Below are 57,671 nucleotides of genomic sequence, written 5' to 3'. Positions count from 1 at the left end.
GCGCTCCTGACCGGCTTCCTGGGCGATGCCCTCGGTCTGCAGAACGCATTGCTCATCGTGACGGTGCTGCTGACAGCCTTCAACGGCCTTGCCTCGGCAGCCTTGTACCGGCCCTACGCACGTGACAGCGCCGCCCTCCTCGAGATGTCGCGGGAAGGCTCCCCTGACCTCGGCCCCCCTCTCAGCACCACAAAATGAAGGAAATACCGCCAGCATGAACGACTCCACATCCAGCGCCCTCATCGTCCGCAACGGCCCCCTCATCGACGGCACCGGCGCCACCCCCGTCGCCGACGGAGCGGTCCACATCGTCGACGGCCGCATCACCTGGGCCGGTCCCGCCGCCGCTGAGCCTCCGGCACCACAGGGGGCCCGTGCGATCGATGCCCGAGGTGGCACCATCCTGCCCGGCTTCATCGACTGCCACGTACACCTCGCGGCGCCCGGCGGCGAAATGAGCCGCGTCCAGCTTGCCGCGATGCCCGCCTCCCTGCGCACCCACCTGACCACACCTCGTCTGCGAGACACCCTGCTGTCCGGGGTCACCACCGCACGCGACCTTGCAGGGCTCGACGCCGGCTTCAAACAGGCAGTTGACCGCGGTCTGGTCTCCGGACCGCGCCTGCTCGTCGCCGTGGCGATGATGTCGCCCACCGGCGGCCATGGCGACTTCCGTATGCCCACGGACAACGGCCCCACCGAGCCCTCGGTCAGCCGCCTCGCCGACGGCACCGCGCAATGCGCACGCGAGGCCAGGAACCTGCTGAGGCAAGGCGCCGACCTGATCAAGATCGCGGCCTCGGGCGGCGTAGGCAGTCCCACCGACCAGCCGGACGACGAAGGCTTCACCGAGGCGGAGATCCGCACCGTCGTCGAGGTGGCACGCGGCCACCGCGGCAAGCGGGTCGCCGCCCACGCACAGGGGCGCGGCGGGATCCTCAACGCGTTGCGCGCCGGGGTCGACAGCATCGAGCACGGCTACGAGATCGACGACGAGATCATCGACCTCATGCTCGCCCTGGGCACCTTCCTCGTACCGACCCTGTCCACCGCCACCACAAGCTTCGACCCGGCCGTCACCCCCGCGTGGACCGTGGCCAAGAAGGAGCAGTGGCAGGCGCGCGCGCTCGCCGGGATTCCGCGCGCCATCGAGCGCGGCGTGAAGATCGCGATGGGCACGGACTGCGGCATCTCCGCCCACGGCAACAACCTGCGGGAACTGGGGCACCTCGTCGACTGCGGCATGTCGCCCATGAACGCGATCCTCGCGGGCACGTCGGTGGCCGCCCAACTCCTCGGCCTGACAGCCGACATCGGCTCCCTCGAGACCGGCAAGCGCGCCGACGTCGTCATCGCGTCCTGCGACCCACTCGCCGACATCCACAAGCTGGGGGATGCCGCGAACATCTCCGTGGTCATCAAGGACGGCTCGCTCTACAAGAACACCCTCGAGAACTGAGCCTGCAACCGGACAGGAGAGCCCCACCATGACCCTGACAACCTCTGTGGACGCGACGGCACATACCCTCGCCGCAGACCACGACCGCCACGCCATCCGCGCGCTCTATGAGGATCTGCACCGCCACCCCGAGCTCGCGCACGCCGAATACACCACTGCCGCCCGCGCCGCGAAGGAGCTGCGGTCCTTCGGTATCGACGTGACGGAGAACGTCGGCGGGACCGGGGTGATCGGAGTGCTGGAGAACGGTCCCGGCCGGACCGTACTGATCCGCGCGGACATGGACGCGCTGCCTGTCCAGGAGTCGACCGGACTGGCATATGCGTCCCGCGTCGACGGGGTCATGCACGCGTGTGGCCACGATATGCACACCGCGATGCTGGTGGGCGCCGCCCAAGCCCTCGCGCGCGGGCGCCGTCACTGGAGCGGGACGGTCGTCTTCGTACTTCAGCCGGCCGAAGAGACCGGGACCGGAGCCCTCGCGATGCGCGCGGACGGTCTGCTGGAGCGGTTCCCTCGCCCAGACGTACTGCTCGCCCAGCACGTCAGCGCCGGACCGGTGGGCCTGGTGGCCCATGTCGAAGGCCCGGTACTGGCGGCCTCGACCTCCATCGACATCGTCATTCACGGACGCGGCGGCCACGGGTCACGCCCCGACACCACCATCGACCCCATCGTCATCGGCGCCGCCGTAGTCGGCCGGGTGCAGTCGATCGTCGCGCGCGAGATCGCCCCGCGCCAGAGCGCCGTCGTCACCGTGGGACGGTTCCAGGCGGGCACGGCCAGCAACGTCATCCCCGCGAAAGCGGAGCTAGGGCTGACCGTGCGCTCCACCTCGGGCGAGCTCCAGGATCAAATCGTGACGGCCATCCGTCGCATCGTGACCGGTGAGTGCGCGGCGGCGGGCACCCTCGCCGAGCCGGAGATCCGCATCGTGAAGTCCATACCTGCGACGGTCAACGACACCGACACGGCCCGCCGCATCGCGCAAACACACCGAGAGATGTTCGGCGCCGCGCACATCATCGACCCCGGACCGGCCATGGGCAGCGAAGACTTCTCTGAACTCGCCGTCCGCCCCGACGGCACGTCAATTCCTTACCACTACTGGTTCCTGCCCTCCACCACGGCCGCAGTGTGGGACGCGGCTCCTGGTGCGTCCCCGCTGGAGAAGTTCGCGCAGGTGCCCAGCGCCCACAGCCCGCACTTCACCCCCGACCCCACGGTCCTCGACCAAGGCGTCGCCGCCATGACCGGCGCGGCGCTGACCGAACTCAACCAGCCGACGTAGCGCAGGCCCGGCGATCTGCCGTTGAGGCAGCCTTCGCCAGGCCACCGCGCGTGGTCTGATCCGGAACCTCGGGGTGCTGCGCAGCGATGTCGACCGCGTCATGATCCGAGCAACGCATCGAGCCCTGCGGCGAGTTGCTCCGTTCCGCCCTGCACGTCCAGAGAAATGGCGGTGGCCCGGAGCCGCGGGAACTCCTGCACGGGCATGCGGTGCAGGCCGAGCCGGAAGGCCGGGTCCGGTTCGCCGGGTTCGTCGTCCATGGCCCGCAGTTCGACGAGGAGGTAGCCGAGCAGCCACGCCGTGAACGCCCGGTGGACCTGCACCATGCGGCGGTCGCCGAGACCGGCGTCGTGGAGCAGGGCCAGGAGGCGCTCGTCGCTGCGCAGCACGGCCGCGGGCCGGCGGGCCAGCGGGGTGGACAGCTGGCGGGTGGCGAGCAGCGGGACCATGTTCGGGTGCCGCAGGGCGACGCGGTAGGTGGCGAGCGCGATGCGGTGCAACTCGCCCCGCCAGTCGTCGGCTTCGGGCTTCGCGGCCAGATCACTCTCCAACTCCTGGCAGAACGCCTCGACCAGGCCGTCGAGGAGAGCCCCCTTGCTGGACGCGTACCGGTACAGGGCCATCGCCTCCACGCCCAGTTCCGCGCCGAGCTTGCGCATGCTCAGGCCGGAGAGCCCGTCGCGGTCGACGACATCCAAGGCTGCGGCCAGAACTCGCTCCCGGCTGAGGCGTCCGTAGCGCCCCCGATCGCTGGCCCGGCGCCCCTCGTTCCCGCCCGCCTCTCTCCCTTTCGGCATGTCCGCCGCCTCCGCCTCTCTGGCCCCTTGACCTCGGGGAGTATCGGGTGCAAAGTCGTACATATACGACGTAAACGTACGAAGTCAGCGTACAGCGTCTGACCCCTCAGGAGCGTCGCACCATGACGCACAGCGAGCCGATGTCGGCGGATCTGGTCCAGGTGGAGCTGGAGCTCGCGCGGATGTCGAACGGCAACGTCGTCCGCGTCACCGCCGGCGGCCCCGTCTTCGGACATCCGCTCCCGGTGCGCACCGTCCGGCCGACGACCTTCGTGCCCGCACTCCCCCGGCGCGACCGGGCCGCCCTGATGGTGATCGCCGTGAGCTGGGCGCTGAGCTTCCTGTGGTTCTGGACCTGGTGGCTGCAGCCGGAGCACCGCGTCGGCTGGGCGGGCCTGGTCGTCAACAGCGCCCTGCTGCTCTACCTCACCGGCCTGCCCTGCTACTTCTTCGTCACCGCCCTGCGCCTGCGCCGCGTTGACCCGCAGCTGCCGGTCCCCCCGCTTCCGGTCGCCTTCGCCGTGACCCGCGCCCCCTCCGAGCCGTGGCCCACCGCCCGGCAGACGCTCGCGGCGATGCTGGCCCAGGACTACCCGCACCCCTACGACGTGTGGCTGTGTGACGAGGACCCGACCGAGGAGGTCATCGCCTGGTGCCGCACGCACCGGGTGCGGATGTCCTGCCGCCGCGGCGTGATTCCGTACCACCGCGGTGACTGGCCGCGCCGCACTCGCTGCAAGGAAGGCAATCTCGCCTACTTCTACGACAACTGGGGCTACCGCCGCTACGACGTGGTCGCGCAGCTCGACTGCGACCACGTGCCCGCCGCGACCTACCTCGCCGAGATGGTCCGCCCCTTCGACGACCCCGCCATCGGCTACGTGGCGGCTCCCAGCATGTGCGACGCCAACGGCGCGGTGTCGTGGGCGGCCCGGGGGCGCCTGCACCGCGAGGCCGTCTGGCACGGGGCGGTGCAGCTGGGGCACAGCGACGGGCTCGCGCCGATGTGCATCGGCTCCCACTACGCCGTGCGCACCCGCGCGCTGCGGGACATCGGCGGCCTGGGCCCCGAGCTCGCCGAGGACTTCTCCACCACGTATCTGCTCAACTCGGCGGGCTGGCACGGTGCGTTCGCCATCGACGCCGAGGCGCACGGGGACGGTCCTCTCACCTTCGCCGACATGATCACGCAGGAGTACCAGTGGTCGCGGAGCCTGACCACCATGCTCCTGGGTCTACTGCCGCGACATCTGCGGCGGCTGCCCCTCGTGCTGCGGCTTCGCTTCTCGTACGCCCTCGCCTACTACCCGCTCCTCGGCCTGATGATCACCGCGGGACTCACGCTCCCGCCGATCGCCGTCCTCACCGGACTGCCGTGGATGAACGTCAACTACTTCGACTTCCTGATCCACTTCTGGGCCATGCCCGTGTGGCTGCTCCTGACCCTGTACCTGATGCGCCGCCGCGGGATGCTGCGCCCGCGCACCGCCCCGCTGATCAGCTGGGAGACGTGGCTGTTCGCGCTCGCGCGCTGGCCGTACGTCATCCTGGGCCTCTTCGGCGCCATCGGGCAGAAGCTGCGCCCGCGCCCTGTCACCTTCAAGGTCACGCCCAAGGACACCGGCGGATCGCGGCCGCTGCCCGCTCGACTCACCCTGCCCTTCGTCGCGCCGGCCACCGCCCTGTCCTCGATCGCCCTGGTGGGTGAGCTGACAAGTCCCTCGGTCGGCTATGTCTTCCTCTGCCTCCTCGCCGCCGCGACCTATGCTGCCGTCGCCCTCGCCGTCCCCCTGCTCCATGTGCGGGAAGCGGCACGGGCCACGGACGTCCCCTTCACCCAGGCGCTGTCCACCGCGCGGCTACCACTCGCCCTCGGCCTTCTGGTGTCACTGCCGGTCGCCACCGCCACCGTCTTCTACCCGGCGTACGCCGCCGCCGTCCTGAGCTGGTGAACGGCCATGAGCGAACCCTCCACCATCCTCGTCACCGGCGGCGCGGGCTTCATCGGAAGCCACACATGCGTCGAACTCCTCGACCACGGTTACGAGTTGATCGCGATCGACGACTATTCCCACAGCACCCCGCAGGTCTTCGCACGAGTGGAGCGGATCACCGACCGCTTCGTCGGCGCCGTCTATGAGCTGGACATCCGTGATCGGCGCGCCCTGTCGGCCGTCTTCGACCGCCACTCCGTGGACGCCGTCGTGCACTTTGCCGCGCACAAGGCCGTGGGCGAGTCGACACGGATGCCCATCGAGTACTACGACACCAACGTCGGCGGCACGACAGCGCTGCTGCGGGTCATGCACGAACACGGCGTGCACCAGCTGGTGTTCTCCTCCTCCTGTTCCATCTACGGCGACGCCGGGCGCGGGCCGCTCGACGAGTCGACCCCCGCCAGGCCCACCAATCCGTACGCCGCTTCCAAGTGGATCTGCGAGCAGGTGCTCGCAGATGTGTGCGCCCGCCGCCCGGAGTTCACCGTGCTCGCCCTTCGCTACTTCAACCCCGTCGGCGCCCACCCCAGCGGGCTCCTCGGCGAGGACCCTGGCGGGGTCCCCGACAATCTGATGCCGTACGTGGCGCAGGTCGCCGTCGGGCGGCGCGAGCGGCTCCCCGTCTTCGGCGACGACTACGCCACGCCCGACGGCACCGCGATCCGCGACTACCTCCACGTCGTGGACACCGCAGAGGCCCACCGCATCGCCCTGGACCATCTCGCCGACGGGCCGGGCCTGCGGGTGTTCAACCTCGGGGTGGGCGCGGGCCGTTCGGTCCTCGACGTCATCTCCGCGTTCGGCGCGGCCTGCGGCAGGACGATCCCGTACGAGATCATGCCGCGCCGCCCCGGCGACGTGACCGAACTCGTCGCCGACGCGAGCGCGGTGGCGCGTGCCTGGGGCTGGCGCGCCACCCGGGACCTGCACGACATGTGCCGGGACGCATGGCGCTTCCAGCAGCTCAACCCCCATGGCTACGCCGGCTCCGGCCGGCACCGGAACGGCAAACAACAGGCCCCTTGAGGCACGACTCGTAAGGAGCGACGTCATGCGGATGACAGTGATCGGCACCGGGTACTTGGGAACGGTGCACGCCGCGTGCATGGCCGACATCGGCCACCAGGTCCTCGGCATCGACATCGATGCCGAACGGATCGCATCCCTGTCGGCGGGACGGGCGCCCATCCACGAGAGCGGCCTGGACGAACTGCTCGCCAGGACCGTCGCGTCGGGCAGGCTGCGCTTCTCCACCTCGCTCGCCGATGGTGCCGCGTTCGCCAGAACGCACTTCATGTGCGTGGGCACCCCCCAGCGACCTGACAGCAAAGCCGCCGACCTGCGGTACGTGGACGCCGTCGTGGACGGTCTGGCCCCGCACCTGCGGCCCGGCAGTCTGATCGTCGGCAAGTCGACGGTCCCGGTGGGCACGGCGGCCAGGGTCGCCGAGCGCCTCGCCGAGATGGCCCCGGACACGGAGGTCGCCTGGAACCCCGAGTTCCTGCGCGAGGGATCCGCGGTCCAGGACACCATGCGGCCCGAGCGGCTCGTCGTGGGCGTGACGTCGCAGCACGCCGAAGCCGTGCTGCGGGCGATCTATACGCCGATGATCGCCGCCGGGGTGCCGTTCTTCAGCACCGACCCGGCGACGGCGGAGCTGGTCAAGGTGGCGGCGAACTCCTTCCTCGCCACCAAGATCTCTTTTATCAACGCCATGGCCGAGGTGTGCGACGCCGCGGGCGCCGACGCATCGGTCCTGGCCGGGGCCATCGGCGCGGACTCGCGGATCGGCCCCCGCTTCCTCGAACCGGGGCTCGGCTTCGGCGGCAGCTGCTTCCCCAAGGACATCCGGGCCTTCGCCGCCCGCGCCGAAGAGATCGGCGCCGGTGAGGCGGTGGTGTTCCTGCACGAAGTCGACCGGATCAACACCCGTCAGCGCCTCCGCACCGTCGACCGGGCACGCCGGCTCCTGGGCGGCTCGTCCACCGGGCGCAGGATCGCCGTGCTGGGTGCGGCGTTCAAGCCGGGCAGCGACGACGTCCGCGACTCGCCCGCCCTGGTCGTGGCGGCGGCCCTGCACCAGCAAGGTGCCACGGTCCGCGTGCACGACCCGGAGGCCATCGACAACGCGCGCGGCATCCATCCGGAGCTCTCCTACGCCCTGGACATCGACAAGACGTGTGAGGACGCCGACCTGGTCCTGCATCTCACCAACTGGCCGCAGTACCAGGACATCGACCCCGCCGCTCTCGCCGCGCTCGTGCACTCCGCCGTCCTCCTGGACGCCCGCAACAGCCTCGACCCGCGCCCCTGGTCGGCAGCCGGCTGGTCCGTGCACGCCCCGGGCCGCCCGCGGCTCTCCCCGGTCGCCCCTGCGGAGTCCAAGGTGGCGGCGCTCACCGGAGGTGCGTCATGAGGGTCGTGGTGACGGGCGGCGGCGGATTCGTGGGATCCCATCTGTGCGAGGCCCTGCTGCGCAGAGGAGACACGGTCTGCTGCCTGGACAACTTCTGCACCGGTGAACCGGAGAACGTCGCCCACCTGCGCGGCGCGCCCGGCTTCCAGCTGATCCGCGCCGACGTGACGGAGCCGCTCGACGTGCCGGGTCCCGTGGACGCCGTCGCCCACCTCGCGAGCCCCGCGTCACCGCCGGACTACCACCGCCTCGCCCTGGAGACCCTGGCCGTCGGCAGCCGCGGCACCGAGAACGCCCTGCGCCTGGCCCAGCGGCACGGCGCCCGTTTCCTTCTCACCTCCACCAGCGAGGTCTACGGCGACCCTGAGGTCCACCCCCAGCCCGAGGGATACTGGGGCCACGTCAATCCGGTCGGCCCGCGCAGCGTCTACGACGAGGCCAAGCGGTTCGCGGAGGCGCTCGCCATGGCGTACCGGCGCAGCACCGGCGTCGACGTGGGCATCGTAAGGATCTTCAATACGTACGGTCCGCGGATGCGGCCGCACGACGGACGCGTGGTCTCCACCTTCGTCCGCCAGGCCCTGGCGGGCAGGCCGCTGACCCTCTACGGCGACGGCAGCCAGACCCGCAGCTTCTGCTACGTCGACGACCTCGTCCGTGGCCTGCTCGCGATGCTCGACAGCGACAGCGGCGGACCGGTGAACCTGGGCAACCCCAGCGAGTGCACCGTCCGTGAGCTCGCGGAACTCGTCCTGCGCAGCACCGGATCGCCCTCGCGGATCGCCTACCGCCCGCTGCCCGTCGACGATCCGTCCCGCCGCCGCCCGGTGATCAACCGGGCCGTGGAACAGCTCGGCTGGACGCCCCGCATCCCCCTCGAAGAGGGCCTGCGGCGCACGGTGGCATGGTTCGCCACGCGCTCCGGGCCGCCGCTCGCGCGGGTCCCGGTGGAGGCCTGATCCCCATGCGCGGAAAAGCCGCCGAAACCGTCGTCGGGCGCCGCACCGCCCCTGGTGTCCTCACCGCCGCGATCGTGCTGATCGGCGCGAGCGGCTGCGCGGCCACACCTCACTACGCGCCCGAGACCAAGAACAGCACGTACTACGTCAGCGCACGGGGCGATGATCAGAACGACGGTTCCTCGCCCGGCCAGGCCTGGCGTTCCCTCGCCCGTGCCGAACGCGTGTCGCTCGAACCCGGCGACCGGCTGCTCCTGGAGGGCGGCGCCCGGTTCACCGGCACGATCACCCTCAACGGCACCGAGGCGGGCCGTGCGAACCGGCCCGTGGTGGTCGGGTCGTACGGCGAGGGCCGGGCGACGGTCGAGGCCGAGGGGTCCCCCGGCATCTCCGTGCACAACACCGCGGGCGTGGAGATCCGCGATCTCGACGTCACCGGGGACCGCGCCGCCTACGCCCGCGACGGCGGCATCAACCTCTACGCCGACCGCCCGGACGGCACAAAGCTGGACCGGGTCTCCGTCTCTGGCGTCACCGTCTCCGGGTTCCAGGTGGGCATCGCGGTCGGCGGCGTCGAGAAGGGCAACGGATTCAAGAACGTGACGATCCGTCAGGCGAAGCTGCACGGCAACAAGGACGCCGGTCTCCTGACGTACGGGCCCCAGCTCTCCCCCGCTCAACCGGCCTACGCACACGAGAACATCGACATCTCCGACGTCGAAGCCCACCGAAATACAGGCGATCCCAAGGCGGTCGACCGTCACACCGGTGACGGCATCATCCTGGGCGCCGTGCGCCACGCCACGGTGCGCGGCTCCAGCGCGCACGACAACGGGAGCAGGTCGGCCGCCGAGGCGCCTTCGGGGCCGGTGGGCATCTGGGCCTACGACGCCAAGGACGTGCTCCTGGAGCACAACACCGCCTACCGCAACCACACGGGCTCCGACGTCGACGGCGCCGGGTTCGGATTCGACGAGAACGTCTCGGACTCGGCCATCCAGTACAACCTGGCGTTCCACAACGACGGCCCGGGCTTCTACGCCTACACCAGGAAGGCGAACGGCGCGCACACCGACAACACGTTCCGCTACAACATCACCGCCGACGACGGCCGCAAGCTGCCGCGCTTCGGCGGACTCGCCGTCTACGGCCACGACGTGCGGAACCTGCGGATCGACCAGAACACCGTGGTCATGACCGCCCTGGAGAACGGGAAGAGCGGCCCCGCCCTGCGGCTGATGGACGGCCAGACGGGCGTCACCGTCCGCAACAACAACTTCGTCACGGACGGCTCCCCGCTGGCCCTGGTGGACCGGGGCCTCACCGCCAAGAACGTCGTCATGCAGGGCAACAACTACCGTGCACCGCAAGGGCAGTGGACCTTGCAGTGGGGTGATCACGCCTATACCGGACTCGGCACCTGGCGGACGGCGACCGGTCAGGAACGCGTCGACGGACAGCCGTCCGGCCTGACCCTCGACCCCTGCCTCGCCGGAGGCGAGCTGCCCTCCATCAGTTCCCCCGGTGACGTGGAACGATTCGCCCCGGACTGCGCCGCCCTCACGGGCAAGGGCCTCGACCTGCAAAAGCTGTTCGGCATCGACCCCGGATCCGTCGACTACTTCGGCCGGACCGTCGATGTGCCTCCGCCGGTCGGGGCCGCGCTGCCCGCGCCGGACTGAAGCGGGCCGAGGATGCAGGCGCCCGCCGCCCAGGCCTACGATGGAAACAGCGAGACCCCAGGTTGACGCGTGATTCTCGGCCGGGTGTCCCTGCCACGCAGGGAGGCGCTTTGCCATTGCTTCGGGCATTCCCTCGGGAACAGACACAGCCCCGTCGGCTCATGGCCGCCTACGTCGTCCTGGTCGCCGCTCTCACCACCCTCTACATGACGCTCCCGGGCCTGCGCGCCGCCCTCTGGGTGCTCATCGGCCTCGGTGGCGTCGCCGCCGTACTCGCCGGTGTGCACGTCCACCGACCCGAGCATCGCTGGCCGTGGCGGGTGCTCGCGGCCGGGCTTTTCGCGTTCGCCGCGGGCGACACGTACTACAACGTGGTCGAGCAGTACTTCCAGGCGGAGAATCCGTTCCCGTCCCCGGCCGACGCCTGCTACCTCGCGGTGTATCCCCTGCTCGCGGCAGGCCTCTTCGGCCTCGTCCGCTACCGCTGGGCGGGCCGCGACCTGCCGAGCCTCCTCGACGCGCTGATCATCACCGGCGGGCTCGCGCTGCCCGTCTGGGTCTACCTCGTCCAGCCGCTCACCGAGGTCGAGGGCCTGACCTGGCCGCAGCGCGCCATCAGCATCGCCTACCCGCTGGGCGACGTACTGGTCCTGGCTCTCCTCGCCCGACTGCTCACCCCTGGCTTCGTCACCGGCCACAATCCCGCGGTACGCCTGCTGGTGCTCGGCACGTTCACCCTGCTCGGCTTCGATATCGCGTACGGGATCCTGCAGCTCAACGGGATGTGGCAGGCGGGCACGCTCCTGGACATGGGCTGGATCGTCTTCTACACGGCGTGGGGCCTGGCCGCACTGCACCCCTCGATGGTGGAGCTGACCGCCTACACACATTGGCGGCAGACTCTGCTCCCACCGCCGCGCAGGCTCGTGCTGCTCGCCGCGGCCACCCTCATCGCCCCGGCGATCCTGCTCGCCGAGGGCCTGCTCGACAGCGCCCATGACGCGGCCGTGATCGCCTCCTTCTCCGGGGCCCTGTTCCTCCTGGTGATCCTCCGGCTCGCGGGCATGGTCGTGGCGCACCGCAAGGCCGTGGACCGCGAGTTGGCGTTGCGTGACGCGGCCTCCTCGCTTGTGGCGGCGATCACGACGGAGGAGATCACCGAGACCTGCGAGACGACGGTCGCCGTGCTGTCCGGGCCAGGGGCCCGGCCCGGGACCCTGCTCCTGGGGGCGGGCGATACGCCACCGGCCCCCTACGCCGCCCGCGACCTGCGGCGCACGCGTCTGGAGCGGGCCGCCGCCCTCGGCCCGGAGATCGCCGACCGCTTCGGGGCCGCGCAGCATGTGCTGGTGTGCCCGATGATCCAGCGCGACCGTCCGGCCGGGGGCGAGCCGCCGGGTGTGCTGATCGCGGCCGGATCCGAGAAGCAACTCGCCGAGATCTGGGGCTCCCTGGAGATCCTCGCCTCGCACGCGGGCCTGGCGACGGAGCGCATCGCGCTCCGTCAGGAGATCATCCGACGGGAGAGTGAGGCGTACTTCCGTACGTTGGTGCGCAACGCATCCGACGTCATCCTCATCATCGACGACGACAACACCGTCCGCTACGCCAGCCCGTCCGCGCAGGCCGTCTTCGGGGCCGTCCCGCTGATCGGGGCCGAGCTGGTGGAGCTGGTGGACCCGCGGGACAGGGACCGAGCGACGCGGGTGCTCGCGGCCATGCGCGGCAGCGGGCAGCAGGAACCCCACGACTACTGGTGGATGCCCCGGGAGGGCGGGCGCATGGAGGTGGAGGTGCGCTGCAGCGACCTGCGCCAGGACCCGACCGTCCGCGGGCTCGTCGTCACCTTGCGGGACGTGACCGAGCAGCGTCAGCTGGAGCACGAGCTCACCCAGCGGGCCTTCCACGACGCGCTGACCGGCCTTCCCAACCGGACGCTGCTCCTGGAGCGCATCGAGCGCGCGCTGCTGCGCGGCCGCCGCGAATCGACGCTGACCTGCGTGCTCTTCATCGACCTCGACGACTTCAAGGTCGTCAACGACACGCTGGGGCATTCGGTCGGCGACCGGCTCCTGGCCGCCGCCGGTACCCGCCTCTCACGGTCACTGCGCCGCAGCGACACCGCGGCCCGGCTCGGCGGCGACGAGTTCGCCGTCCTGATGGAGGACGCGAAGGAGCCTGTCGACGCCGAGATCCTCGCCGCGCAGGTGGTGCAGGCGCTCAGCAGACCGTTCCAGCTGTCCGGCGACACCGTGCGCGTCTCCGCGAGCGTGGGCGTGGCCACGGCTGTGGACAGCGCGGGCGCCGACGAGCTCCTCACCCACGCCGACCTGGCGCTGTACGCCGCCAAGGCCGCGGGGAAGCGTCAGTGGCGCCGCTTCCAGCAGCGGCTGCACGTACGCATGCTGGAGCGTCACGACCTGCAGGCGAGCCTGGACCGAGCGATCACCGACGAGGAGTTCGCGCTGCGCTATCAGCCCGTCGTGGACATCAGCGCGAACGGCGGGCGGGCGAGCGGTGCGGCAGGCGCGGGCGGTGCGGCAGGCGCCGCCGAGATCGTCGGCTTCGAGGCCCTGGCCCGCTGGCCGCACCCCCGGCGCGGCCAGGTGCCGCCGCAGCAGTTCATCCCGCTCGCCGAGGAGACCGGTCACATCACGCCGCTGGGCGCCTGGGTCCTCAGCAGCGCCGCCACGGACATCGCCGGGCTGCAGAGCGTGGGGCCCCCTTCGGGGCGTCATCCTTACATCAGCGTCAACGTGTCCGCGCGCCAGTTCCGCGACGCGGGCTTCCTCGACGAGGTGCACAAGGCCCTTCGGACACCCGGACTCGCCCCGGGGTCGCTGCAGTTGGAACTCACCGAGTCGGTGCTGATGCGGCCGGACGGACAGATCCAGGCGGTCATGCGGGCATTGAAGGACCTCGGTGTCCGGATCGCGGTCGACGATTTCGGCACGGGATTCTCCTCGCTGCGCTATCTCCGCGAGTTCCCCGTCGACGTACTCAAGATCGACAAGACGTTCATCGACGACATCGCCGACGACGCCCGGCAGCTCGCCCTCGTCGAGGGAATCGTGCACCTCGCCGACACGATGGGCCTGCAGGTCATCGCCGAGGGGATCGAGGAGTCCACGCAGCGGGACCTGCTGGCCGGGATGGGCTGCGGGTTCGGGCAGGGCTATCTCTTCGCGCGGCCGCTGACGGCCGAGGAGGGCAAGCGACTCCTCCGCATACGTCGGGGAACCAACGGTGGCGCCGCGGGCCGGCGAGCCGGGCGGAGCGGCCGGGTCGCACCTGGGGCCCCTGTTGCCACTGCCGCCGCCTCCTCCGCAGTTGTCGCCGCCGTCCCCTCCGCACCGGCTGCCCCGACCGCCCCGATCTCCTCGGAGAGGGAGAGCACCATGAGTGAACCGGAGACCGAACTCCTGGGGGCAGAGCGCGATCCGCGCTGGGGCGATCTCGACCATCTGCGGCGGACCAGCCCGATGAGCGACTGCGTCCTTGACGAGGTCCGCGGCCGGCACATCCGCAGCGGGGACCACTGGCTCATCGACTTCGCCTCCTGCAACTACCTGGGCTTCGACTGCGATCCGGAGATCATCGACGCCATCGAACCCGCCGTACGCCGCTGGGGAACGCACCCCAGTTGGTCCCGGCTGCTCGGCAGCCCCCGGCTCTACCCCGAGATCGAGGAGCGGCTCGCCGCGCTGCTCGGGGCGCCCGACACCCTGCTGCTCCCGACGGCCACCCTGATCCACGCCTCGGTGATCCCCGTCCTCGCCGGCGAGGGCCAGGTCTTCATCGAAGCCGCTGCGCACCGCACGGTGTACGACGGCTGCGTGGCGGCCCGCGGGCAGGGCGCGACACTGCGACGGTTCCACGCGGAGCGCCCCGACGAACTGGCCGCCCTGCTGCGGGCTGCGCCGAACGGGGCGGCCCGCCTGGTCTGCCTCGACGGCGTCAACAGCATGAGCGGGAACATCGCCGACGTACCCGAACTGGCCGGGATATGCCGCGACTTGGATGCCACGCTGTACATCGACGACACCCACGGATTCGGCGTCATCGGGGAGCGCGGCGCGGACGAACCGTGCCCCTACGGACTGCGCGGCAACAGCGTCGTACGGCACACGGGCGAGACGTACGACAACATCGTGCTCGTCGGCGGCCTCTCCAAGGCCTACTCGTCGCTGCTCGCCTTTCTCGCGCTGCCGCCCCGGCTCAAGGACCATCTGAAGGTCTCCGCAGCCCCCTATCTGTACTCCGGGCCCTCACCCACAGCCTCGCTCGCGACCGCGCTCGCCGGCCTCGAGGTCAATGACCGGCGCGGCGACGCCATCCGCGCCGATCTGCACCGCAAGACCGTCCGGGTGCTCGACCACGTGGCCGGGCTCGGCCTGCGGACGCTCAACTCCGATCAGCTGCCGATCGTGGAGATCCCCCTGGTCAACGAATCCGACCTGGACGCGGTAGCCGATTTCCTGTGGGAGCAGGGTATCTATGTGACCCTGGCGGCCTACCCGCTCGTGCCGCACGACCGCGTCGGCTTCCGCGTGCAGCTCACGGCTCTGAACTCCGACGGTGACATCGACCGGCTCAACGCCGCTCTGACGCGCCTCTCCGCACGGTTCCCGCTGCGAGCAGGGAGCTGACACCGCCCATGACCCCGACCCGCAACGACGACGTGGACTGGGACAGCTGGCCCGTCCAGGACTACCTCGGCGAGAACTACCGCGAGCTGCATCCGTCCGACGCCGCGGTCATCGCCCACCACTGCGCCTTCTACCGGCAGTTCGCCCCGAAAAGCGCCGCTCGCTCCCTGGAGTTCGGGGCCGGGCCCAACCTCTATCCGCTGATCCTTGCCGCCGCCGCGAGCCGCCGCATCGACGCCGTCGAGGCGAGCGCCGGGGGCGTCGCCTATCTGACCCGGCAGCTCGAACAGGCCCCTGACAACAGCTGGTTGCCGTTTCACGCGCTGTGCCGCCGCCTCAATCCCGACCTGCCGCCGACGCTTCCGGAGGCGCTCGCGGGTGTGCGCGTCGTCCACGGCGACATCCGGGCACTGCCGCCCGGCACGTACGACATCGCGTCGATGAATTTCGTCGCGGAGGGCGTCACCGAGGACTTCGCGGAGTTCACCGACTTCTGCCACCGCTTCGTACGTGCTGTCGCGCCGGGCGGACATCTCGTCGCGGCGTTCATGGAGAACATGCCGACGTACCGCATCGGGCCCACGTCACGGTGGCCCGGCTGCCCCGTGAACCCGGCCGTCGTCACCGAGGTGTTCGCCCCGCTCACCGACCGCCTCGCGGTCACAAGAATCGACGCCGACCCGACGCTGCCCGACTACGGCGACTCCGGAATGGTGCTCCTGACTGCGGCGAGACGCGGGACGTGACCGCTGCTCTCAGACACCCCCTGCACCCCCTGCCGTCTCAGGCACCGGCTTCCTGCAGCGCGAACGCCGTCTCCACCAGCGCGATATGACTGAACGCCCGGGGTGCGTTGCCCAGTTGGCGACGCCCGTCCGGGTCCCACTGTTCCGCGAGCAGACCCACGTCGTTGCGTACGTCCAGGACGCGCTCGAAAGTCTCCCGCGCCTGTCGGAGGCGGCCGGTCGCCGCCAGCGCGTCGGCGTACCAGAGGGAACACGCCACGAACGTGCCCTCGGATCCCCGCATGCCGTCCACGCCGTGCGTGCCCCGGCCGTCGAGCGCGTATCTCCGCACGAATCCGTGGCGGTCCAGGGCTCGCATCGCCCGGACGGTGTCGCGCACGCGCACATCGTCGGCGGGGAGGAAGCCGACCTTGGGGATCAGCAGGGCCGACGCGTCAAGCGCGGGCGACCCGTAGGACTGCACGAACGAACGCCGCTCGTCGTCCCACCCCTCGCGGCACACCTCCCGGTGCACCGCGTCCCGCATCGCGCGCCACTCCCCCGCGGACTCGTTCCGGCCGAGCATCTCGCCCATCCGCAGGGCACGGTCGGCGGCGACCCACGACATGACCTTGGAGTGGACGAACTGCCGCCTGGCGCCCCGGACTTCCCACAGGCCCTGGTCCGGTTCACGCCAGTGCTCCCGCAGATGGCTCATCAAGGATTCCACCAGGCTCCACAGATGGGGCTGCATCGAAATCCCCGCCCGCAACGACAAGTAGAGCGTGTCGAGAACCTCTCCGTAGACGTCGAGCTGGAGCTGATCGGCCGCGGCGTTCCCCAACCGGACGGGCCGCGACCCCTCATAGCCGGGCAGCCACGGCGCCTCGGCCTCCGGCAGTCGCCGCTGTCCGCCCACCCCGTACACCGCCTGCAGATCGGCGGGGTCGCCCGCCACGGCACGCACCAGCCAGTCGAACCAGGCCGTCGCCTCGTCGCGGTAGCCGCAGCGCAGCAGGGCGGACAAGGTCAGCGTGGAGTCGCGCAGCCAGCAGAAGCGGTAGTCCCAGTTGCGTTCGCCGCCGACGCACTCGGGGAGCGAGGTGGTCGGCGCCGCGACGATGCCTCCCGTGGGCGCGTAGGTGAGGGCTTTCAGCGTGATCAGCGAGCGGGTGACGGCCTCCCGCCAGGGGCCCTGATAGCGGCACTGGGCCGTCCAGCGCCGCCAGAAGTCGCCGGTGGCCTTCAGCGCCGTCTCCGCCGGGACCCTCAGAGGCTCGGGCGGGTCGGGCAGGTGCGAGGGCGCCCACACGAGCTGCAACGCCAAGCGCTGGCCCGCCGAGACCGTGAAGTCGAGGACGGTGGAGTCGCGGATGCCGATGTCGTGTGCGGAGGAGTCCACACCCGCCCGTATCTCCATCGGGCCGTCGGCGCTCAGCCAGAGGGAATCCGGCCCGGCGACGGCGACCGTGCAGTGATCCTGGGCCCGCACCCACGGCATGACGCGGCCCTGGTTGAAACGCGGCCGCAGTTCGCTGCGCATGTCCACGGCGCCGGACAGGCCCTCGACCACGCGCACGATGCAGGGCAGTTGCGCGCGGGGCGGCATGAAGTCCGTGACGTGCACGGCACCGGTCAGGCACTCCCAGTGGGAATCCATGACCAGCGTGTCCTGGCGGTAGGCCCGCCGGTCACATGGTCCGGCGCCGACCGGGGAAATCCGCCAGAAGCCGTTGTCCGCCGTGCCGAGCAGCGCGGCGAAACAGGCCGGTGAGTCGAAACGCGGCAGGCACAGCCAGTCGATCGACCCGTCCCTGCCGAGCATCGCGCCGGTTTCCAGGTCACTGATGAGGGCGTAGTCCTCGATGCGAGCGTTCATGATCGAGCCACGCCGTCGTCCACATTGCCGCCCTTCCATTGTACGGCGGGCATGACCCGTAGCGCTCCAAGAAGAACTGCCTCACCGCTGCTGACCTCAGGCTTGCTGTGAACGTTCTGCCTGGCAGGTCTCCCCGTGTGAGGGCCGTGCGGCCACGCGTTCGGCTCAGGTGTCGGCGCCGGGGCGTCGGTCGGGCGTGGAAAGGTAGGCGATTGCCATGTCGCTGAGTTCGTCGGCGTAGCGGCGCCTGGCCGCTTCGCCGGTGGCGGGGTCGGGGCGTATGGAGTTGTGGAAGCAGGCCCCGAGGAGGGCGCGGGCCGCGGCGTCGAGTGCCTTCTGCGGTGGGGAGCGGCGGATCTGGTCGGTGTAGGGGGCTGCTGCGTCGAGCAGGAGGCGGTGGAGCTCGGTGATGGTACGGGCGCCGCGGTCCAGTGACTTGGTTCCCCGCGTGCGCAGCAGTTCGGGGAAGAGGCTGCTGCTGTCGGCGAAGGACTGGAGCAGGGCGTGCGCGTAGGCGTCCATGATGCCGGGGAGCGAGGGCTCGGCCGTGCGCAGTTGCGCTGCTACGTATTCCTCGCGGCGTTCCAGCATCCGCTCGCTCAGGGCAGTGATCAGCTGTTCTTTGTCTTCGAAGCGGCGGTAGATCGTGCCGACGGAGACGCCGGCGCGTTGCGCGACGCCGGCGATCGTCATGTCCTCCAGGCCGGAGGTGGAGGCGATCTCCTCGGCTGCCCGCAGGACGCGGGCGAGGGTCGCGGCGCTGCGGGCCTGCTGGGGTTCCCGGTAGGACGCTGGGCGCTGCTCCGGATCCTCGGTCATGTCCCGCATGGTATCTGCGGCACTCTCAGCAGGACCTTTTGACAACTGGCGCACCCCTCGGCGTACTCTCTTAATGCGAACGTGAATTCACATTCACATCCTATCGGAGGTTCGACCGTGACCGACAACCAGACTCCCCCGCCCGTCACCGTGACACTTGAGGCCGGACCCACCGGCGCCGGGAGCATCGACGACTTCGAGCTCTTCTACGCCCGCCGCGCCCTGGAGCGCTTCCGGACTCTGCTGGGCCGCCAGGGGCTCCTCGACCTCCTGGCCGCGGACATCGAGGAGGGCAACGCCGTCCTGCGCGAATGCGCCCGCACCTCCGACGGAAGCTTCAAGGCAGGCACCACCGTCCTCGCGACGAAGGGCCTCACCTCGGGTGCCTTCCTGGCCTGGATGGACAAGGCCTTCGCGGGCGACGAGCGCGCACTCCTCGCGGCGCACCCCGAGCACTACGTGATGGGCACCGACTCCATCGGTGCGCGCGTGGTGGAGAACATCGGCCCCCACGTCGCCGACTTCTACATGGGCGGCTGGGGAACGGACGCACTGGCCTGGGCCGCGGACGCGGACGAACTCCTCCCGGAGTCGGAGTTTCCGCGCAAGATGTCCTCGAACCTCTTCCTGGCCGACGGCACCGTCGTCGGGCGGGCGCTGATCCAGTTCGGCGACACCGCCGACGGCTTCACCGCGAACCTGACGGTGTACTTCCCCGTCACCTGCCCGGACGAGGTCCTGGACCATCACCTGCGGCACTACGCCGTCGAGTTCAGGAACTGGATCGTCGCCGCCGCGGCCGCCCGCACCTGAGATCCCGGGGCGGCGTCACGACGGATCTGAACCGCCAGCCAGCCACCGACTCTGTGGACGCCTGTCACATGGTGTCCCTGCGTCCGTCACGTGGACCGAAGACCGCAAGGGCATCGGCACCTTCTATCCCCTGGGCAATCGGGGCAACCTGGCCGCACATCCCCCGGGGGCTCCTTCGGCCGTGTCGATCAGTCAGGGTTCACCGTCTACCGGCTCCGGGCCGGCGCTTATCGTTCAGGCGTCGTCGTCCAGCTTCTCCACCACGCGGACGGAGATCTCAGCCAGGGTTCGGAGCTCCGCCGCGGTGAGCTGGTCCAAGAACAGGGATCGGACGGCCTGCACGTGCAGCGGGGCCGCCGCAGCGATGGCCTCGCGCCCCGCTTCCGTGATCACCGCGAAGGCGCCCCGCCCGTCTTCCCGGCACTCCTCCCGCACCACCAGCCCCCGCCGGATCATTCGCGTGATGTGGTGAGACATCCGGCTCTTCTCCCACTCCAGCGCCCGCGCGAGGTCCTGATACCGCCGGCGGCCCTCTGGCACATCCGTCAGGTTGACCAGGACCGCGTAATCCGCCGACGCCAAATGGGATTCCGTCTGCAGCAGATGCGACAGGCGGCCCATCAGCCGCTCATGCAACCGGACGAAACTCCTCCACGCGTGCTGCTCCTCCGCCGTCAGCCAATTCACCCGGTCAGTCACGAGGTCGAGTGTAGTGAACTGGTTGATGCGTCATCGGACCGGCTGGGTGCACGCGGCCACCGTCGCGATACGGCTCGGGCGGAGTCTTCACGCCCGACGTGCTGACGGCTGAGCCTCTTGGGTGGCCGCGTGATGAGCAAGGAGGCGGCACTCCGACACCGGGGCCGCCCCAATGCCCCCGCCGCTACGCCCCGGCCGTCTGGGCGACCGGGGTGTTCAGGAGCTGCTGCTCCCAGAGCGTCGCGATCCCGGTAGCACCTGCATGCCCCAGGGCCGCCAGCTGATCTTCCGGCGTGATGAGGTTCGTCCGGGCCCAGTCACGCTGCCACTCGCCCATCACGGCCAGCCAGGTGACCGGAACGACCCCGGCCTGGATCATGCGCTGCACCGCCATGTCGTGAGCCTCGGCCGACACGCCTCCGGAGGCATCGGTGACGGCGTAGACATCGAAGCCCTCGCCCGCCGCCTGAATGGCGGGCATGGCCACGCAGATCTCCGTCCACAGACCGGCGATGATCAGCTTCTTGCGTCCGGTGGCCTTCACGGCGTCCACCACCTGCTGGTCCTCCCAGGTGTTGATGAAGGTCCTGTTGATCGGCTTCTGGTCCGGAAAGACGTCCTGCAGCGGCTGAATCAGCAGGCCCCCGCGATCTTCCACGACTGTGGTCAGGATCGTCGGGACACCGTAGCCCTTGGCCGCTTTGGCCAAGCCCACGACGTTGTTGGTGACCATCATCGGCTCGTGGCTGTGAAGGTTGGCGAACTGGTACGGCTGGTGATCGATCAGCACCAGGACGCTCTCCTCGGGGGTCAGCAGGGCTTCGAGGCCGGCCTTCGGCGACGTGCTCACGGAGATCTCCTCAGGAGTGCGGGGCACGCGCAAACCAATTTGGTTGACGCATCATCTTTCTATATGACACGTCAACTACTTGTCCAGTGCTGGCTGTTCGAGGGGCAGAGGGCTGTCGGCCGAGCAGCGACGAGAGAACGGCGCGATGTGCAACGACGCCGAAGAACAGGGGCGTGGATGCGCCTCCGGCTGCGGCAGGTGTTGATTGGGCCACCCCGGCCCGTATCCGCCGATGGGCGTGGATCTGTCGCATCAGAGCCCAGTACGCCAGACACAGGCCCTTGCCCCGGCTTCTCGCCCACGCGGAGCGCGCTCCAGCGTTCCAGCGGCGGGCACTTGAGCTCAGGAAGACCGCCGTCGCGGCGGGTGATCCTCAGCTGTACGGGACGCAGTACGCCCACGAGCCGGACGGCTCGGATCTGCGCTCGTAACCGATATCGGATCCGGCCACAAACGAGACCGTCGACTGTCCGCTTCTGTCCCGCAACGCGCTTGAGAATATCTCCAGAACGTCTCTTCCGGCGGCGTACGAGATGACAGCTCTACCGGTAAGCCATCAGATTCCTAAGGCTGGGCGGCGGATCCGGCAGTCTCCTCTTGGGCTCGCAGCATCTGCGCCATGGCCTCCAGGCTCCGCGCCGCGGCCGTGCCGCCACCACACGTCAACGAGGCGATGAGGCTGCCGAGCAGACCGTCGCGGTCGGCGACGATCCGGACCTGGCCGACTTCGACGACGAGGCCCAACAGATCCAGCCGCAGTCCCTGCGGGATGTCGAGCACGACACAATCCGGAGCAGGCGTTGTCATTCTGACGCTCCCTCTTGAAGGGCTGGTGTGCCCCTCCTTGTACCCCTTGAGACAGTCCGTACCCGCCCGCGCGGCTGCACCCGATACCGCTTCGCCAAGCACGTCGCCCGACGGGCACTCCGCCAGGCCTGTCGCGCCTGGTCCTTCCTGTTCAGAGCAGGAGGGCCGGTGGATCCGAACGGTATGGGGCGGGCCCAACTACGCAGCCGAGTGGAGTCCGAAGTAGGGATCGTCCGGCGGGCTCTTAGGCCTACCGCTCCATCGGCCGACTTGCGTAGCCCGCGTTCGGCGACCTGGACCGAACCGATGCGGGTTCCTTCGTGTTCGACGTGCAGAATCCGGGAGCCGACGCGCTTGTGTGTACGAGGCCCTTGGCCTGCCGCTCGCCCGCGTCCGGGCTCTCTCCCTGCGCACCGAACTCACTCCAGCCAGCCGCGCCTACCGCCACCAGCCGAGCCTGGAAGCCGACGACGACAGAGCCCGCCTGCTCCAATCCGTCGCCGACCGGGCCCACGCCCGTTTTGGGCCGCACGCCATCCGGCCCCGCTGCCCTCGCCTCTCCCCTGTCCACCTAAGGGCTCCTGACAAAAGTGGTGGGCTTGACCTGGTCCGAGGTCGATGCCGCGCACGAGGCCGCCGGCTAGCGGGACGTTGTCAGTCACGTAATGGCACGAGACAAACCCGGCGACGTCGGCGATCATCCCCGGGGTACTGGTCGCCCGTCCAGGGCACTTCGACAAGATCGTGCTACGAACTCGCCACCAGGTGAGTCATGGATGAAATCACTCCCAGATTCGCATGTGTCAGAGCGTCGGCTTCGGTGGGGCCTCCGGTGAAGCCGACGACCTGCATCGTCGCGGCGAGCGCCGCGTCCACGCCCGCTGGACTGTCCTCGATCACCAGGCATCGTTCCGGCAAGTACCCCATTGTCCGGGCCGCGTGCAGGAACAGGTCGGGGGCCGGCTTGCCGAAGGGCACGTCGTCGGCGCTGAACACCCGCCCGGTGAAACGGTCCTGGAGCGCGGTGACGGACAGCGAGTGCGCTATGCGCTCGTGACTGCCGCTCGAAGCGACGCAGTAGGGCAGTCTTCGTGCGTCGAGGTGATCCAGCAATTCCCGCACGCCGGGCATCGTCTGTGGGCGCGCGGCGAACGCGTCGCGGAACCTCGTGCGGTACTCCGTCAGCCACTCCGGGCCGATGGGAGCGGCGGCGTGGCTGCGTATCTGGTCATAGAGGTAGCTCTCGGGGCGGCCCAGGAACCGGCGGCGAACCTCTGCTGGGTTCAGGGGCCAGCCGGACTCCGTGGCCATGGCCGCCACGACTTCGGGGCCGATGCGTTCGGTGTCCACCAGGACGCCGTCGCAGTCGAAGATGACAAGCAGGGCGTCCTTCAACGCGATCTGCGCAGGCGTGTTCAACGGTGACCTCGCTTCGTGATGTGGTGTGGTCCGCCGACCGCCCGCCGCTGGTCGAGGCCGCGGTCGGCGGAGCGGTACCGGTGCCGGTTCAGCGGCGGGCGGCGGCGAGTGACGCGAGTGCCGCCTCGACCACCGCGTGCTCGGTGAGGCCGACCGCTGTCATGGCGTCCTCGGCCGGAGCCGACGTACCGAAGTCGTCGACGGTCACGGCGCGGCCGTGTTCACCGAGCAGGCCGTGCCAGCCGAAGGCGGTGCCCGCCTCGACGACCACTCGGGCGCGCACGGACGGCGGGAGCACGCTGTCCCGGTAGTCGGCGTCCTGCTGCGTGAACCAGTCCAGGCAGGGCACCGAGACGACCCGGGCGGTGACCTCGTGGCCGACGAGCACGTTCCGCGCCGCCAGCGCCAGTGCCACTTCACTGCCGCTGGCCATCAGCACGACGTCGGCCACTTCCTGAGTGTCGGTCACCACGTAGGCGCCGCGTGCGACACCTTCCTGGACCATCTCGGACGGTGTCGGGAGGACGGGCAGGCCCTGGCGGGCGAGGGCCAGACCCACGGGACCGCCGCGGCTGAGGGCGCTGAGCCAGGCGGCCGCGGTCTCCGTGGCGTCGGCCGGCCGGACGACGGCAAGTCCCGGCATGGCGCGTAGGGCGGCGAGGTGTTCGACCGGCTGGTGGGTGGGGCCGTCGGCGCCCAGGGCCACGGAGTCGTGGCTCCAGATGTGGACCACGGGCAGTTGCATGAGGGCGGCGAGGCGCAGGGAGGGGCGCTGGTAGTCGCTGAACACCAGGAACGTACCGGCGAAGGGGGTGTCGTAGCCGACCAGGGCGATGCCGTTGAGGGCCGCCGCCATCGCGTGTTCGCGTACGCCCCAGTGGACGTTGCGCCCGAGCGGGCCCTGCCCGTCGCTGTCGTGCGCCGGCAGGAACGATCCGCCTGACGTGATGGTCGTACGGTTGCTGTCCCCGAGGTCGGCCGAGCCGCCCCACAGCCTCGGCAGCGCTTCGGCCAGTGCCTGGATTACCTTGCCGGACGCGTCACGCGGGGCGACGGTGCTCCCGGGCTCGAAGTGCGGCAGCACGGCTGCGGCAGTGGCAGGGTCCAGTGGCTGTACGGCACGTGCGCGGGCCCGCGCGGCCTCGGGGTGTTCGGCCGTCCAGCGGGCCAGTTCCCGGTCCCAGGCGGCATGCAGCTCGGCGCCCCGCTTCAACGCCCCGCGCGTGTACTCCAGTACGTCCGCGGGGACGCTGAACTCGCCTTCGATGCCGAGTAGTTCCTTGACCGCGGTGGCTTCGGCGGCGCCCAGCGGAGCGCCGTGCGACGCGGGCGTGTTGACGGCGTTCGGGGCGGGGAAGGCTATCTGCGAATTCAGGGCGATGAAGCTGGGCCGGCCGGTCTCCGCGCGCGCCGCGCCGAGGGCCAGGTCGAGGGCGTCGGTGTCCACGTCGCCGTCGGCGCCGAGTCCGACCGTCTGCACGAACCAGCCCTGGGCCCGGAACCGGGCGGCGGTGTCCTCATGGGTCGTCAGGCCGGTGGGGCCCTCGATCTGGATGTCGTTGTCGTCCCAGACGACGACCAGGTTGTCCAGGCGGTGCCGGCCGGCGAGTGCGCCGGCCTCGTAGGAGATGCCCTCCTGGAGGTCGCCGTCGGAGCACAGCACCCACACGGTGCGGCCCGCGGGGCCGTCGGGTGAGGTGTCGGCGCCTGCCAGCCGGTTCTCGTCGCGCTTGAGCGCCATCGCCATGCCCACGGCGGTGGCAACGCCCTGGCCGAGCGGGCCGGTGGTCGTCTCGACGCCGGCGGTGTGCCGGTACTCGGGGTGCCCTGGCGTCAGTGATCCGAGCCGGCGGAAGCGGCGCAGATCGTCCAACTCCAGCCCGTAGCCGGTCAGGTAGAGCTGCGTGTACTGAAGGATGCTCGCGTGGCCGCAGGACAGTACGAAACGGTCCCGGCCCTCCCAGGCGGGATCCGCCGGGTCGTGGCGGACATGCCGCTGAAACAGCAGGTGCGCCACGGGCGCGAGGGCCAGTGCCGTGCCCGGGTGCCCGGAACCCGCGGCCTCGACCGCGTCCACTGCCAGGGCCCGCGCCACAGCGACGGCCCGGGTGTCCGCCGCGCCGAACACACGCCCCCCGGCGGGGGAATCCTCAAGGGACCGCGTCGACCGTGCTGTTGAGAAAACCACGAAGGCTCCTTACAGAGAACATGACGTCATGATGACTTTGGGAAACGTAACTCACTCCTCCGCATCGACACCAGAGGGGTCTTTCCCAGCCCCGTCTCGGAGATGTAGCAGGCCAGCGGCATGCAGACGCGCACACGAAGGGCGGCGAGGGCATCGAGCACCCGAAGATTTCGTTTAGGTGTCTACTATTGACGCGCCGAATGTCCTGTAGTCATCATGATGTCTCGATGACATGCAAGCCCGACAAGGAGGTCGTGGATGGCCGGGCACAAGTACGCACAGGTGCGCGACCACCTCCTGCGGCGCGTGCAGAGTCTCCCCGTCGGGGAGCGACTGCCCGCCGAGGGCGTCCTGTGCAGCGAGTACGACGTGAGCCGCATCACGCTGCGCCGGGCCGTGGACGAACTCGTCCAGGACGGCTACCTCGTGCGGGAGCACGGCCGCGGAACCTTCGTGAGCCACCCCCGCTACAACCTCAAGCACCGCGAGCGGTTCGTGAACGAGGTGACCGGCTTCCATACTCAGCTCACCCGGCAGGGACACACCGTCACCTCACGGGTGACGGTGCAGCAGAGCGAGCGGGCGGGCACCCGCCTCGCCGCCGCGCTCGGCGTCAGTCCCGCCACCTCGGTCGTCCGGCTGGAGCGACTGCGCAGTGTGAACGGCGTGGTGCACCACCTCGCCGAGTCCTTTGTCGAGGAGGACCGGTTCCCCGACGTCCTGACATCGGACTTCACCACCTCTTCCCTGTACGCCTACCTGCGCGCCCGCCACGACGTGCTTCTCGTCCGCAACGAGATCGTCGTCGGACTGCACCGGTGCGACGCACGAGAAGCCGCACTGTTGGAAGTGGCCGAGGAGACCCCTCTGCTGCTTGCCACCTCGTGCGTCTTCGAGCCGGGTCGAAAACCCGTCATCTTCGGCACCTCGAAGTTCCTGCCGGACACGGCGGAACTGTCCTTCGACATCGTGGCCGACTCCGAGTAGTCGCCCGCGGTCGCCTTCCCCGCACCTCCTGTGGAGCACGCATGCTCAGTCGTCTTCTCCCCGAGCAGAACATCCACTTCACCCAGGACAAACTGACCTGGCAGGAAGCCGTTACTCAGGTCGCCCGTCCGCTGGTGGAGGCCGGAGACGTCACCCCCGAGTACGTCCAGGCCATGCTCGACTCGATCGCGGCCGGCGGCACCTACATCGACCTCGGCCACGGCATCGCCCTCGCGCACGCCCGGCCCGAGCACGGTGTGGTGCGCACCGGCATCTCGATGCTCCGCCTGAGCGAACCGGCTCCCCTGCTCGACCTGCCCGAGCACGCGGTCGACCTCTACTTCTGCTTCGCGGCCGCGGACGCCGACGCGCACATGCGCGCCATGGCCTCCCTCGCGCGCATTCTCTCGGACGCCCGGACCCGCCAAGCCCTGCGCGATGCGGCCTCGGCACCCGAGGTAGTCAAACTGATCACCGAATTCGAGGACTCAGAATGAAGTTCCTGGCGATGTGCAGCACCGGACTGGGCAGCAGCTTCATGGTGCGCATGAACATCGAGACCGTCGTACGCGAACTGGGGCTCCAGGACGTCACGGTGGAGCACTCCGACATCAGCTCCGCCGGACCCGACAGCGCGGACGTCTTCTTCGTCGCGAAGGACCTGGAGGACGCCGTCCAGGGCCTGGGTGACGTGGTCGTCCTGAACAGCATCATCGACATGGACGAGTTGCGCGGCGCGGTCAAGGAGGCGGCCGCACGACACGGTCTCAGCTGATCCGTAGCGGCTCCCCACTGATCTGTCTCGATCTGCACTGATCTGTGGGAACTGATTCGCAGAAACGTTTCACCTGTACGTTCATGGCGGCCGCCGGCAGCGCGCGACGTCCCGGTCGTGTCACCGCGGTGCTGAAGCCGTCGACCGGTTCCCCGCACGCCGCCGAGCCGCGCCGAACCGGCGCACATCACTCGCCGAACCCGGCACCCACCACTTCCGCACGCCGCCTCGTCGTGCCCGAAGAGAGGCGTTGTCAGTGAACAGCGTTCTGGACAGTCTTCTGGATGTCTTCCGTGAGCCATCCGTCATCATCGGCCTGATCGCCCTGCTGGGCCTGGTGCTCCAGCGCAAGTCCCTCTCCGACACCGTCAAGGGGACCATCAAGGCATTCGTCGGCTTCCTCGTCCTCGCGGCCGGCGCCGGGGTCGTCTCCGACGCGCTGACCCCGTTCGGCGACATGTTCCAGCATGCCTTCGGGGTGCAGGGCGTGGTGCCCAACAACGAGGCCATCGTCGGCAAGGTGCTCACCGACTACGGCTCCCAGGCCGCGCTGATCTTCTTCTTCGGCATGGTCGTGAACGTGCTGCTGGCCCGGCTGACCGTGTTCAAGTTCATCTACATGTCGGGGCACGTCGCCCTGTACCTCGCGGCCATGATCGCCGTCATCCTCATCGCGAACGGCTTCAGTACCTGGCAGGCCATCCTCTGGGGCTCCCTCGCACAGGGCCTGATCACCACCCTGTCCCCGGCGCTCGTCCAGCCCTGGATGCGCCAGGTCACCAAGACCGACAGCGTCGCACTCGGCCACACCGGCAACGTCGGCATCGCCACCAGCGGCCTCGTAGCCAAGTTCTTCGGTGACCCCGCCAAGTCCACCGAGGATCTGAAGATCCCCAAGGGGCTCGGCTTCCTGCGCGACACCACGGTCGTCATCGCCAGCTCCATGGGCGTCATCTACCTGCTGGTCACGCTGGTGGCGGGCCCCGGCTACGTCGAGGGCGAACTCAGCAACGGCCAGTGGTACGTACTGTGGGCGATCATGCAGGCCGGCAAGTTCGCCGCGGGTGTGTTCATCATCCTCGCCGGTGTCCGTGTCGTCCTCGCCGAGATCATCCCCGCCTTCAAGGGCATCTCGGAGAAGCTGGTGCCCAACGCCCGGCCCGCACTGGACGTCCCGATCGTCTTCACCTTCGCCCCGAACGCCGTGCTCGTCGGCTTCCTGGCCAGCTTCGTCGGCGGCCTCATCGGCATGGGCATCCTCGTCGCCGTCGGCGGCACCATCATCATCCCCGGCATCGTGGCCCACTTCATGACGGGAGCCGCCTCGGGTGTCGTCGGCAACGCCACCGGCGGACGGCGCGGCGCCGTCCTCGGCGCCCTGACCAACGGCCTGCTGATCACCTTCCTGCCGCTGCTCGTCCTGCCCTTCCTCGGCGACGTCGGCCTGCAGAACTCCACCTTCTCCGACGCCGACTTCGGTGTCTCCGGCCTCCTGCTCGGCGGCGCCGAACGCATCGGTCACATAGCCGTCATCGCTCTCGTCCTCGTCGCCCTGGCAGCCACCTTCGTCGCCAGCATCCTCGTCACCCGGCGCGGCCCCACCGACGAAGTCACCACGGAGAAGGAAACTCAGCCCGCCGGCTGAGTCACCTACGCACCAAGAGGGCACGGACACCACCCACGCATGACGCCGGGGCTCGCAAGCGGGAGAAGACCGAGAAGGACAGGTCCGCCACCGAGTTGGCGGCGAGCACCGCGGAAGCCGGGCTGGAGAAGATTCGCACACAGGCCCGCAAGCTCTCCGGCGACTACACAATTGAGGGGCAGTCCGTCGCGCGCCGACTGGACAAGGCGATGAACATCGCGCCCAACGCGCCGGGAATGTTCGACAAGTTGGGCGATGCCCTCAGGTGCATCGGTAAGGCGCTCGCGGCACTCGACGACACCGTGATGGACGTCATCGACGACGTCGTGGCGGACGCGGTCAAGTGGCTGGCGGAACACGCCATCACCATCGCCGCCCTCGGTGACGTACTCGCGACCGTAAGCGCCGCGCTGGGCGCCGTCTCGCTCGTACTGCTCTTTTGAGCCCGGTCTTCCCTCCGCTGGCGGCCGCATCATCGGCGGTGGCCGCAGGGTCGGGCGCATTCGCTCTGGGTGCACTGGCTTTGCACGGAACAGCGCGCGCCGTCGGAGGCGAATCCGTGGTCTCCAGCCGGACTCTGGCCCAGGACGCTCTCGGTGTTCTCCTTCGGTCTGGCCTTCAAGGGCGTGTCCGCCGTGGTCGCCTGCAGAACACTGGTTCCAGGCTGCCCCAGGTCGGGCCGACCACCCGGCCCAGGCCGGTGCCGACAAGGAGCCAAGGACACGCGGCAGTCGGTGCCCTTCCTGTTGACCTCGATGCGGGCCAGGGCTTCGTCGATCTCACCTTGGGTCGACTCTTGACATGCGCACAGCGGGGCAGCAAATTGAATTCACTTCGACTACCCATCGCCGCGGTGCCGCACGACGTAGTGGCGATCCGCTTCGCATGAGGAGAGGTCAATGACGACACTCAATCGAAGGCGCTTCTTCGGGGTTGCCTCGACGGCGGCCGGAGTGGCCGCGACGACGTCGCAGGGCGTCGCCCTGGCGAGCGGCAGAGATGAGCGGAACCCGCACCTCATCGGAGTCCAGGCCGACAACGGCGCGAGCGTGATCGCGCAGAACTTCCTTGATCCGCGCACGGTGGACATCACGATCAACTCGGTTGCGCTCGGCCACACCGCGTCGGCGCGCATCATCCTTCCGAATCGGTTCGGCTCGCGGGCCGGCGCCTCATGGCCGGTCCTCTACCTTCTCCATGGCGGTTACGGCGACTACACGGACTGGGCGCGGCACAGCGACATCGCGCGCCTCGTCCGGAAGCGCGACGCACTGGTCGTCATGCCGGATGGCGGAGCACTCGGTTTCTACACGGACTGGTGGACCCGCGGCGCAGGCAGCAAGCCGGGCTGGGAGACATTCCACTTGGTGGAGCTCTCGCAGATCCTCGCGCGGGGGCTGCACGCCGCCGACCGGCGCGCGATCGCGGGTCTGTCCATGGGAGGCTTCGGCGCGATGTCGTACGCGGCTCGCCGTCCCGGCTTCTTCCGCGCCGCAGCATCCCTCAGCGGCACGCTGGACACGCTCCACCCGACCGCCGAGCCAGTCTCCGCCGACCGGTTCGCGACGTGGCTCCTGCAGACACATTACGCACCCGGCGGGTACGACGCGCTCGACCTCTTCGGCGATCCAACGGCTCAGCGCGCCGTCTGGGCGGCGCACAACCCGGCAGACCTCGTAAAGGACCTGCGTGGCACGGAGTTGTACGTGTCCTGCGGTAACGGGCGGATCGGACCGTTGGATCCGCCCGGAACCGATCCTTCTGACATCTCCGTCCGATACGAAGCCGTCCAATTGGCGCAGAACCAGGAGTTCGTCAAGCGGGCGACCCGCCTTGATCTCGACGTGACCTTCGAGACCTACACCGGCTCGCACACGTGGCCCTACTGGGCGCGTGAGCTCGAGAAGGCGTTTCCACTCCTGATGCGGGCGCTCGATGCGGGGTGAGTCTGCGACACACCTGCGCTGCCCCGTAGCGCTTCAAGACTGCTTCACCGCTGCTGACCTCAGGTGATGCGCCGACCCGGCATGATCAAGACCGTGCTCACACGGATGATCTACCTGTTCGCCACGCGGGTCCTCGCGTGGCTGGACCTACTGTGACGCTCACGCTCCCTGGGTCGTCAGATGCGGGTGGCCATCACGTGCGCGAGGCGCAACAGGTCGCGCACGCCCGGATCATCTCCGTCAGCCCGGGCCAGAGCCGCGCGCTCGGCGTCGCCCAAACCGGTCGGCGACCGGCGCAACAGCGAACCGGGATGGTGCAGATCGTGCACCCGGGTCACGGACGCGAAGGAGCGGCGGCGCGGCGGCGCGTCCACGTCGAGCTGCCCGGAGTAGACGACGTGACGTCCGCCCGGCGCCGCCAGCACCGCGCGCAGGCGACGGGCGGAGCCGACGATCGCGGGCGGGGCGTCGACCGGGGCGAGACCCCGCCACGGGTCGAAGAAGTGGAACCGGTCCTCGGAGCCGGCGTGCCCGCCGACCACGTCCCAGGCCGGGACCGCGCACAGCTGCGACAGCATCGGGGTGTCGCGGGACGCCACCGGCCGCATCCCTCCGGCGTCCAGCCGCCACAGCACAAGACCGCCGTGCAGCCCCGCCGTCACGAGCGCGTCCTCCCCCGCGAAGATCAGCTCCCGTACCGGCGCGTGCTGCGCCGGTACAGGGGCCGCGTCCAGCGCGTGGCCGAGTGCGGCATGGACGGCGATCAGGCGGTAGCCGTCGCACAGCACCATACGGTCGCCCTCCGGGGTCACCGCCATCGGACCGCCGGTGCTCAGCGTCCACTGCCCGAGGTCGACCTGGCGCAACTCCCCGGCCGTCTTCAGGACCAGGGCCTGCGGCATGAGGGGCAGCGAGACCACGCATCCGTATGCCGTGGCCGCCAGATGCGCCCCGGTGAGCGTGGGGCCCTGCGCCAGCACCTGCGTCCCGTTCGACGTGTGCCGGACCAGTTCCGCCCGGGCTTCGTACCCCTGGCTGCGGCGCAGCGCGACCACGTGCCCGGGGCCGAGGACGGCGAGCGAACTGTGGCACACGGGGCCGCGGTGGAGCACCGTCCGTGTGCCGGACTCCGGCTCGATGGTCTCGATCACCTCGCGCGACTGCCCGTCCGAGCCGTCCGTCACGTGCGCGGTGGCCAGCACCTCGCCGCCGTGCCCGAAAGCGCTGTGCGCCGCGGAGAACGGGGCGAAGTCCTCGGGCAGCGCCCGGGTGGCCGTGCCGGCCGCCCCCTCTACGATGGCCCGGGCGCGGCGCGGGGAGAGGGACCGCAGCCAGTCGAACAGTTCCGCATCCAGCGGATGGCCCGGCGCCCCGGCGCGCCGCGGGATCCGGCGCACGAGGTGCACCGCGTCGGCGACGGGAGCGGAGCGGACGAGCTCCCAGTAAGCCGGCCAGTCCCGTCGGCGCGCGAGCCGGCGCGCCGTGTCCTCCAGTGCCGACGCCGACACGTGCTGCACGGGCAGCACCTCTGGGAGCCACCCGTCCACCGCGATCCGGGCCTCCGGCACCTGCCGGCCCAGGGAGTCGGGGTCAAGCACCCGCCGCGGCACGTCGACCTCCGGTTCCTGCGGCAGGCCCGCCGCCCGCAGCGCGCTGTTCTGCCGCGACACCGCGTCGCCCAGGGACGAGAGGTAGGTGGCGGGCGCGCGGTCGGCCAGCCTGCGCAGCCACGTCACCGCCTCCTCGCCGACCTCCACGGCCTCCCGGGGACGGTCTGCGTCGAGCAGAATCCCGTGCAGGCTCATCAGCGCCGTCGTCCACGCAGAGGTGTACCGGTGCGGATCGGCCTCGGCGAGGCGCCGGTTGAGCTCGGCCACCTCCCGTGCCGGCGCGACGGCCTCGGCGTGCCCGCCGCGCGCGGACAGGTGCTCGCGCAGCCGTTCCAGCGACGCGACGAGCGGCGTATCCTCGACCAGCGCCCCCTCGCGCACCAACTCCCGGCCCAACGCGACCGCTTCGCGCAGGGCGACGTCCTCCGCAGGCGGACGGAACGTGAGGGCCGCCCCGTTGGACAGCGCGATCGCCAACCCCCTGCGCTGCCGCGGATCGTGGACGGCGGCCCCGCGGTACGCGCTCGCCGCCTCCTGGTTGGCCCGGTACGCCTCCTCCCACCGACCGGCCGACTCCAGATACACACTCTCATTGGCCAGCGCGGTCGCCCGGTACGGTTCGTACCGGCGCAGATCGTCCCGGACGAGACGGGTGAAGAGGTCCACCACGCGCTGCTGCGTCGCCACCGCTTCGTCGACCTCGCCGGTGCGGTGCAGCAGACCGGCGACGTTGGTCAGGGTGCGGCCGACATGCTCCTCGTACGTCTCCGGATCGTCGGCGGCCAGTTCCTGGAAGAGCTCGGCCCCGCGCCGCGCCGCCCGCAGCGCCTCCTTCGTGCGCCCCAGTTCGTGCAGGTCGTCGCCGTGCCCGGCGTACAGCCAGGCGTGTTGGTGCCGGTCCGGTGCCGCCGCGATCCGGGACGCGAACAGCCGGACGTTGACGGCGGCCCGCCCCACCACGAGGTCCGCGGGGACCGGGTGCGGCACGGCGTGCACCACGTCCTCCAAGAGCGCCGTCGTGATGTCGGGCAGCTCGGCCAGAGCGGTGAGGGCGGCGCCCCCGGCGGCCACGCCGAGGCCGGGATCGGCGGCCAGCAGCGGATACAGGCAGGCGGGCCCGAGGTGCGGCCAGCGGCCCGCCGCCGCGATCAGCGTCGACACCGCCCGGGCGGGACCGGAGCCGTGCCGCAGCACGGCGCCTGCGGTGTCCGCCGCCCACGCCTGCGCCGGGTAGTCGGCCGCGTGGCCCGGCACGGTCAGCGCGACGAAGTCCTCCGCCAACCGGTCCGGATAGAGCGGTTCCAGGACCGTGCCGTCCACGCCCTCGGGCGGTGGATAGCAGACGCCGTGGTCCGCCAGCACGGTGGGCGTCGGATGCCCGACCTCCAGCGCGTCCACCAGCAATGCTCCCCGCTCTTGCGGCTGCGCACCGCTCAGGGAGGCGGCGAATACCACCCGGTTCATGTCCGCGGGGGACAGGGTGATCCGTCCCGCGCCCCGCCGGTCGTGCAGCAACACCCAGCCCAGGTGCTCGCGGTCGAGGAGGTAGAGGGTGAGCCCCGCCAGATCGGGCGGGGCGCGCCGCCCCGAGGCCGCGGCGTCGATGGCGACCAGGGCGGCCATGTGCACGGCGAGCACCAGCCTGAAGTCGTCGTCGGCGAGGTCGGGTTCGCCCGCCGGCGCGGCGATCCCGTACCGCTCGGCGAAGGCGGCGCGTGCCGCACGGAACATCGCCCCCCGCTCGCCCTGCCCGGCCGCCGGGCCCCTCGGCTCGTCCAGAGGCCCGAGGGCCTGTGTCGACACGTCGATCTGCTCACCGGCGAGCGCCCCGCGCAACGCCGGCCACGGGTCGGTGCCGCGCGCCAGCAGCAGGACGCGGGCGCGCACGTCCGGCCGGTGCAGCAGGGCGTTGCTGAACAGCCAGGTGAGGCTGGTCAGCGACCAGCGATCCGCGTAGTCGACCAACAGCAGGAGCCCGGCCGCACTGTCCCGCGTCAGGTCCTGGCTGCCGGGCGGCGGCAGCACGGTCCCGGGCCCCTCGACCGCGGTGACCACCTTCCAGCCCTGCCCGGACAACTCGGCGGCCAGCTGCTGGGCCAGCCGGGTCTTGCCCTGCCCGCCCGGCGCGTGCAGCCAGCGCGCCGCTCGCTGCGGACCGCCGGCGCACCAGGCGTGCAGCGCCCCCAGCTCGTCCTCCCGCCCGGTGAACGGCGCCACGGCGAACCGCGCGTGGAGCATCCGGCTGGGCTGCTGCCGCAGCCACTGCGGATCCGTCTCGGGGGGCGGCTCCCACCGGCGCAGCACGTACAACGGCGTACCGTCACCGAACACATGGATGTCCGCGCCGATGACACCGTAGGCGAACCCGCCCGTCGCGCTGACGTGCTGCTCGCTCACGTCGCGCGGTCACCGCGGCCGACGCCGGGCTCCTGATGGACAATCACGTTCCCGCCCTGCGCGCCGAACGCCTGCCCGTGGTCGCGCGCCTCGACGTGCTGCACCCAGTGGCGCTGCTGGGCGGGCAGTTCGTCCTGCAGCCGTTGGGTCAGCACCCGCACGTCGTCGGCCACCTCCGGGTGCGCGCGAAGGAACTGCTCGAGCCGCAACTGCCACGCCGGGGCCAACTGCCGGCGCGCCGCCTCCGGATCCTCCGCCTCGGACACCAACGCGGCCTCGCTCTCCAACAGCGCGGCCAACGCACCCTGTTCCGGTGCGTCGTCCCGCCCGAACAGCCGCAGCAACCCGGATCGCGCGGCGCCCCAGGCGTCCGTCGCCATCGCGGCGACGAGCGTCGTCGACGCGGCCGTCGCGAGCGCCGCCAGGGATTCGATCATGAGTGTCCTCCCGTTGTCGTGCCCACCTCATCGTGCCACCGCGGCGTGCCCCGCGCCCGCACCTTCCCCGATCAACGTGCCGCGGTTATGGTGGTCGGCCACACCACCGGACCAACGACACGGTGACGACGCCGTGGGCGAGGGGGCGTCGTGCGGCGTCGCAACGGCTCGAAGCGCACCGGCCTGCTCCGGCAGCTCCGCACGGCGCGCGTCCTGTTCGACACCCGTGACTTCGCCGCGGCGGAGGTGCTCCTGCGCAGCCTGTTGCCCGACTGCGAGGCGGAGCTGGGAGCGAACCACGAGGAGACCATCGGCCTGCTCAACCTGCTCGGCTCCACCCTCTACCAGCAACGCAAGGCGGCCGCGTCCGCGCAGATCGCCCGCGAGGCCACCGACCGTGCGGCCCGCGCCTGGGGCCCCGACGACCCCGCGACCCTCGACTGCGCCCACAACCTCGGCGGGGCCCTGGCGATCCAGGGCGACGTCTCCGCGTCCGTCGCGGTTCTCGACGACACCTGGCAGCGCCGCGCCCGCCTCCTCGGCGCCGCCCACGAATCCACCCTCACCACCGCCAACACCCTCGGCGCGACACTCTTTGCCGCAGGCCTCCGCCGCGACGGCCTCACGATCCTGCGCCGCGCTCACGCCCAGAGCACGGGCCTGCCGGCCGGGCATCCGGTGCGTGAGGACATCGCCGGCAATCTGCGGATCGCGGAACGGAACGCGGGCGGCTGACCGACGACCGCTTCCCGGACACACCGGGGGAGTTCGCTGCGAAGAGCACGCGAGATGTCGCCCGCGTCCTCACTCGGCCTTCCTGAACAGCTCCGACATGTGGTCCCCCGTCTCATGGCCGAGCAGCCCCGCCGAGTCCGCCCCGATCAGACCGATCCGCCCGGCCAGTTCCCGGCCGTGGACGTCGACGGCGGCCTCGATGAGCCCGGCGAGCGCGTCCAGGGCGCCGCGGGCGCGGGAGCGCGCGAGTGCTGCGCAGCCGACGGCGACCAGCGCGGCCGGCCACCACCAGCAGGCGAGCAGGGCGTAGCCCACGGCCCAGGCGGCGAGGCGGGCGGCGGCGCTGAAGGAGTCGTGCGCCGACTGGATGTGGCGTACGGCGGGTTCGGGGAGGATCAGCCACAGGCGGGGCCAGAGAGCGGCGAGGTCCACGCCGTAAGCGGCCTCCACACGGTCTGCCGTCGCCTGCATGCGGTCGCCGTACCAGGTGGGGCGAGTGGGTCTGCGCAGCGCTATGCGGTTGCGGGCGTCGGTGAGGGCCTGGATCTGTGCAAAGGCCTGGGCCGGGGCCGCCACCGCGTCGCCGTCTTCGGCATCGGTGCGCATGACGGGGTAGGCCGCGTTGAGCTCCTGCTCCCGGCGCCCCCACTTCCGCCTGCGCCGGTCGACGAGAGCCTGCGACAGCGGGTCGCGGGCGAAGCGCAGCCAGTACTGCTCGATCACGCCGCCGAGGAACTGCGCGGCGAGTGAGGCCGCGGTCGCGGTGAGCAGGACGAGGGCGACCAGGAGTGCGGCGGTCCCTGTGCGGTCGAGGGCGGGGCGGGCGGCGAGGTCGTCCAGGGTGGTGCGCAGCCGGTCGATGTCGCTCCAGTGGCGGTGGCCAAGGGTGGTGCCCACGGCCGTTGCGGCAAGGAAGAGGGCGCCGGGGAGGACCAGCAGGTTCAGCCAGCGTTCGGTGAGTTTGCCGCCCAGGGTGGCGAGGAGAGAGTTCATGCGGGCCGGGTCACTGTGCGGGGCCAAGGCGGCTCTTGCGCATGCGGGTGTCGTTGACGGCGCAGTGCGGGGCGGGGAGCAGGTCGCGGGCCCGTTCGACGCGGGTGCACTGGGCCGGTCCCGGGCATAAGGCCACCTTGATGTGGGGCGTGATGCCCGGGACTTCCCCGCCCCGGGAGTCGTTGCCGAGCCCGCGTGCGTCCCCGGTCTGGCGCAGCAGCATGTCCAGGGCACGGAAGCAGGCGTCGAGTTCGTCGGAGCCCGCCCCTGACCGCAGCAAGTCCCGTGCCCGCTCGGCCGTCTCCCGGACCCCGGGCTGCCGCAGGTCCTCCGGCGAGCCGAGCAGCCCGCACAGCGCCGCCGCCGCGCTGCGGTCGGGTCGGGGGAAGTCGGGAGATGCAGTCATGGTCCAAGTGTGCCGTACATCAGGCAGAGTTAAGGGTGAGTTCGGCGCGCCGTCGGAGGTGACGGCTGGGGGGGGAGCGAAGCTGTGAGGTACGACCGGGAGTGGTTCCTTCAGGCGATTCGCGTGCGCCTGGGCCGGGCCGATACGGCGGACGGGAGTGTGGACGCGGACGTGGTGTTCGGTCCTCTCGCGGATGCCGAGCTCCGGGGACTGCTACGGACCTGCGACACGACGACCGACATGGAGGCCCGGCACGCGGCGGGTTGGCTCTGCGCCGCCCGTGCGATGGCCGACCCCGGGGACGGCGGCCGCGTCCACGGGTGCATGTCCGGGACACTGCTCTACCCGGTGTGGGTCGCCGACCCGGGCCTTGTTCCGCCGGAGTTGGCGGCGGGCTACGCGTCCAACGATCCCGCCGTGCACCCCGACCCGGCGAACGCGGACGGCCCCCACGAGTGGGCGGCCCAGGTCGCCGCGTTCGAGATCGTCGTGGAGGGGCGGCAGCACAACCCGCCGCCGGACGCCTCCGAGGACGTGCGCCGACTCCACGAGCTGGCCGTGGTGCTTGCCGCCATGCCACTCGCGCGCGAGGCCCGGCTCGCCACCGCGATCGGGCTCGGCAGCCTCGCCGTCCTCGCGACACCGGAGTACGACCCCTGGTTCCCGGGCCGGCTCAGAGGTGTGTCCGACATCGTGGCCCTCACGGGGGCGACCTGGCCGTTCGGGGACCTGGCGGACGCGGATCCGATCCGGTTCGTCCACGGTGCCCTCAAGCGGATCCCGGCCGGCTCCCCCGAACGGCCCCTCGTTCTCGACGGTCTGGGCCGTCGGCTCCTGGACCGCTACCTGGACTCGCACGATACCGAGGACCTGCACGAGGCGGTGGGCATCGCGCGGGACGTACTGGCCCAACTGCCGCCCGGCGACCCGCATCTGCCCCATTGCCTCAGCGCCCTGGGGGCAGGTCTTGTGCTGTTGCGGCAGGTGGAGGGGGCGACGCCCGAGGAGTGCGACGAGGTGGTGGACGTGTGCCGCCGGGCTGTCGCCGGCCATCTGAAGGGAACCGCGGCGGCGGGCCACGACCTGGGCATGGCGCTCGTCCTCAGGGCTCACCACACCGGCCGCGTGGCGGATCTGGACGAGGCGATCGCCGTGTTCACCGAGGCATTGCGGGCGGCAAGGGATCCGGGCGAGACGGCCGCCTTGCGCAACGCACTGGGCAACGCTCTGCGTGCCCGCTCCGTGGCGACCGGCTCCCAGGCCGATCTGGACAGGGCGCTCGATCTCACCGACCGCTCCGTGGGCTCCGAGGAGGCGGTGGACGGACCGCAACTGCCGCTCATCGCTCCCGCGATGGCCCTGTACAACCGCTACCTGCTCGACCCGAAGGCGAACGGGGCAGATCTGGACGAGGCGCTGCGCCAACTGCGGCACGCCGAGGCAATCATGCCGCCGGGCCACCCGGACCGTCCCACAGCACTCGGCGACCTGGGCCTCGTGCTGGTCGCCTGCTATCAACGCTCGGGAGAGCCGGAGGAGTTGAACGAGGCCGTGCTGGCTCATCGGGAGTCGGTGGCACTCACCCGGGAGGGGCACGGGTCGCTCGGACTGCGGCTGCTCAACCTCAGTGCCGCGTTGAGTCTGCGGCACCAGCTGACCGAGGACGGCGACGACCTGCGGGAGACCCGGGAGTGCCGACGGCGGGCCCTCGAACTGCCCGGCATGGGCCCGGCGCACCGGGCGGCGCTGCTGAGCTCGATCGGGCTCAGTCTCACGGCGGGCATCGAGCGTGTCCCCGACCCCGTGGCCCAACTCGACGAGGCGGTAGGGCTCCTGAGGGAGGCGCTCGCCCTCACCTCGGAGGGCGACCCGAAGCTGCCACGGCGCCGCCACAATCTCGCCGGCGCCCTGATGATCCGCGTCGCGAAGACCATGCGGATCGACGAGGCCCGCGAGGCCCGCGAGCTGACCGACGCGGTGATCGCGGCGCTGCCCCCGAACTCCCCCGACCTGCCCGGCGCCCTCACGGTGGCCGCGAGCGCACGGCTCCTGAGCCCCCGCACCCTGCTGTCGTCGGCCGCCCGGGACGAGGTGGTCGCGCTGTACCGCCGGGCGGTCGAGGCCACTCCGCCCGGCCACCCCGCACGCACGCAGCGCCTGTCGAACCTCGGCGGCGTCCTGCGCGACCTGGGGCCCCGCCGCCGTCGCCGCCCGGCCGACCTGATCGAGGCGGCCGAGCGGTTCAAGGAAGCGGCCCTGGAGCAGCAGTGTGCGCCCGTCCTGCGCCTGGACGCGGCTCGGTCCTGGGGCGAGGTCCGAGCGGAGCTGGGTGACTGGGCCGGCGCCCTGGACGGTTACGTCGTGGCGGTCGACCTGCTGCACTCGGTCGCGCCCCGCCATCTCGTCCGCGACGACCAGGAGTTCCTGCTGAGCCGTACCGTCGGGCTCGGCGCCGCCGCCGCTGCCTGCGCGGTGCGCTGCGGCCGGACCGGGCTCGCGGTCGGACTGCTCGAACAGGCGAGGGGTGTGATCCTCTCCCACGCCTTCGACGCCGACAGCGATCTGACGCGGCTCCGGGAGAGTGCCCCCGCCCTCGCCGACCGCTTCGAGGAGCTCCGGGAGGCCCTCGACACGGCGACCGACGGCCAGGGGTTCCTGGCGGAGGAACCGTCCGGCCCCGCCGACGCCCTCGCCGACGTACGGCAGCGACTGGCCGCCGAGTGGCGGGACCTCACCGCCCGGATCCGCGCCGAGCACCCCGACCTCGGCCTGCTGCGTCCGGTGCGGGACTGGGACGAGAACGAGCTTCGCGCCACGGCCGCGGCGGGCCCGGTGGTCCTGGTCAACGTCTCTCCGTACGGCAGCGATGCCCTGGTCGTCACCGAACACTCCATCGACGCCGTTCCGCTCCCGGGCCTCGACCCACGGACGACGGCAACACGTCGGCAGACCTTCCAGGACGCGCTGATCCGCATCGAGACACCCGGGACCTCCCGCAAGCAGTCACAGCGCGCGCAGCGGGACGTACGGGAAACCCTCGCCTGGCTGTGGCAGGCGGTCACAGGACCGGTCCTCGACCGCCTCCCCGCGGCAACCCGCGTGTGGTGGTCACCCGGCGGTCTCCTGGGCACGCTGCCGCTGCACGCGGCGGCGCCCGCAGACGCCGCTCCGGGCGCCCTGGACCGGGTGGTCTCCTCGTACACGCCGACCCTGCGCGCCCTGCACCACGCCCGCCGACGCGCCGCCCGCCCGACGGGCACCGGAACCCTAGTCGTCAGCGTCGCGCAGGCCACCGGACAGCCCCCGCTCCCCGGCGCACGCCGCGAGGCCGACCACCTGGCCCGCCTGCTCCCCCAAGCCACGCTGCTCGCGGACGCCTCCGCCACACACTCCGCGGTCGTCTCGGCCCTGCCCCGCCACGCCTACGCCCACTTCGCCTGCCACGCCCTGGGCGACCTGGAACACGCCTCCGGCAGTCGGCTCGTCCTGCACGACCACACCGAACGCCCGCTGACCATCCGCGACCTGGCCCGACTGCGGCTGCCGTCGGTCCGGCTCGCCTACCTGTCCGCCTGCGACACGCTGCGCACCAGCCCCGAACTCGCCGACGAGGCCGTCCACATCGTCAGCGCCTTCCAGATGGCCGGCTTCCCCCATGTCGTCGGCTCCCTGTGGCACGTCGACGACGCGATCGGGGCGGACGTCGCGCTCAGCGTGTACGACACCCTGAACAGGGGCGACGGCACACTCGACGTGGCCCGCACGGCCGAGGCCCTGCACCGCGCCGTACGCACCCTGCGCGACACGTATCCCCAGACGCCCAGCCTGTGGGCGTGCCAGGTACACGCGGGGCCCTGATGACTCTGCACCTGCCGAAAACCTTCACGCGCAGTCGGTGTCGACGACCTCGGAACGGGTCAGCGCCGCGCCTCGCTCGACAGGCAGGGACACATCGCGTGCCCAGGCCGACCAGGAATCCACGAACAGGCCCACCTGCTGTCCGAGCAGGGCTCCGGCGAACACCAGCAGAGCGCTGGACACACCACCGCCGCAGTAGGCACCGACCTCATGGCTACCGATCGCCCTACGGGACAAGAACCATTTCCGCATGTCGGCGGGTGGTCTCAGCAGCCCGTCGGGAGCCATCAGCTCGGCCGAGTGAGCGTGAACCGCGTGCGGAACATGGCCGGTTCTGGGATCGTCCAGTGCTCCGTTGTACGCGCCCGTGGGGCGCGAGTCGAGCAGCGTGCCGTAGTCCGCGACCTCCAGAACCTCCGCGATGTCGAGTACGCGTCGACCGCCGTCCGCGGGCACCTGCGGGAGCGTGGTCTCGAAGCGGCCGGGCACCGAGCCGGCCGGCCGCTCCTCCCGAGCTGGGGCCCGAGCTGGGGCCGTCGGACCGCCCGCACGCGTCCAGGCCGGCAGCCCGCCGTCCAGGACGCGCACCGAACGGAAGCCGGCCCAGGTGAGGACGAACCACGCGCGTGCGGCGGACGACAGCTCCTCGATGCGGCGGGTGTAGAGAACGAGGTCGTCGGCGGGTCCGACACCGTGAGCCAGCAGGGTGGCATGCACGGTGCCGGGCTCCGGCAGAGGAAGATGGCCGCTGTCGGCCGTCGGGCGGCCGGCGAAGTCGGACTTGACCGATGTCCGGATCGCACCGGGGATGCTTCCCTGGATCGGATCCGGTCCCGGTGCCATCACCCGCCAGGGCGCGACCTCGATGAACACCGAACGCGCTCTGCGGACGTACGCCGTCCGGGCATCCACGAGGTGGCTGGACTCGGCTGCCGTCATCCCGGGGATCCCGCTGTGTGCGGGACGAACACCACCGGAAGGCTCTCCTTGAGGGCGTTGTAGATGCGACACCGCTTCTTGTACTCGGCGACGAGTTCGTCGGCCGTGACGTGGTCGACGCCGTCGATGAAGCATTCCATGATGAGCGTGCCCAGATAGTCCCCTTCGACCTTGCGCTCGATTCGGGCGAAGATCTCGACCTGGCGCTCCGGCTGTCCGCCTTCGACGAAGTCGTGCCGGAACGCGTTGAGCGCACAGGAGACGAGGGAGGCGACGAGCAGGTCGAGCGAGCTCGCCTCCTCGCCCGGGCCGCCGCTGCGCACCGATCCGTCCGACGCGATATCGAATCCGGGCCCGGCGATGGCGTAACGGCCGCGGACATCGGTGGTCCGCCCGTGCAGGTTGCTCACCACGGTCACTCTGTCGCTCACCCTGGGAAGTCTAGGCACGCGGCACCTGCCGGACCACGGAGTCCGGAATCTGGACACCCGTCGTGGTGGCCACCCGCAGTTGGTCGGCCAGCAGCGCGACGACGCGGGTCAGGGAACGATTGTCCTCCCGCAGGACGGCGATCTGCTGTTCCAGCTCCGAGATCCTGGCGAGAAGTTCGTGCTGGCCCGGCCTGCGCTCCTGGCGGCCGACCGATGAAGCGCGGAGTACCGATGAAGCGTGAGGCTCCCACCCGTCTCCGTCGACGGAGGTAGCGACGGAGTCGGAGTCGTAGTCGTAGCTGCCGTCGTCGTAGCGGATGAGCCACTTGCGCAGGGACTGCGGGCCGACCTCGAACTCCTCGGCGACCTCCCGGACGATCGAGCGGTTCTCGGGCTCCGCAAGGCGCCGCTGCCGTACGCGCTCCACCGCGAGCTGCCGGACCTCGTCGCTGTACTTCTTGTCAAACACCACGCCGGTTTCCCCGTTCAGGAGACTGCAACACTGCCGTCACGATACTTACCGAACACCCGTGTAAACATATCGGTTACGAGGTAACCGTATCCAGCTGTTATCGCTCCGTAACTACATTCGGCCTTGATACGGCAAATTTTATGTATCACCGCCACCCCTTCGCCTGAGGCAAGTGCAACTACGTGGCGCTGACCGGTCATTGACGACAGTGCGGTCGCTACCACTCGCCCCTGAGCCGATCGAGAGGAACAACAACTCGTGTTCAGTTCACGTCCGTGGCGCCGGCTCGCCACAGCGGGCGCCACGTTGGCGCTTCTCGCAACCGCCGCCTGCTCGGGCAGCGGCAGCGGTGGGCAGAGTGACGCAGCCGCCGACGTACCCAAGAAGGACCGTTACGGAGGCACGCTCAACGTCGGCCTCAGCGCCGACCCCGGTGGTGTCGACGCCGCCGTCGTCAACCAGGTCTGGCGCACGGTCGCCCGTTCCCTGGCCGACTCCCTGGTGTTCTACAACCCCGACACCAAGAAGGTCGAGCCGTGGCTCGCCACGAGCTGGACGGTCAGCGGCGACGCGCGGAAGTATTCGTTCGACCTGCGTGACGACGTGACCTTCCACGACGGCACCAAACTCACCGCGAAGGTCGTCAAGGCCAACCTGGAGAGTCTGAACCGGCCCGGCATCCACTCCAGCGCCAAGACCATCGTGCAGGGCATCAGCAAGATCACGACGCCCTCGGAGCACAAGGTCACCGTCGAGTTCGCGGAGCCGAACGCCGCCTTCCTGACGTCCTTGTCCCGTGCGTACGTCGGCATCGTCTCGCAGAAGACGGCCGAGCTCCCGGTCGAGAAGCGACAGAAGTGGCTGGACGGATCAGGTCCCTTCTACCTGGAGAAGTACACCCCGAACCAGCAGATCGTGCTGAAGAAGCGCAAGGACTACGACTGGGCGCCGAAGTACTTCGAGCACAAGGGAGCGGCCTATCTCGACAAGGTCGTCTACAAGATCATCCCCGAGGACTCGGTCCGCAACGGCGCGGTCATCGGTGACGACGAGCTCCAGTTCATCTACTGGGTGAACGCCAAGTACGTCTCGCAGCTGAAGAGCTCCGGGCTGACGATCTCCAAGACGCTCAACCCCGCGACCGGGCTCGAACTGCCGCTGAACACCTCCTCCAAGTTCCTCAAGGACGTGCGGGTCCGCCAGGCGCTCCAGATAGGCGTGGACCGGGAGCAGTTCGTCAAGATCGCCTCGGGTGGCGTGGACCAGCCCGCGACCGGTCCGCTGAGCAAGGACAACCCTTACTACTCCGACCAGAGCAAGCTGCTGAAGTACGACGCGAAGAAGGCGAAGTCCCTGCTTGAGCAGGCCGGCTGGACCAAGATCGGTTCCGACGGCATCCGCCGTAACGCCGACGGCAAGCGTCTCTCGCTGCGCGCCCCGCGGGACGACGCGGGCATGCAGGTCCTGCAGGACCAGTGGAAGAAGCTCGGCATCGAGCTCGTCCTCGACCCGCCGCTGGACGCCGAGGCGAACGAGAAGCTGCTCAGCGGCGAGTACGACGTCGCCTACTGGTACGCCTCCTCGCCCGACCCGGACGTACTGCGTGCCAACTACGGCAGGACGGACGGCTCCGACCGGAGCTTCATCGCGGACGGCGACAAGGCCGGCAAGGAAGTCGACCGGCTCCTCCAGGAGCAGAACCAGACGACCGACAAGGACAAGCGTCAGAAGCTGGTCGATCAGGCGTCCCGCATCCTCGTCGAGCAGGCGTACGAGATTCCGGTGTCCAACGACGTCGACATCTGGGCCCACTCGCCCCGGCTGCACGACATCACGCCTGTCGGTCTCGATCAGTACCTGATCAATGCCTGGCTTGCGAAGAAGTAGAGCGATGTCACGATACGGTCTTCGGCTCCTGTACAGCGCGATCGTGGTCTGGGGTGCTTTCACCGGGGCGTTCTTCCTGCTGTACGTCGTGCCCGGTGACGCGGCGGGCGGTCTCACGGCCGGCGCCGACGGTGCCGATGTGAAGCAACTCCTTGCCGAGCAGCGCGAGTTGCTCGGTCTCGACCGTCCCGTGTGGGTGCAGTACTGGGACGCGCTGACCGGAGCCCTTCAGGGCGACTTCGGTCAGAGCATCTACCAGCGCCGACCTGCCGTGGAGGTGTACTTCGAGTCCTTCCCCGAGACGCTCAAGCTGGCGTTTCTCGGGCTGCTCCTCGCGGTCGTCCTTGGCGTGACGCTGTCGGTGGTCATCGAACTGACCAACTGGAAATGGGCGCGCGAGCTGCTCATCTCGCTGCCGCCGGTCGCGGTGTCGCTGCCTCCGTTCCTGGTGGGCCTCGTGCTGCTTCAGCTGTTCGCCTTCCAGCTGCACTGGATCAAGGCGGTCAACGACCAGAGCTTCGGGGGACTGTTCATCGCCTCGGCTGCCCTCGCGGTCGCCGGTGGCGGCAGCATCTCCCAGCTCCTGACGGCCAACCTCCGTGGTGCTCTGACCTCGCCGTACGTCGAGACAGCCCGCAACTGGGGGCTCAGCCGGTTCGACGTCGTGGTCCGGCACGCGCTGAAGAACGCCGCACTGCCGGTCGTCACCTCGCTGGGGACCACCGTCGGCGTGATGGTCGGCGGGACGGTTCTGACGGAGACGGTGTTCTCCCGGCTCGGTGTGGGGCGTCTCGTGGTTGACGCCGTGAACGGCCGTGACATGCCCGTCGTGCTGGTCGCGGTCACGATCAGCGCCGTGATCTTCGTCGTGGTGAACCTCGTCGTCGACGCGGTCTACCCGCTGCTCGACAAGCGGATCCAATGGGACGGATGACATGACGACTCTCGAAGCGAAGGAAGCGGCGGCTTCCACGCCACCGTCCGGGCGGCTGCGGCCGCGGTTGCGGTTGCGGGAACACGGCGGCCGCCGACTGGCCGCGCTGCTGCGCTCCCCCGGACTCCTCGCGGCGTACCTGTGGATCATCGTGATGCTCGCCGCCGCGATCCACCCCGCTCTGTTCGCCTCGGGCGACCCGCTGCAACAGAACGGGTCGGCGATGCTCCTGTCGCCGGACGCCGACCATCTCTTCGGTACCGACGACTTCGGCCGCGACCAGTTCACCCGCACCGTGTGGGGAACCCGGCTGTCCCTGCAGGCGGCGGTCATCGCGGTGGCCATCGGTCTGGTGAGCGGTTCGCTGATCGGTCTCGTCGCGGGTGCGCTGCGCGGCAAGTTCGACAGCGTTCTCATGCGGATCATCGACATCATGCTGGCGGTGCCGAGCCTGATCGTCTCACTCGCGATCATCTCCGCACTGGGACGCGGCACGCTCAACATCGCCGTGGCCATCGGCATCAACAGCACGGCCGGCTTCGCCCGTCTGATGCGGTCCGAGGTGCTGAAGGTGAGCAACGCCAAGTACGTCGAGGCCTCGGTCTTCGCGGGGCACGGTTACGTCCACCGCCTGTTCAAGCACGTCGTGCCCAACGCGTCCCGGTCGGTCCTCGCCGCGGCGACCATGGACATCGGCACGGCGATCCTGACCGTCGCCTCGCTGAGTTTCCTGGGCCTCGGCGCGCCTCCGCCGACGCCCGAGTGGGGCCTTCTGGTGGCCGAGGGACGCACGTTCATCGGCGTCCAGTGGTGGCTGAGTCTGCTGCCCGGCCTGGTCATCGTGCTGACCGTGCTCGCGGTCTACCGCATCGGCAGGTCGTTCAACCGAGGGAGGACCCGTGTCGTCGCCTAAGCATGTGCCGTCGTCCGAGCATGTGCCGTCGCCTGAGCGGCAGAGCGCACCGTTGTTGCGTCTGCGGGGCGTGAGTGCCGAGTTCACCGTCCCCGGCCGCGCCGCGGTGCCCGTACTCGACGCCGTGAGCCTGGACGTCGCGGCCGGCTCGATCCGGGCCGTCGTCGGCGAGTCCGGTTCGGGCAAGTCCACCCTCGGCCGCGTCGTCACCGGGACTCTCGCCGAGAACGGGCGCGTCACCGCGGGCGAGGTCGTCCTCGGCGGCCGAACGCTCACCGGGCTGTCCGAACGGCAGTACCGGGCCGTACGCGGCAAGGAGATCGGCTACATCCCCCAGGACGCACTCCTCGGCCTGAACCCCCTGATGCCCGTGGGCGTCCAGGCCGCGGAAGCGCTGCGCGCGCACGGCGTGGGCTCCCGCGCGGAGCGCCGCGAACGGGTCCTCGACCTGTTCGCGAAGGTCGGGCTGCGGGACCCCGGGCGCCTGTACGGGCGCTACCCGCACGAGCTGTCCGGGGGAATGTGCCAACGGGTGCTGATCGCCGCCGCGATGAGCACCAGGCCCCGGCTCCTGATCGCCGACGAGCCGACGACCGCGCTCGACGTCACGGTGCAGAAGACCATCCTCGACCTCCTGTCGAATCTGGTGGAGAGCGAGGACCTCGGAATCCTGCTCATCACCCACGACCTGGGGGTCGCGGCGGAACGGGCCGACGACATCACCGTGGTGAAGGACGGGCGGATCGTACGCGACGGGCGGACCGACGAGGTGATCGCCGATCCGGGAAACCCGTACACGGAGGACCTGTTGCGGTCCTCATCGCTCGGGTTCTCGGGCCGGCAGGCCGCGACCGCCCGCCTTGAGTACTTCCGCGCCGTGCCCGCCGAATCGCCGGTGGTCGTCGAGGCCAAGGAGGTCGGCAAGACCTTCACCTCCCGCACTTCTCGCACTTCCCGCGCCTCCCGCCGCGGTTCGGACACGGCGGTGACCGCGGTGGCCGACGCCTCGTTCCAGGTGCGCGGGGGAACCACGCTGGGGATCGTCGGCGAATCGGGATCGGGCAAGACCACCCTGGTACGCATCCTCGCCGGGCTGACCCCGGCGGACACCGGCTCGGTCGAGATCGACGGCGACCCGGTCGTCCACCACCGCCGGGGCGCCGGGCAGGCCGGCCTGTACCGCAAGGTGCAGATGGTCTACCAGGACCCCTTCGCCTCCCTCAACCCGCGCTCGACGGTCCGCGCGATCCTCGACGAACCGCTGCGAGGCCACGGGTACGGGACGGCGCAGGAGCGGGCGCGCAGGATCACTGAACTGCTTGAGGTGACCGGCCTGCCCGCCGAGCTCGCCGACCGGTACACCGCCGAACTCTCGGGCGGCCAGCGGCAACGGGTGGCCATCGCCCGCGCTCTGGCACCGCGGCCGGACGTCGTCGTCCTGGACGAACCAGTCTCCGCCCTCGACGTGACCGTGCAGCGCCAGATCCTCGGCCTGCTCGACTCGCTCCAGCGCGAACTGGGGCTGACCTACGTCTTCATCTCGCACGACCTGGGTGTCATCGCCGAGGTGTCCGACGAGATCGTCGTCCTGCAGCACGGGCACATCGTCGAGCGTGGTCCGGCCCTGGGCATCCTCACCGAGCCGCGGACCGACTACGTCAAGGAACTGCTGACGTCGATCCCCGGTGCGGTCGCGGCCGAATCGGCCGTCCTTGTAGGACCGGGCAGCTCCGCGACAGAAAGGAACACATGATGCCCGAGCGACAGCTTCACCTGGGCTACATGCACTGGCTGAACGGCACACACTGGGGCGGCTGGCGCCACCCGGACGCACCCACGGCGCAGGCCTTCGAGCTGGAGTACGCGACGAAGGCGCTGCGGATCGTCGAGGACGCGAAGTTCGACTTCTTCTTCCTCGGGGACACCCTCGCGGGCGACATCGTCGGGGAACAGTGGATCACCACCCACAACACCGGACGCCTGGAACCCTTCACGCTGGCCTCCCAACTCGCCCTGAACTCCTCGAAGATCGGGCTCGTCGTGACGGCGCACCCGACGTTCTACGAGCCGTACATCCTGGCGAGACTGACGGCGTCCCTCGACCACCTCAGCGGCGGTCGGCTGGCGTGGAACGTCGTCCTTGGCGCCTCCGACCTGGCCGCCAAGAACTTCAGCCTGCCCGACCTGGGCGGCGCCGCCCGCTACGAGCGCGCCGACGAGTTCATCCACGTCGTCCAGCGACTGTGGGACAGCATCGAGAACGGCGCCTACCTCCAGGACAAGAAGGCCGGGCGCTACATCGACGAGAGCAAGGTCCACCGGCTCGACTGGCAGGGCAAGCACTTCCAGGTCGCCGGCACCCTGCCGCTCGAGCGCCCGCCGCAGGGCCACGTCCCGCTGCTGTACGCCGGTGCCTCCGAGCTCTCCCGTGAGCTGACCGCGAAGTGGGCCGACGTCAACTTCACCGGTCCCGCGACGCCTCAGGACTCGATCGCGTTCAACACCGACGTACGCCGCCGCGCCGAGCGCCTGCGCGGACGGGTGGACCCGATCTTCTTCCTGCCGGGCATCACGCCCCTCGTCGCCGACAGCCGGGCGGAAGCGGTCGAACTGTACGAGGAGTTGAACGACCTGCTGCCGTTCGACGACGACATCGTCGAGGGCGACCAGGACGAGTCGTACTGGTCTGGGCCTGACTGGGCCCGGATCAGTGCCTCCCGGTTCGCGCTGCCCAAGGGCGTCCGCAGCGTCCGCTCGCTGTCGGAGCGGGTCGGTGTCGATCTGCGGCCGCTGGGCATCGACGGCACCGTGAAACCGGACGCCGCCGACCTGTTCAACGCCTACGGCCGCACACTCCTGACGGCGCTGGCACAGCGCACCGGCCGCACCGTGGACGGCGGCAGTGTCCGGGTCAAGGACGTCCTGGGCGCTGCGATCGCGGGCAACTTCCCCCTGGTGATCGGCACGGCCGAGCACGTCGCCGACACCCTGATCGACTGGTTCGACCGCGGCGCCGCCGAAGGGTTCAACGTGAGCGTGCCCTACCTGTGGGAGCCGCTGGAGCGCTTCGCGGACGAAGTGGTCCCCATCCTCCAGGAACGCGGCGTGTACCGCGCCGAGTACACGACAGACACCTTCCGGGGCCACTTCGGCCTCGACACACCCCCCAACAGCTTCGCCGCCACCGACCCGGAGGAACGATCCGCATGAGCAGCCGACGCAAACTCCGCCTGGGCCTGGCCGCCTACGGCACCGGCTGGGACCTGGACGCCTGGCGACTGCCGGAGGCGACCAACGCCGGCCTGCACGACCCCGGCGTCATCCTCGACATCGCCCGGACCGCCGAGCGCGGCAAACTGGACTACGTCTTCGCCGGCAGCGCACTCGGCAGCGAGCCCGACCGCCTCAACCGGATCTTCCGGTGGGACAACTTCGTGTACGCCGGACATGCCGCGGCGCTCACCAAGAACCTCGGGTTCGTGATGTCGGTCAACTCCTCCTTCGAGCACCCCTACAGCGTCGCCCGGCAGTTGGCGACCCTGGACAACTTCAACCAGGGACGCACCGCGCTGAACGTCGTCTTCGGCATCGACCGCGACGGTGACCCGGTCGGCAACTTCGGCAAGAACCCGGTGCCGAGCGAGGAGACGAAGTACGCCCGGGCCCGGGAGTTCACCGAAGTCGTCAACCGGCTGCTGTACGACAGCTGGGACCAGGACTTCCTGCTCGACGACAAGCCGGGTGGCACTCTGGTGAAGCCGGGGTCCTGGCACCAGATCGACCACCACGGGGAGCACTTCGACGTCCGCGGACCGCTGAACGTCCCGCCGCCGGTGCAGTCCCACATCCCGATCGTGCAGGTGGGCCTCTCGGAGGAGTCCCTGCGGTACGGCGCCGACTTCGGGCAGGTGCGGTTCTCGCCATACTTCGGCATCAGCCGCGGCAAGGAGGAGTACCGCAGGCTCAAGGAACGCGTCGCGGCCAACGGACGTGACCCGGAGAAGTTCAAAATCATCCCCGGGATCACCTTCTACCTGGGCGGCACCGCCCGGGAAGCGCGCGCGAAGTTCAACGAGATCAGCGCCCAGCAGCTGGCGCAGGATCTGCCGGCCGCGTTCTCCCAGGTGCTCGGCATCGACCTGTCCAGGGTCCGTGACAGTGAGCGCGTCCTCGACGTCGTCGACATCGACAAGCTCCCCGACGACGCGCTCAAGCCGTTGCTCAGCGACCGTGCGCGCGACACCAAGGACGACAGGGAACTGCTGCGGCAGATCCTCAGTACCCAGATCGGCGAGGACGCCACGCTGCGCGAGCTGTACCACTATGTCCAGCGTGCCCGGCACGCACAGCAGCCGGCCGTAGTGGGCGACGCGAAGACCATCGCCGACTGGCTTGAGGAGAACCTGGAGGAGGAGGTGCTCGACGGCGTCCAGCTGTTTCCCCCGTACCACCGCGGACCGGCCGACCTCTTCGTCGACCTCGTCGTCCCGGAACTGCAACGCCGGGGCATCTTCCGGACCGAGTACGAGGCCTCGACGCTCCAGGGTCTCCTCGACACCGACGACACCTACTGAGGACTGAGGACAACCGTGCCCCCTGCAACGCAACTCCCCGACGGGCACCGCAAACTCGGCTCGTCGGGCCTCGTCCTGTCCGAGATCGGCATCGGTGCCAGCACCTTCGGCCGGTCGGGCATGCGCGCGGCCGGCCAGGAGGCGGTCACCGCGATCGTCGACCGCGCGATCGACCTCGGCGTCACGTACTTCGACCTCGCCGAGGGCTACGGCGACCGGCCAGGGCAGAGCGAGGAACTGTTCGCCGCCGCTCTCGGCAGCCGCCGCGAACAGGTCGTCATCGGCACCAAGTTCGGCCTGAACCTCAAGCAGGAGCGCGGCGCCGCCTACAGCCGGCCGGGATCCCGCAAGTACATCGTCGCCGCGGTGGAGGAGTCGCTGCGCCGACTGCGCACCGACTACATCGACCTGTACCAGATCCACTTCCCGGACGCCTTCACACCGATCGAGGAAACCCTGTCCGCACTCGACACACTGGTGCGGTCAGGAAAGGTGCGGTACGTCGGCGCGTCCAATTTCAAGGCCTGGCAGATCGTCGACGCGGAACACACCGCCCGCGCGCAAGGACTCTCGCGGTTCGTGTCGTCGACCGATGAATACAGCCTGCTTTGGCGCAAGCCGGAGGAGGAATTGATCCCGGCACTGGATCATCATGGCCTGGGTTTCATTCCGTACTTTCCTCTGCAGAACGGGCTGCTCACCGGAAAGTATTCGGCGGAGCGGGCTCCGGAGAATGCCAAGATAACCAATCTGAAACGCTATCTGCTGCATTCGGCGCCCTGGGCGGAACTGGCGAAGTTCGAGCAGTTCGCGCGCGACCGGGACATCACCCCGAGCGCGGCGGCACTTGGCTGGCTGCTCGCCCAGCCGACGGTCACCAGCGTGATCGCGGGGGTGACCGTGCCCGCGCAGCTCGACGAGAACGTCCAGGCCTCCCGGTGGGTCCCGACGGCCGACGAGGAGGCCGAGTTGCGGGGCCTGTTCACCGGCGACCTTTCGGGCGGCCCCGGTGTGGTCGACCGGGGGTGAGGCGCCCAGCGACGTGGGGGCCGGGGCGCTGCGCTCCCCGGCCCTCGGCGTCAACGCCCTGCGGCCGGAGGCACTCCGGGCCCGGTCGCTGTCGGCCGCGCGGGATCCGTGATCCAGGCGGACCACGAGCCCGGGTAGAGAGCCGCCTCGACTCCCAGCGAGGCGAGCGCCAGCACGGTAGTCGTCGCCGACACCCCGCTGCCGCAGTACGCGCCGATCACACGTCCGTCCAGGTGGGCGGCGTACAGGCTCCTCAACTCCGTGGCTTCGCGCAGCTCTCCCTCAGCGAAGTTGTCCGACCCGGGGATGCTGTACGCGCCCGGGATATGGCCGGTCCCCGTCCGCTGCGCATCGCCGGCGTACGCCTCCGGGGAGCGCGCGTCGATGAGGTGCCCCGCGGCGGCGAGCCGTCCGGCGTCCTCGGCGGTCAGGACGGGAAGCGAACCGGGCCGTACGACGGCCGTGCCCGCGGCCGGGGGCGGCACGTCGGCTTCGAGCGGTCCGCCGAACGCCTGCCAGGCAGCGAGGCCGCCGTTCAGACAGAGCACGTTCTCCACACCGGCCCAGCGGAGAATCCACCAGGCCCGAGCGGCAACAGCGGGGTTCTGCCGGGTGTGGACGACGACGGTGCTGCCGTCGTCCACACCCCAGACGCGCAGCCGTTCCTGCAGATCGCTCGCACGAGGGAGCGGCCCATGCCCGGTGTTTTCTGTGGTCGATCCGACAAGGGCCGCTTCGAACGGTACGTAGTGAGCACCGGGTATGTGTCCCGTCGAGTAGGAAAGCCGAGGCTCACTACCGTCCCCGGCCTCTCTTCCCACCTCAAGGACAACGATCGACGCGCTTTCGCGCAGCACAGCACTGAGCTCACTCGCCGAAATAACGACTTTCCTGACGGAGGCCGGACACATCACTTCTCCCCTTCGCTGATCTTTTCCATGAAGATACATCGCAAGAGGCTTTGTTCTACATATTTTTTATTACACCCTGACGAAATCGCTCAGCGGTGAACACGGGTACGCCCACGACCATGAATGGAAGTTCCGCATGTCAGCCTCCGGCGCCTTCGACGTCCCCCACCAGGCGGCAGCCGACCGCTACGAGAAGCTGGAGTACCGGCGCACCGGAGCCTCCGGCCTCGATCTGCCGGCCCTCTCCTTCGGCCTGTGGCAGAAGTTCGGCACCGACTACCCCTACGACACGCAGCGCGACATCCTGCTGCACGCCTTCGACCTGGGCATCACCCACTTCGACAACGCCAACCGCTACGGTCCCCCGCACCGCGCCGCCGAGAAGACCTTCGGCCAGGTCCTGCGCAAGGACCTCGCCCCCTACCGGGACGAACTGATCCTCTCGACGAAGGCCGGAAACCCCATCGGCCCCAGCCCCTACCAGCGCGGCGGCTCCCGCAAGTCACTGCTGACCTCCCTCGACCACAGCCTGCGCGACCTCGGCACCGACTACGTCGACATCTTCTACAGCCACAGCCCCGACCCCACCACCCCACTTGAGGAGACGGTCGGCGCGCTGGCGAGCGCGGTCACCTCAGGGAAGGCCCTGTACGTGGGCCTCTCCAACTACGCCCCCGAACGGGCCCACGAGGCTGCCGTACTCCTGCGCGAGGCAGGGGTGCCGCTGCTCGTGCACCAGCCGCGCTACTCCCTCTTCGACCGCCGCCCGGAACTGGGCGGCCTGGTCGAACTGGCCGAGAGGGACGGCTTCGGCCTCGTCGTCTACAGCCCTCTCGCACAGGGGCTGCTCACCGACAAGTACCTCACCGGCACGGTCCCCGAGAGCGCGCGGGCGCGGAACAGCACCTTCCTGTCGCCGGACGTCATCGACGACACCTACCGGGAGCGGGCCACGGCGCTGAACGAACTCGCCCGCGAACGCGGCCAGTCCCTGGCCCAGCTCGCCCTGCAATGGGTACTGCGGCTGCCGCAGGTCACCAGCGCTCTCATCGGAGCGAGCTCGACCTGGCAGCTGGATCACAACGTACGGGCCCTGGACTTCCCTCCGTTCACCGAGGAGGAGCTCATCCTGATAGACAAGCACGGCGTCCACGGAACCGCGGTGCAGGTCTGAGCCGGTTGGTACTGGTCAACTCAGCTCACGCGGAGAGCGGCCGGAGCGCGTTCAACGGGCTTCGGCCGCCTCTGTGACGCCACGACCCGCGTCACCCTAGAGGTCCCGTGGCCGCACCGTCATCCGGATCCCGTCCCGTGCCCACAGCACGAACCGTTCCACCGGCGTGACTTCGTGCCCCGGCGCGGGCTGAAAGCGCAGGCGCCTGAGGAGGACGGCCAGGACGAGCTGGGCCTCCACCGTGGCCAAAGCGGCGCCCTCGCAGCTGCGTGGCCCGATCCCGAAGGGGACGTACGCGAGCCGCGCCCGCTTGGCCACCTCCTGCGGCGTGAACCGCTCGGGGTCGAACCGCTCAGGCTCGGGCCAGTGCTCGGGGTTCAGGTGCACCGCCCAGAACGGGTAGAACACCGTCGTCCCGGCCGGGATCTCGTACGGGCCCAGAACCAGGTCCTCGGTCGTCTCGCGTGCGCCGTACGGGCCGGGCGGGAACAGGCGCATCGACTCCTTGAGCACCATGTCCAGATAGGTGAGCCGCCGCAGGTCACCGTAGTCGGGCGTGGCGCGCTCGCCCAAGACCTGGTCCAGTTCGGCGGCGACACGATCGGCCGCGTCGGGATGGCGGCCCAGCAGGTGCAGCGTCCACGAGACGGCGACGCCGGTGGTGTGGTGGGCGGCGAGCAGCGTCACCATCACGGTGTCCCGGATCCGCGCCGGGCTCTCACCGGCCTCGACGAGCGCCCCGATCAGGTCACTGCTGTCAGTGCGGCCGTCCGAGCGGTGCGCCGCCACCACGCGGTCGACCGTCGCGCGCAGATACGCGAGGGCCGCCTCGGCCCGCTCCGCCGAGCGCGGGTCGGCCCGCGGCACCTGATAGAGCCGCCCGAGGTACTCGGTGAGCACCTCCTCGAACGCGGCGACGACACGGTCCGTGTCGGTTTCCGCGCCGCCGAGCGCGAACCCGCAGATCATACGGAGCGACAGCGCGGTCAACTCCTGCTGCAGCTCGACGGGTTCGCCGTCCGCCTGCCCGGCCCAGCGGTCCGCGAGCTCCCGCGCCAGATCGGTGAAGCGCGCGAAGTGCCGCTCGTGAGCCGGGCGTCCGGCGAGGACCGAGAGCAGTAGTCGGCGCCAAGGTGTGTGCTCGTCGGCGGGCAGCACTTGCAGGTTGCCCGCCTCGCACAGCGGGTCCAGGAACGCGAACAGCTTCTCGGGCCGCTTGTCGATGTGCGCCGTGGCCTCGAGAAGCACGGGATCGGCGACCGACACGGCCGTGGCCGCGCCCGGCAGTTGGAAGCGCACGACGGGTCCGTGCACCTCGTGCAGGCGTAACTGGTACCGGTGCAGCCCGCCCGCAGCAGCAACGGCGCTCAGCCCGCCGTCCTCCTGGTGCTCGGGTCCGGGGATGCGCATGACGGTGCCTCCTGTCCCAGGTCCTGCCCTTGAGTCTGTCCGACGGGCCCCTCGACTCGCCCTCGCATCAGCCAGTTTCCCTCGTCTCTACTCCCGCGTACCTCGTTCGGTTGATCGCGTGGGTACGGCCCTTGACGGCCGACGGCCGAGCCGTGCCCAGCTTGTGAAGTCAACGGCCACCACAACGGCCACCCCTCACCGCGCCCCCGACATCGTTGTCGAGAGCGCGGCCCGCACGGAGCGCGGCACTACGGGATGCGGCAAGCCCCGAAGGAGCACCGCGCACTGGGGCGTTCGGTCGCCTTACGGCGTGTAGACGGCGTCACTGCCGTACAGCTCCCTTGTGAACGCGGAGACGTCGGCGCTGCGGTCGGCGCCGTCGAGGTTGTACGTCAGATAGACGCCGTACCCCTCGCTGACGGTGCGGCGGGCGAGGCTGGTGACCGTACTTTGCGAGGTCCGGCCGATCTCGACGGCCGCCGGCGACAGTTTCGACTTGGGCAGTGCGATGCCGGGGACCTGCCAGCTGCCGTAGTACGGATTCCAGGCGTAGTTGAACTTGGACGAGACGTCGACGCCGCCGTAGGAGAGACGCGACGCGGCCGGGCCGATGTTGTAGAGGCTGATGATCTTGTCCGGCATGTTCGCGCGCAGCGCCGTCACCAGGTGCACGAACGAGCCGGCGTTGGGCTGGCCGGTGCCGTTGTTCCCGTACTCGGCGTACTCGTCGTCGAAGTCGATGCCGTCGAGGTCGTACTTGGTGACGGTGTCCGACATCTGTTTCGCGAACGCCGAAGCCGCCTGCTGGGACGGGAAGTTCGCGAAGCCCGCACCCTGGTGGTTGCCGAGCACCGAGAGGACGACCTTGATGCCCTTCTGCTGCAACGGCCTTATCTCCGTGGCGGCGTTGTCGAGGACGCGCTGCACGTTCTCGTTGAAGTGCAGATACGCCGCCTTCTTACTCGTGTCGTAGTTGATGTTCGCGGCGAAGATCACGGCGACGTCGAAGACGTTGCCGCCGCCGTTGGCGAGGGTGTACTTGCCGACGTTCCGCATGCTGTTGTTGTTCACCTCGACGTACGCCACCGAGGTCGGTCCCTGTTTCGCGCGAGCGGGAGCGGGAGCAGGGGCCGCTGCCGCGCCGGTCGTGGCGGTCGTGCCGAAGGTGAGGGCCGCGACGGCCGAGAGCGCGAGTGCGGCCGTCCGCACTCTGCTCCGTACCAGAGTGAACATCGTTGATCGGTCTCCCATCGCATGGGTCGGCGCCCGACCTGTTCGAAAGCGCCGAGTGAGCCCTCCGAGTTTTCCCCTCCCGTGACCGAATCCCAAGAATCGTGCGCAAACTCTTCACGACTCCCACGCACCTCGCGCCACAGCCCGGCACCTGTGCAAGGGAGTTGGTGCGTTCAGATCCACGGTGCAGAGAACGGCCGGAGGTCTGTCTCGACGTTCCGTTCTGCGGAAACTGCACGGCGGTATCCCTGATGATGGGACCGCCCGGGAACGGATCACGCAAAGCGGAGAGGTGCGTACATGGTGGCAGAGGCCGGTACACAGCAGGACGAGCGCGTCGCGGGGCGGGTGTGGACGGTGCGCCTTGACCCCTACGGCCGCCCTTCCGCCGGCGCGGTCAGGCTCTCCTGCTCCCGCCCGGCCTGCGCCGAGCAGCGCTTCCCCGACGGCGCCACCGCGGGGCGCAAGGCCGCGATCGGTCACGTCAACGCACACCTGGCACACATCCGCACGGGCGGCGGGCCGC

At 70.0% G+C, this 57,671-nt stretch carries 47 protein-coding genes (2 of these 47 only partly in view); 29 read left to right on the top strand and 18 right to left on the bottom strand.

Features of this window, described 5'->3' with window-relative positions; translation table 11 throughout:
• The 3 genes in view from ACFQ7F_RS00490 to ACFQ7F_RS00480 are tightly spaced (at most 28 nt apart) and all read left to right on the top strand, a layout consistent with a single transcriptional unit that may run on beyond the window.
• Positions 1-198, top strand: partial view of an MFS transporter gene (locus tag ACFQ7F_RS00490; RefSeq protein WP_383263864.1) — the final stretch only. Its footprint begins 1,116 nt before the window's first position; the window shows 198 of its 1,314 coding nt (coding positions 1,117-1,314); its start codon lies off the left edge, out of view; the stop codon is at positions 196-198.
• A gap of 16 nt (positions 199-214) precedes the next feature.
• A complete protein-coding gene (locus ACFQ7F_RS00485) occupies positions 215-1,459 on the top strand; it encodes an amidohydrolase family protein (protein WP_383263861.1) in 1,245 nt (414 codons plus the stop codon).
• A 28-nt stretch (positions 1,460-1,487) separates the two neighbouring features.
• Entirely contained in the window at positions 1,488-2,750 is a 1,263-nt protein-coding gene (locus tag ACFQ7F_RS00480; RefSeq protein WP_383263858.1) for an amidohydrolase, read from the top strand.
• Between the two features lie 98 nt (positions 2,751-2,848).
• Here ACFQ7F_RS00480 and ACFQ7F_RS00475 read toward each other — a convergent pair whose 3' ends face one another.
• On the bottom strand, positions 2,849-3,547 hold the full coding sequence (locus ACFQ7F_RS00475) for a TetR/AcrR family transcriptional regulator (RefSeq protein ID WP_383263856.1): 699 nt from the start codon (positions 3,545-3,547) through the stop codon (positions 2,849-2,851).
• A 122-nt stretch (positions 3,548-3,669) separates the two neighbouring features.
• Between ACFQ7F_RS00475 and ACFQ7F_RS00470 the strand changes: the two genes are divergently transcribed.
• The 7 genes from ACFQ7F_RS00470 to ACFQ7F_RS00440 all read left to right on the top strand — a co-directional run bounded on the left by ACFQ7F_RS00470 (position 3,670) and on the right by ACFQ7F_RS00440 (position 15,996).
• Positions 3,670-5,499, top strand: coding sequence for a glycosyltransferase family 2 protein (locus ACFQ7F_RS00470; protein ID WP_383263853.1), 1,830 nt, complete (start codon positions 3,670-3,672; stop codon positions 5,497-5,499).
• 6 nt (positions 5,500-5,505) lie between these two features.
• Positions 5,506-6,570, top strand: coding sequence for a UDP-glucose 4-epimerase GalE (galE, locus tag ACFQ7F_RS00465; RefSeq protein ID WP_383263850.1), 1,065 nt, complete (start codon positions 5,506-5,508; stop codon positions 6,568-6,570).
• Positions 6,571-6,595: 25 nt separating this feature from the next.
• Positions 6,596-7,960 carry a UDP-glucose dehydrogenase family protein gene (locus ACFQ7F_RS00460; protein ID WP_383263847.1) on the top strand — a complete coding sequence of 455 codons (1,365 nt, stop codon included), beginning with the start codon at positions 6,596-6,598 and terminating at the stop codon, positions 7,958-7,960.
• Positions 7,957-8,919: a UDP-glucuronic acid decarboxylase family protein gene (locus ACFQ7F_RS00455; RefSeq protein ID WP_383263844.1), complete on the top strand. Its 963-nt coding sequence runs from the start codon at positions 7,957-7,959 to the stop codon at positions 8,917-8,919. Before ACFQ7F_RS00460 ends, ACFQ7F_RS00455 begins: the two co-directional genes overlap by 4 nt.
• Positions 8,920-8,924: 5 nt before the next feature.
• A complete protein-coding gene (locus ACFQ7F_RS00450; RefSeq protein ID WP_383263841.1) occupies positions 8,925-10,601 on the top strand; it encodes a right-handed parallel beta-helix repeat-containing protein in 1,677 nt (558 codons plus the stop codon).
• A gap of 161 nt (positions 10,602-10,762) precedes the next feature.
• The gene (locus tag ACFQ7F_RS00445; protein WP_383263838.1) at positions 10,763-15,250 is read left to right on the top strand and encodes an aminotransferase class I/II-fold pyridoxal phosphate-dependent enzyme; all 4,488 of its coding nucleotides are present in this window, start codon (positions 10,763-10,765) and stop codon (positions 15,248-15,250) included.
• 8 nt (positions 15,251-15,258) lie between these two features.
• Positions 15,259-15,996: a class I SAM-dependent methyltransferase gene (locus ACFQ7F_RS00440; RefSeq protein WP_383263835.1), complete on the top strand. Its 738-nt coding sequence runs from the start codon at positions 15,259-15,261 to the stop codon at positions 15,994-15,996.
• Between the two features lie 37 nt (positions 15,997-16,033).
• Here the strand turns inward: ACFQ7F_RS00440 and ACFQ7F_RS00435 are convergent, their stop codons facing one another.
• Positions 16,034-17,854, bottom strand: a complete 1,821-nt coding sequence (locus tag ACFQ7F_RS00435) for a glycoside hydrolase family 15 protein (RefSeq protein ID WP_383263832.1) — start codon at positions 17,852-17,854, stop codon at positions 16,034-16,036.
• A 165-nt stretch (positions 17,855-18,019) separates the two neighbouring features.
• Positions 18,020-18,673 (bottom strand): TetR/AcrR family transcriptional regulator, encoded by a 654-nt coding sequence (locus tag ACFQ7F_RS00430; protein ID WP_383263830.1) that lies wholly within the window; start codon positions 18,671-18,673, stop codon positions 18,020-18,022.
• Positions 18,674-18,790: 117 nt separating this feature from the next.
• Here ACFQ7F_RS00430 and ACFQ7F_RS00425 point away from each other — a divergent pair, with 117 nt between their 5' ends.
• Positions 18,791-19,486 (top strand): hypothetical protein, encoded by a 696-nt coding sequence (locus tag ACFQ7F_RS00425; RefSeq protein ID WP_383263828.1) that lies wholly within the window; start codon positions 18,791-18,793, stop codon positions 19,484-19,486.
• A 234-nt stretch (positions 19,487-19,720) separates the two neighbouring features.
• On the opposite strand, the gene ACFQ7F_RS00420 is transcribed toward ACFQ7F_RS00425, so the two are convergent.
• Together ACFQ7F_RS00420 and ACFQ7F_RS00415 are read right to left on the bottom strand one after the other, a co-directional pair.
• Complete coding sequence (locus ACFQ7F_RS00420) at positions 19,721-20,185, bottom strand: MarR family winged helix-turn-helix transcriptional regulator (protein WP_383263826.1); 465 nt, start codon at positions 20,183-20,185, stop codon at positions 19,721-19,723.
• Positions 20,186-20,369: 184 nt separating this feature from the next.
• Positions 20,370-21,035, bottom strand: a complete 666-nt coding sequence (locus ACFQ7F_RS00415; protein ID WP_383263823.1) for a hydrolase — start codon at positions 21,033-21,035, stop codon at positions 20,370-20,372.
• Positions 21,036-21,316: 281 nt separating this feature from the next.
• On the opposite strand from ACFQ7F_RS00415, the gene ACFQ7F_RS00410 reads away from it, so the two are divergent.
• Complete coding sequence (locus ACFQ7F_RS00410) at positions 21,317-21,466, top strand: hypothetical protein (RefSeq protein ID WP_383263820.1); 150 nt, start codon at positions 21,317-21,319, stop codon at positions 21,464-21,466.
• 133 nt (positions 21,467-21,599) lie between these two features.
• Here the strand turns inward: ACFQ7F_RS00410 and ACFQ7F_RS00405 are convergent, their stop codons facing one another.
• The 3 genes from ACFQ7F_RS00405 to ACFQ7F_RS00395 form a co-directional block, all read right to left on the bottom strand.
• Entirely contained in the window at positions 21,600-21,842 is a 243-nt protein-coding gene (locus ACFQ7F_RS00405) for a hypothetical protein (RefSeq protein ID WP_383263817.1), read from the bottom strand.
• Between the two features lie 747 nt (positions 21,843-22,589).
• Positions 22,590-23,261, bottom strand: coding sequence for an HAD family hydrolase (locus tag ACFQ7F_RS00400; RefSeq protein ID WP_383263814.1), 672 nt, complete (start codon positions 23,259-23,261; stop codon positions 22,590-22,592).
• An 88-nt stretch (positions 23,262-23,349) separates the two neighbouring features.
• The gene (locus ACFQ7F_RS00395) at positions 23,350-25,389 is read right to left on the bottom strand and encodes a transketolase family protein (protein ID WP_383264211.1); all 2,040 of its coding nucleotides are present in this window, start codon (positions 25,387-25,389) and stop codon (positions 23,350-23,352) included.
• A gap of 318 nt (positions 25,390-25,707) precedes the next feature.
• Here ACFQ7F_RS00395 and ACFQ7F_RS00390 point away from each other — a divergent pair, with 318 nt between their 5' ends.
• The 6 genes from ACFQ7F_RS00390 to ACFQ7F_RS00365 all read left to right on the top strand — a co-directional run bounded on the left by ACFQ7F_RS00390 (position 25,708) and on the right by ACFQ7F_RS00365 (position 30,802).
• Positions 25,708-26,436: a GntR family transcriptional regulator gene (locus ACFQ7F_RS00390; protein ID WP_383263812.1), complete on the top strand. Its 729-nt coding sequence runs from the start codon at positions 25,708-25,710 to the stop codon at positions 26,434-26,436.
• 41 nt (positions 26,437-26,477) lie between these two features.
• On the top strand, positions 26,478-26,933 hold the full coding sequence (locus tag ACFQ7F_RS00385) for a PTS sugar transporter subunit IIA (protein ID WP_383263809.1): 456 nt from the start codon (positions 26,478-26,480) through the stop codon (positions 26,931-26,933).
• Positions 26,930-27,211, top strand: coding sequence for a PTS sugar transporter subunit IIB (locus tag ACFQ7F_RS00380; protein ID WP_383263806.1), 282 nt, complete (start codon positions 26,930-26,932; stop codon positions 27,209-27,211). Before ACFQ7F_RS00385 ends, ACFQ7F_RS00380 begins: the two co-directional genes overlap by 4 nt.
• A gap of 256 nt (positions 27,212-27,467) precedes the next feature.
• Positions 27,468-28,856, top strand: coding sequence for a PTS ascorbate transporter subunit IIC (locus ACFQ7F_RS00375; RefSeq protein ID WP_383263803.1), 1,389 nt, complete (start codon positions 27,468-27,470; stop codon positions 28,854-28,856).
• Between the two features lie 95 nt (positions 28,857-28,951).
• Positions 28,952-29,299, top strand: a complete 348-nt coding sequence (locus tag ACFQ7F_RS00370; RefSeq protein WP_383263800.1) for a hypothetical protein — start codon at positions 28,952-28,954, stop codon at positions 29,297-29,299.
• Positions 29,300-29,755: 456 nt separating this feature from the next.
• Complete coding sequence (locus tag ACFQ7F_RS00365) at positions 29,756-30,802, top strand: alpha/beta hydrolase (RefSeq protein WP_383263797.1); 1,047 nt, start codon at positions 29,756-29,758, stop codon at positions 30,800-30,802.
• Between the two features lie 176 nt (positions 30,803-30,978).
• Here the strand turns inward: ACFQ7F_RS00365 and ACFQ7F_RS00360 are convergent, their stop codons facing one another.
• Both ACFQ7F_RS00360 and ACFQ7F_RS00355 read right to left on the bottom strand, forming a co-directional pair.
• Positions 30,979-34,809 carry a hypothetical protein gene (locus ACFQ7F_RS00360; protein ID WP_383263794.1) on the bottom strand — a complete coding sequence of 1,277 codons (3,831 nt, stop codon included), beginning with the start codon at positions 34,807-34,809 and terminating at the stop codon, positions 30,979-30,981.
• Positions 34,806-35,246 (bottom strand): hypothetical protein, encoded by a 441-nt coding sequence (locus ACFQ7F_RS00355; protein WP_383263791.1) that lies wholly within the window; start codon positions 35,244-35,246, stop codon positions 34,806-34,808. The genes ACFQ7F_RS00360 and ACFQ7F_RS00355 overlap by 4 nt, the downstream gene beginning before the upstream one ends.
• Before the next feature lie 150 nt (positions 35,247-35,396).
• On the opposite strand from ACFQ7F_RS00355, the gene ACFQ7F_RS00350 reads away from it, so the two are divergent.
• Complete coding sequence (locus tag ACFQ7F_RS00350; RefSeq protein WP_383263788.1) at positions 35,397-35,981, top strand: tetratricopeptide repeat protein; 585 nt, start codon at positions 35,397-35,399, stop codon at positions 35,979-35,981.
• Between the two features lie 69 nt (positions 35,982-36,050).
• On the opposite strand, the gene ACFQ7F_RS00345 is transcribed toward ACFQ7F_RS00350, so the two are convergent.
• Both ACFQ7F_RS00345 and ACFQ7F_RS00340 read right to left on the bottom strand, forming a co-directional pair.
• Positions 36,051-36,974 carry a hypothetical protein gene (locus ACFQ7F_RS00345; protein WP_383263785.1) on the bottom strand — a complete coding sequence of 308 codons (924 nt, stop codon included), beginning with the start codon at positions 36,972-36,974 and terminating at the stop codon, positions 36,051-36,053.
• 10 nt (positions 36,975-36,984) lie between these two features.
• Positions 36,985-37,380, bottom strand: coding sequence for a hypothetical protein (locus tag ACFQ7F_RS00340; protein ID WP_383263783.1), 396 nt, complete (start codon positions 37,378-37,380; stop codon positions 36,985-36,987).
• Positions 37,381-37,464: 84 nt separating this feature from the next.
• Between ACFQ7F_RS00340 and ACFQ7F_RS00335 the strand changes: the two genes are divergently transcribed.
• Positions 37,465-41,238: a CHAT domain-containing protein gene (locus ACFQ7F_RS00335; RefSeq protein ID WP_383263780.1), complete on the top strand. Its 3,774-nt coding sequence runs from the start codon at positions 37,465-37,467 to the stop codon at positions 41,236-41,238.
• Positions 41,239-41,262: 24 nt separating this feature from the next.
• Here the strand turns inward: ACFQ7F_RS00335 and ACFQ7F_RS00330 are convergent, their stop codons facing one another.
• From ACFQ7F_RS00330 to ACFQ7F_RS00320, 3 genes are read right to left on the bottom strand one after another with little or no spacing between them, the layout of a single operon-like run.
• Entirely contained in the window at positions 41,263-42,177 is a 915-nt protein-coding gene (locus ACFQ7F_RS00330) for a sulfurtransferase (RefSeq protein WP_383263777.1), read from the bottom strand.
• Entirely contained in the window at positions 42,174-42,608 is a 435-nt protein-coding gene (locus ACFQ7F_RS00325) for an OsmC family protein (protein WP_383263774.1), read from the bottom strand. Before ACFQ7F_RS00325 ends, ACFQ7F_RS00330 begins: the two co-directional genes overlap by 4 nt.
• Positions 42,609-42,618: 10 nt before the next feature.
• Positions 42,619-43,080, bottom strand: coding sequence for a hypothetical protein (locus tag ACFQ7F_RS00320; protein ID WP_383263771.1), 462 nt, complete (start codon positions 43,078-43,080; stop codon positions 42,619-42,621).
• A gap of 258 nt (positions 43,081-43,338) precedes the next feature.
• Here ACFQ7F_RS00320 and ACFQ7F_RS00315 point away from each other — a divergent pair, with 258 nt between their 5' ends.
• From ACFQ7F_RS00315 to ACFQ7F_RS00285, 7 genes are read left to right on the top strand one after another with little or no spacing between them, the layout of a single operon-like run.
• Positions 43,339-44,967, top strand: coding sequence for an ABC transporter substrate-binding protein (locus tag ACFQ7F_RS00315; protein WP_383263768.1), 1,629 nt, complete (start codon positions 43,339-43,341; stop codon positions 44,965-44,967).
• Between the two features lie 4 nt (positions 44,968-44,971).
• Positions 44,972-45,901, top strand: a complete 930-nt coding sequence (locus ACFQ7F_RS00310; protein WP_383263765.1) for an ABC transporter permease — start codon at positions 44,972-44,974, stop codon at positions 45,899-45,901.
• A 1-nt stretch (position 45,902) separates the two neighbouring features.
• A complete protein-coding gene (locus tag ACFQ7F_RS00305) occupies positions 45,903-46,814 on the top strand; it encodes an ABC transporter permease (protein WP_383263762.1) in 912 nt (303 codons plus the stop codon).
• A complete protein-coding gene (locus tag ACFQ7F_RS00300; RefSeq protein ID WP_383263760.1) occupies positions 46,801-48,567 on the top strand; it encodes a dipeptide ABC transporter ATP-binding protein in 1,767 nt (588 codons plus the stop codon). The genes ACFQ7F_RS00305 and ACFQ7F_RS00300 overlap by 14 nt, the downstream gene beginning before the upstream one ends.
• A complete protein-coding gene (locus ACFQ7F_RS00295; RefSeq protein WP_383263758.1) occupies positions 48,567-50,024 on the top strand; it encodes an NtaA/DmoA family FMN-dependent monooxygenase in 1,458 nt (485 codons plus the stop codon). The genes ACFQ7F_RS00300 and ACFQ7F_RS00295 overlap by 1 nt, the downstream gene beginning before the upstream one ends.
• Entirely contained in the window at positions 50,021-51,388 is a 1,368-nt protein-coding gene (locus ACFQ7F_RS00290; protein ID WP_383263755.1) for an NtaA/DmoA family FMN-dependent monooxygenase, read from the top strand. Before ACFQ7F_RS00295 ends, ACFQ7F_RS00290 begins: the two co-directional genes overlap by 4 nt.
• A 15-nt stretch (positions 51,389-51,403) precedes the next feature.
• Entirely contained in the window at positions 51,404-52,417 is a 1,014-nt protein-coding gene (locus ACFQ7F_RS00285) for an aldo/keto reductase (protein WP_383263752.1), read from the top strand.
• Between the two features lie 50 nt (positions 52,418-52,467).
• On the opposite strand, the gene ACFQ7F_RS00280 is transcribed toward ACFQ7F_RS00285, so the two are convergent.
• Positions 52,468-53,328 carry a sulfurtransferase gene (locus ACFQ7F_RS00280; protein WP_383263749.1) on the bottom strand — a complete coding sequence of 287 codons (861 nt, stop codon included), beginning with the start codon at positions 53,326-53,328 and terminating at the stop codon, positions 52,468-52,470.
• A 136-nt stretch (positions 53,329-53,464) separates the two neighbouring features.
• On the opposite strand from ACFQ7F_RS00280, the gene ACFQ7F_RS00275 reads away from it, so the two are divergent.
• On the top strand, positions 53,465-54,502 hold the full coding sequence (locus ACFQ7F_RS00275) for an aldo/keto reductase (RefSeq protein ID WP_383263746.1): 1,038 nt from the start codon (positions 53,465-53,467) through the stop codon (positions 54,500-54,502).
• A gap of 96 nt (positions 54,503-54,598) precedes the next feature.
• Here the strand turns inward: ACFQ7F_RS00275 and ACFQ7F_RS00270 are convergent, their stop codons facing one another.
• Positions 54,599-55,912 (bottom strand): cytochrome P450, encoded by a 1,314-nt coding sequence (locus ACFQ7F_RS00270; protein WP_383263744.1) that lies wholly within the window; start codon positions 55,910-55,912, stop codon positions 54,599-54,601.
• A 303-nt stretch (positions 55,913-56,215) separates the two neighbouring features.
• Positions 56,216-57,145 carry an endo-beta-N-acetylglucosaminidase H gene (locus ACFQ7F_RS00265; RefSeq protein ID WP_383263741.1) on the bottom strand — a complete coding sequence of 310 codons (930 nt, stop codon included), beginning with the start codon at positions 57,143-57,145 and terminating at the stop codon, positions 56,216-56,218.
• A 300-nt stretch (positions 57,146-57,445) separates the two neighbouring features.
• On the opposite strand from ACFQ7F_RS00265, the gene ACFQ7F_RS00260 reads away from it, so the two are divergent.
• A protein-coding gene (locus tag ACFQ7F_RS00260; protein WP_383263738.1) for a hypothetical protein crosses the window boundary here: on the top strand, positions 57,446-57,671 show its beginning. Its footprint extends 1,424 nt past the window's final position; 226 of the gene's 1,650 nt are visible here — the first part of the coding sequence; its start codon is at positions 57,446-57,448; its stop codon lies beyond the right edge, outside the window.

Origin of the sequence: Streptomyces sp. NPDC056486 (genome assembly GCF_042795295.1) — a bacterium.
Taxonomy (GTDB): Bacteria; Actinomycetota; Actinomycetes; order Streptomycetales; family Streptomycetaceae; genus Streptomyces.
This window is presented reverse-complemented; position numbering and strand designations above follow the sequence as displayed.

What these genes read in the sequence shown, in the direction of transcription:
- ACFQ7F_RS00345 (WP_383263785.1), bottom strand. Translation starts at nt 36,974, where the DNA reads ATGAACTCTCTCCTCGCCACCCTGGGCGGCAAACTCACCGAACGCTGG.
- ACFQ7F_RS00265 (WP_383263741.1), bottom strand. Translation starts at nt 57,145, where the DNA reads ATGTTCACTCTGGTACGGAGCAGAGTGCGGACGGCCGCACTCGCGCTC.
- ACFQ7F_RS00280 (WP_383263749.1), bottom strand. Translation starts at nt 53,328, where the DNA reads ATGTGTCCGGCCTCCGTCAGGAAAGTCGTTATTTCGGCGAGTGAGCTC.
- ACFQ7F_RS00305 (WP_383263762.1), top strand. Translation starts at nt 45,903, where the DNA reads ATGACGACTCTCGAAGCGAAGGAAGCGGCGGCTTCCACGCCACCGTCC.
- ACFQ7F_RS00385 (WP_383263809.1), top strand. Translation starts at nt 26,478, where the DNA reads ATGCTCAGTCGTCTTCTCCCCGAGCAGAACATCCACTTCACCCAGGAC.
- ACFQ7F_RS00435 (WP_383263832.1), bottom strand. Translation starts at nt 17,854, where the DNA reads ATGAACGCTCGCATCGAGGACTACGCCCTCATCAGTGACCTGGAAACC.
- ACFQ7F_RS00480 (WP_383263858.1), top strand. Translation starts at nt 1,488, where the DNA reads ATGACCCTGACAACCTCTGTGGACGCGACGGCACATACCCTCGCCGCA.
- ACFQ7F_RS00475 (WP_383263856.1), bottom strand. Translation starts at nt 3,547, where the DNA reads ATGCCGAAAGGGAGAGAGGCGGGCGGGAACGAGGGGCGCCGGGCCAGC.
- ACFQ7F_RS00470 (WP_383263853.1), top strand. Translation starts at nt 3,670, where the DNA reads ATGACGCACAGCGAGCCGATGTCGGCGGATCTGGTCCAGGTGGAGCTG.
- ACFQ7F_RS00310 (WP_383263765.1), top strand. Translation starts at nt 44,972, where the DNA reads ATGTCACGATACGGTCTTCGGCTCCTGTACAGCGCGATCGTGGTCTGG.
- ACFQ7F_RS00275 (WP_383263746.1), top strand. Translation starts at nt 53,465, where the DNA reads ATGTCAGCCTCCGGCGCCTTCGACGTCCCCCACCAGGCGGCAGCCGAC.
- ACFQ7F_RS00330 (WP_383263777.1), bottom strand. Translation starts at nt 42,177, where the DNA reads ATGACGGCAGCCGAGTCCAGCCACCTCGTGGATGCCCGGACGGCGTAC.
- ACFQ7F_RS00455 (WP_383263844.1), top strand. Translation starts at nt 7,957, where the DNA reads ATGAGGGTCGTGGTGACGGGCGGCGGCGGATTCGTGGGATCCCATCTG.
- ACFQ7F_RS00445 (WP_383263838.1), top strand. Translation starts at nt 10,763, where the DNA reads ATGGCCGCCTACGTCGTCCTGGTCGCCGCTCTCACCACCCTCTACATG.
- ACFQ7F_RS00290 (WP_383263755.1), top strand. Translation starts at nt 50,021, where the DNA reads ATGAGCAGCCGACGCAAACTCCGCCTGGGCCTGGCCGCCTACGGCACC.
- galE (WP_383263850.1), top strand. Translation starts at nt 5,506, where the DNA reads ATGAGCGAACCCTCCACCATCCTCGTCACCGGCGGCGCGGGCTTCATC.
- ACFQ7F_RS00295 (WP_383263758.1), top strand. Translation starts at nt 48,567, where the DNA reads ATGCCCGAGCGACAGCTTCACCTGGGCTACATGCACTGGCTGAACGGC.
- ACFQ7F_RS00460 (WP_383263847.1), top strand. Translation starts at nt 6,596, where the DNA reads ATGCGGATGACAGTGATCGGCACCGGGTACTTGGGAACGGTGCACGCC.
- ACFQ7F_RS00365 (WP_383263797.1), top strand. Translation starts at nt 29,756, where the DNA reads ATGACGACACTCAATCGAAGGCGCTTCTTCGGGGTTGCCTCGACGGCG.
- ACFQ7F_RS00405 (WP_383263817.1), bottom strand. Translation starts at nt 21,842, where the DNA reads ATGACAACGCCTGCTCCGGATTGTGTCGTGCTCGACATCCCGCAGGGA.
- ACFQ7F_RS00440 (WP_383263835.1), top strand. Translation starts at nt 15,259, where the DNA reads ATGACCCCGACCCGCAACGACGACGTGGACTGGGACAGCTGGCCCGTC.
- ACFQ7F_RS00355 (WP_383263791.1), bottom strand. Translation starts at nt 35,246, where the DNA reads ATGATCGAATCCCTGGCGGCGCTCGCGACGGCCGCGTCGACGACGCTC.
- ACFQ7F_RS00485 (WP_383263861.1), top strand. Translation starts at nt 215, where the DNA reads ATGAACGACTCCACATCCAGCGCCCTCATCGTCCGCAACGGCCCCCTC.
- ACFQ7F_RS00390 (WP_383263812.1), top strand. Translation starts at nt 25,708, where the DNA reads ATGGCCGGGCACAAGTACGCACAGGTGCGCGACCACCTCCTGCGGCGC.
- ACFQ7F_RS00340 (WP_383263783.1), bottom strand. Translation starts at nt 37,380, where the DNA reads ATGACTGCATCTCCCGACTTCCCCCGACCCGACCGCAGCGCGGCGGCG.
- ACFQ7F_RS00270 (WP_383263744.1), bottom strand. Translation starts at nt 55,912, where the DNA reads ATGCGCATCCCCGGACCCGAGCACCAGGAGGACGGCGGGCTGAGCGCC.
- ACFQ7F_RS00430 (WP_383263830.1), bottom strand. Translation starts at nt 18,673, where the DNA reads ATGACCGAGGATCCGGAGCAGCGCCCAGCGTCCTACCGGGAACCCCAG.
- ACFQ7F_RS00450 (WP_383263841.1), top strand. Translation starts at nt 8,925, where the DNA reads ATGCGCGGAAAAGCCGCCGAAACCGTCGTCGGGCGCCGCACCGCCCCT.
- ACFQ7F_RS00380 (WP_383263806.1), top strand. Translation starts at nt 26,930, where the DNA reads ATGAAGTTCCTGGCGATGTGCAGCACCGGACTGGGCAGCAGCTTCATG.